53 protein-coding genes and 1 pseudogene (1 of these 54 only partly in view) are annotated in these 57,471 nt (G+C 58.8%); 11 read left to right on the forward strand and 43 right to left on the reverse strand.

Annotated features, from left to right (window positions below; translation table 11 throughout):
- The 10 genes from HJY11_RS09010 to HJY11_RS09055 form a co-directional block, all read right to left on the reverse strand.
- Window positions 1-1,904, reverse strand: a 1,904-nt coding sequence (locus tag HJY11_RS09010) for an InlB B-repeat-containing protein (RefSeq protein WP_208075641.1), incomplete at its 3' end; no start/stop codon positions are given.
- A 238-nt stretch (window positions 1,905-2,142) separates the two neighbouring features.
- A complete protein-coding gene (locus HJY11_RS09015; protein WP_208075642.1) occupies window positions 2,143-3,351 on the reverse strand; it encodes an AfsR/SARP family transcriptional regulator in 1,209 nt (402 codons plus the stop codon).
- Between the two features lie 25 nt (window positions 3,352-3,376).
- A complete protein-coding gene (locus HJY11_RS09020) occupies window positions 3,377-4,444 on the reverse strand; it encodes a type IV pilus twitching motility protein PilT (RefSeq protein ID WP_208075643.1) in 1,068 nt (355 codons plus the stop codon).
- 40 nt (window positions 4,445-4,484) lie between these two features.
- The gene (locus HJY11_RS09025) at window positions 4,485-4,946 is read right to left on the reverse strand and encodes a hypothetical protein (protein WP_208075644.1); all 462 of its coding nucleotides are present in this window, start codon (window positions 4,944-4,946) and stop codon (window positions 4,485-4,487) included.
- The gene (locus HJY11_RS09030) at window positions 4,943-5,380 is read right to left on the reverse strand and encodes a hypothetical protein (protein ID WP_208075645.1); all 438 of its coding nucleotides are present in this window, start codon (window positions 5,378-5,380) and stop codon (window positions 4,943-4,945) included. Before HJY11_RS09030 ends, HJY11_RS09025 begins: the two co-directional genes overlap by 4 nt.
- Window positions 5,377-5,847: a DUF4860 domain-containing protein gene (locus HJY11_RS09035; protein WP_208075646.1), complete on the reverse strand. Its 471-nt coding sequence runs from the start codon at window positions 5,845-5,847 to the stop codon at window positions 5,377-5,379. Before HJY11_RS09035 ends, HJY11_RS09030 begins: the two co-directional genes overlap by 4 nt.
- A 34-nt stretch (window positions 5,848-5,881) precedes the next feature.
- Window positions 5,882-6,208: a hypothetical protein gene (locus HJY11_RS09040; RefSeq protein WP_208075647.1), complete on the reverse strand. Its 327-nt coding sequence runs from the start codon at window positions 6,206-6,208 to the stop codon at window positions 5,882-5,884.
- A 14-nt stretch (window positions 6,209-6,222) separates the two neighbouring features.
- Window positions 6,223-7,266, reverse strand: a complete 1,044-nt coding sequence (locus tag HJY11_RS09045) for a type II secretion system F family protein (RefSeq protein ID WP_208075648.1) — start codon at window positions 7,264-7,266, stop codon at window positions 6,223-6,225.
- Window positions 7,267-7,296: 30 nt separating this feature from the next.
- A complete protein-coding gene (locus tag HJY11_RS09050; protein WP_208075649.1) occupies window positions 7,297-8,205 on the reverse strand; it encodes a transglutaminase-like domain-containing protein in 909 nt (302 codons plus the stop codon).
- Window positions 8,206-8,341: 136 nt separating this feature from the next.
- Window positions 8,342-9,532 (reverse strand): coenzyme F420-0:L-glutamate ligase, encoded by a 1,191-nt coding sequence (locus HJY11_RS09055; protein WP_208075650.1) that lies wholly within the window; start codon window positions 9,530-9,532, stop codon window positions 8,342-8,344.
- 126 nt (window positions 9,533-9,658) lie between these two features.
- On the opposite strand from HJY11_RS09055, the gene HJY11_RS09060 reads away from it, so the two are divergent.
- Window positions 9,659-10,549, forward strand: a complete 891-nt coding sequence (locus tag HJY11_RS09060; RefSeq protein WP_208075651.1) for a LysR family transcriptional regulator — start codon at window positions 9,659-9,661, stop codon at window positions 10,547-10,549.
- A gap of 55 nt (window positions 10,550-10,604) precedes the next feature.
- Here the strand turns inward: HJY11_RS09060 and HJY11_RS09065 are convergent, their stop codons facing one another.
- The 3 genes from HJY11_RS09065 to HJY11_RS09075 all read right to left on the reverse strand — a co-directional run bounded on the left by HJY11_RS09065 (window position 10,605) and on the right by HJY11_RS09075 (window position 13,255).
- Window positions 10,605-11,303 carry an AlkZ-related protein gene (locus HJY11_RS09065; protein WP_208075652.1) on the reverse strand — a complete coding sequence of 233 codons (699 nt, stop codon included), beginning with the start codon at window positions 11,301-11,303 and terminating at the stop codon, window positions 10,605-10,607.
- A 139-nt stretch (window positions 11,304-11,442) separates the two neighbouring features.
- Window positions 11,443-12,348 carry a helix-turn-helix transcriptional regulator gene (locus HJY11_RS09070; RefSeq protein WP_208075653.1) on the reverse strand — a complete coding sequence of 302 codons (906 nt, stop codon included), beginning with the start codon at window positions 12,346-12,348 and terminating at the stop codon, window positions 11,443-11,445.
- Between the two features lie 301 nt (window positions 12,349-12,649).
- Window positions 12,650-13,255: a sugar O-acetyltransferase gene (locus HJY11_RS09075; RefSeq protein WP_208075654.1), complete on the reverse strand. Its 606-nt coding sequence runs from the start codon at window positions 13,253-13,255 to the stop codon at window positions 12,650-12,652.
- A gap of 202 nt (window positions 13,256-13,457) precedes the next feature.
- Here HJY11_RS09075 and msrA point away from each other — a divergent pair, with 202 nt between their 5' ends.
- Window positions 13,458-14,495 (forward strand): peptide-methionine (S)-S-oxide reductase MsrA, encoded by a 1,038-nt coding sequence (gene msrA / locus HJY11_RS09080; protein ID WP_208075655.1) that lies wholly within the window; start codon window positions 13,458-13,460, stop codon window positions 14,493-14,495.
- A gap of 370 nt (window positions 14,496-14,865) precedes the next feature.
- Here the strand turns inward: msrA and fucO are convergent, their stop codons facing one another.
- Entirely contained in the window at window positions 14,866-16,020 is a 1,155-nt protein-coding gene (fucO, locus tag HJY11_RS09085) for a lactaldehyde reductase (RefSeq protein ID WP_208075656.1), read from the reverse strand.
- 290 nt (window positions 16,021-16,310) lie between these two features.
- Here fucO and HJY11_RS09090 point away from each other — a divergent pair, with 290 nt between their 5' ends.
- Together HJY11_RS09090 and HJY11_RS09095 are read left to right on the forward strand one after the other, a co-directional pair.
- Window positions 16,311-17,039, forward strand: a complete 729-nt coding sequence (locus tag HJY11_RS09090) for a Bax inhibitor-1/YccA family protein (protein ID WP_208075657.1) — start codon at window positions 16,311-16,313, stop codon at window positions 17,037-17,039.
- 350 nt (window positions 17,040-17,389) lie between these two features.
- Entirely contained in the window at window positions 17,390-18,901 is a 1,512-nt protein-coding gene (locus tag HJY11_RS09095; RefSeq protein WP_208075658.1) for a catalase, read from the forward strand.
- Window positions 18,902-19,020: 119 nt separating this feature from the next.
- On the opposite strand, the gene HJY11_RS09100 is transcribed toward HJY11_RS09095, so the two are convergent.
- From HJY11_RS09100 to dcm (HJY11_RS09125), 6 genes are all read right to left on the reverse strand, one after another.
- A complete protein-coding gene (locus HJY11_RS09100) occupies window positions 19,021-19,401 on the reverse strand; it encodes a MerR family transcriptional regulator (protein ID WP_208075724.1) in 381 nt (126 codons plus the stop codon).
- A 46-nt stretch (window positions 19,402-19,447) separates the two neighbouring features.
- Window positions 19,448-20,614, reverse strand: a complete 1,167-nt coding sequence (locus tag HJY11_RS09105; protein ID WP_208075659.1) for an iron-containing alcohol dehydrogenase — start codon at window positions 20,612-20,614, stop codon at window positions 19,448-19,450.
- Between the two features lie 124 nt (window positions 20,615-20,738).
- Complete coding sequence (locus HJY11_RS09110; RefSeq protein WP_243764379.1) at window positions 20,739-21,146, reverse strand: cupin domain-containing protein; 408 nt, start codon at window positions 21,144-21,146, stop codon at window positions 20,739-20,741.
- 675 nt (window positions 21,147-21,821) lie between these two features.
- Window positions 21,822-23,459, reverse strand: a complete 1,638-nt coding sequence (locus tag HJY11_RS09115) for a DUF6119 family protein (protein ID WP_208075660.1) — start codon at window positions 23,457-23,459, stop codon at window positions 21,822-21,824.
- 59 nt (window positions 23,460-23,518) lie between these two features.
- Entirely contained in the window at window positions 23,519-24,742 is a 1,224-nt protein-coding gene (gene dcm, locus HJY11_RS09120; RefSeq protein WP_208075661.1) for a DNA (cytosine-5-)-methyltransferase, read from the reverse strand.
- A 51-nt stretch (window positions 24,743-24,793) separates the two neighbouring features.
- Window positions 24,794-26,029, reverse strand: coding sequence for a DNA (cytosine-5-)-methyltransferase (gene dcm / locus HJY11_RS09125; RefSeq protein WP_208075662.1), 1,236 nt, complete (start codon window positions 26,027-26,029; stop codon window positions 24,794-24,796).
- Window positions 26,030-26,094: 65 nt separating this feature from the next.
- Here dcm (HJY11_RS09125) and HJY11_RS09130 point away from each other — a divergent pair, with 65 nt between their 5' ends.
- The 3 genes from HJY11_RS09130 to HJY11_RS09140 are packed head-to-tail and all read left to right on the forward strand — an operon-like array spanning window position 26,095 to window position 29,085.
- Window positions 26,095-27,486: a Sau3AI family type II restriction endonuclease gene (locus HJY11_RS09130; RefSeq protein ID WP_243764380.1), complete on the forward strand. Its 1,392-nt coding sequence runs from the start codon at window positions 26,095-26,097 to the stop codon at window positions 27,484-27,486.
- A gap of 5 nt (window positions 27,487-27,491) precedes the next feature.
- Complete coding sequence (locus HJY11_RS09135) at window positions 27,492-28,625, forward strand: hypothetical protein (RefSeq protein ID WP_208075663.1); 1,134 nt, start codon at window positions 27,492-27,494, stop codon at window positions 28,623-28,625.
- Window positions 28,606-29,085 carry a very short patch repair endonuclease gene (locus HJY11_RS09140; protein ID WP_208075664.1) on the forward strand — a complete coding sequence of 160 codons (480 nt, stop codon included), beginning with the start codon at window positions 28,606-28,608 and terminating at the stop codon, window positions 29,083-29,085. The genes HJY11_RS09135 and HJY11_RS09140 overlap by 20 nt, the downstream gene beginning before the upstream one ends.
- A 54-nt stretch (window positions 29,086-29,139) precedes the next feature.
- Here HJY11_RS09140 and HJY11_RS09145 read toward each other — a convergent pair.
- Together HJY11_RS09145 and HJY11_RS09150 are read right to left on the reverse strand one after the other, a co-directional pair.
- Window positions 29,140-29,545 (reverse strand): annotated as a pseudogene (locus HJY11_RS09145) (Arm DNA-binding domain-containing protein); the annotation flags it as partial.
- Between the two features lie 2 nt (window positions 29,546-29,547).
- Window positions 29,548-29,748, reverse strand: coding sequence for a DNA-binding protein (locus HJY11_RS09150; RefSeq protein ID WP_208075665.1), 201 nt, complete (start codon window positions 29,746-29,748; stop codon window positions 29,548-29,550).
- A 188-nt stretch (window positions 29,749-29,936) separates the two neighbouring features.
- Between HJY11_RS09150 and HJY11_RS09155 the strand changes: the two genes are divergently transcribed.
- Window positions 29,937-30,467: a helix-turn-helix domain-containing protein gene (locus tag HJY11_RS09155; protein WP_208075666.1), complete on the forward strand. Its 531-nt coding sequence runs from the start codon at window positions 29,937-29,939 to the stop codon at window positions 30,465-30,467.
- A gap of 644 nt (window positions 30,468-31,111) precedes the next feature.
- Here the strand turns inward: HJY11_RS09155 and HJY11_RS09160 are convergent.
- The 7 genes from HJY11_RS09160 to HJY11_RS09190 all read right to left on the reverse strand — a co-directional run bounded on the left by HJY11_RS09160 (window position 31,112) and on the right by HJY11_RS09190 (window position 38,616).
- Window positions 31,112-31,879 carry a class I SAM-dependent methyltransferase gene (locus HJY11_RS09160; protein WP_004010385.1) on the reverse strand — a complete coding sequence of 256 codons (768 nt, stop codon included), beginning with the start codon at window positions 31,877-31,879 and terminating at the stop codon, window positions 31,112-31,114.
- Window positions 31,880-31,929: 50 nt separating this feature from the next.
- Complete coding sequence (tet(W), locus tag HJY11_RS09165; protein ID WP_031474227.1) at window positions 31,930-33,849, reverse strand: tetracycline resistance ribosomal protection protein Tet(W); 1,920 nt, start codon at window positions 33,847-33,849, stop codon at window positions 31,930-31,932.
- 372 nt (window positions 33,850-34,221) lie between these two features.
- A complete protein-coding gene (locus HJY11_RS09170) occupies window positions 34,222-35,409 on the reverse strand; it encodes a plasmid recombination protein (protein WP_228275371.1) in 1,188 nt (395 codons plus the stop codon).
- Window positions 35,410-35,855: 446 nt separating this feature from the next.
- The gene (locus tag HJY11_RS09175) at window positions 35,856-37,010 is read right to left on the reverse strand and encodes a helicase RepA family protein (RefSeq protein WP_031474225.1); all 1,155 of its coding nucleotides are present in this window, start codon (window positions 37,008-37,010) and stop codon (window positions 35,856-35,858) included.
- 3 nt (window positions 37,011-37,013) lie between these two features.
- A complete protein-coding gene (locus tag HJY11_RS09180) occupies window positions 37,014-37,334 on the reverse strand; it encodes a plasmid mobilization protein (protein WP_004010381.1) in 321 nt (106 codons plus the stop codon).
- Window positions 37,335-37,337: 3 nt separating this feature from the next.
- Window positions 37,338-38,414 carry a site-specific integrase gene (locus HJY11_RS09185; RefSeq protein WP_004010380.1) on the reverse strand — a complete coding sequence of 359 codons (1,077 nt, stop codon included), beginning with the start codon at window positions 38,412-38,414 and terminating at the stop codon, window positions 37,338-37,340.
- A gap of 13 nt (window positions 38,415-38,427) precedes the next feature.
- The gene (locus HJY11_RS09190; RefSeq protein ID WP_004010379.1) at window positions 38,428-38,616 is read right to left on the reverse strand and encodes a hypothetical protein; all 189 of its coding nucleotides are present in this window, start codon (window positions 38,614-38,616) and stop codon (window positions 38,428-38,430) included.
- 166 nt (window positions 38,617-38,782) lie between these two features.
- Here HJY11_RS09190 and HJY11_RS09195 point away from each other — a divergent pair, with 166 nt between their 5' ends.
- Window positions 38,783-39,340, forward strand: coding sequence for a helix-turn-helix domain-containing protein (locus HJY11_RS09195; RefSeq protein ID WP_004010378.1), 558 nt, complete (start codon window positions 38,783-38,785; stop codon window positions 39,338-39,340).
- Between the two features lie 177 nt (window positions 39,341-39,517).
- Here the strand turns inward: HJY11_RS09195 and guaA are convergent, their stop codons facing one another.
- Window positions 39,518-41,053: a glutamine-hydrolyzing GMP synthase gene (guaA, locus tag HJY11_RS09200; protein ID WP_243764381.1), complete on the reverse strand. Its 1,536-nt coding sequence runs from the start codon at window positions 41,051-41,053 to the stop codon at window positions 39,518-39,520.
- Between the two features lie 152 nt (window positions 41,054-41,205).
- Entirely contained in the window at window positions 41,206-42,345 is a 1,140-nt protein-coding gene (locus tag HJY11_RS09205; RefSeq protein ID WP_208075667.1) for a nucleotidyltransferase family protein, read from the reverse strand.
- Window positions 42,346-42,469: 124 nt separating this feature from the next.
- On the opposite strand from HJY11_RS09205, the gene HJY11_RS09210 reads away from it, so the two are divergent.
- Window positions 42,470-43,663: an acetate/propionate family kinase gene (locus HJY11_RS09210; RefSeq protein WP_208075668.1), complete on the forward strand. Its 1,194-nt coding sequence runs from the start codon at window positions 42,470-42,472 to the stop codon at window positions 43,661-43,663.
- A gap of 138 nt (window positions 43,664-43,801) precedes the next feature.
- On the opposite strand, the gene HJY11_RS09215 is transcribed toward HJY11_RS09210, so the two are convergent.
- The 6 genes from HJY11_RS09215 to mutM form a co-directional block, all read right to left on the reverse strand.
- The gene (locus tag HJY11_RS09215) at window positions 43,802-44,989 is read right to left on the reverse strand and encodes a M20 metallopeptidase family protein (protein WP_243764382.1); all 1,188 of its coding nucleotides are present in this window, start codon (window positions 44,987-44,989) and stop codon (window positions 43,802-43,804) included.
- A 184-nt stretch (window positions 44,990-45,173) separates the two neighbouring features.
- The gene (locus tag HJY11_RS09220; RefSeq protein ID WP_021660486.1) at window positions 45,174-45,389 is read right to left on the reverse strand and encodes a DUF378 domain-containing protein; all 216 of its coding nucleotides are present in this window, start codon (window positions 45,387-45,389) and stop codon (window positions 45,174-45,176) included.
- A 148-nt stretch (window positions 45,390-45,537) separates the two neighbouring features.
- Complete coding sequence (locus tag HJY11_RS09225) at window positions 45,538-46,140, reverse strand: helix-turn-helix transcriptional regulator (RefSeq protein WP_208075669.1); 603 nt, start codon at window positions 46,138-46,140, stop codon at window positions 45,538-45,540.
- Between the two features lie 191 nt (window positions 46,141-46,331).
- Window positions 46,332-47,321, reverse strand: coding sequence for a hypothetical protein (locus HJY11_RS09230; RefSeq protein ID WP_208075670.1), 990 nt, complete (start codon window positions 47,319-47,321; stop codon window positions 46,332-46,334).
- The gene (locus tag HJY11_RS09235; RefSeq protein ID WP_368041568.1) at window positions 47,318-47,569 is read right to left on the reverse strand and encodes a PadR family transcriptional regulator; all 252 of its coding nucleotides are present in this window, start codon (window positions 47,567-47,569) and stop codon (window positions 47,318-47,320) included. Before HJY11_RS09235 ends, HJY11_RS09230 begins: the two co-directional genes overlap by 4 nt.
- Window positions 47,570-48,529: 960 nt before the next feature.
- Complete coding sequence (gene mutM, locus HJY11_RS09240) at window positions 48,530-49,372, reverse strand: bifunctional DNA-formamidopyrimidine glycosylase/DNA-(apurinic or apyrimidinic site) lyase (protein WP_208075671.1); 843 nt, start codon at window positions 49,370-49,372, stop codon at window positions 48,530-48,532.
- A 223-nt stretch (window positions 49,373-49,595) separates the two neighbouring features.
- Here mutM and HJY11_RS09245 point away from each other — a divergent pair, with 223 nt between their 5' ends.
- Window positions 49,596-50,123: an AAA family ATPase gene (locus HJY11_RS09245; protein WP_208075672.1), complete on the forward strand. Its 528-nt coding sequence runs from the start codon at window positions 49,596-49,598 to the stop codon at window positions 50,121-50,123.
- Window positions 50,124-50,297: 174 nt separating this feature from the next.
- On the opposite strand, the gene HJY11_RS09250 is transcribed toward HJY11_RS09245, so the two are convergent.
- The 6 genes from HJY11_RS09250 to HJY11_RS09275 all read right to left on the reverse strand — a co-directional run.
- Window positions 50,298-52,358, reverse strand: a complete 2,061-nt coding sequence (locus tag HJY11_RS09250; protein ID WP_208075673.1) for a hypothetical protein — start codon at window positions 52,356-52,358, stop codon at window positions 50,298-50,300.
- Between the two features lie 574 nt (window positions 52,359-52,932).
- Window positions 52,933-53,574, reverse strand: a complete 642-nt coding sequence (locus HJY11_RS09255) for a V-type ATP synthase subunit D (protein ID WP_208075674.1) — start codon at window positions 53,572-53,574, stop codon at window positions 52,933-52,935.
- Entirely contained in the window at window positions 53,574-54,974 is a 1,401-nt protein-coding gene (locus HJY11_RS09260; protein WP_208075675.1) for a V-type ATP synthase subunit B, read from the reverse strand. Before HJY11_RS09260 ends, HJY11_RS09255 begins: the two co-directional genes overlap by 1 nt.
- A gap of 16 nt (window positions 54,975-54,990) precedes the next feature.
- Window positions 54,991-56,739: a V-type ATP synthase subunit A gene (locus tag HJY11_RS09265; protein WP_243764383.1), complete on the reverse strand. Its 1,749-nt coding sequence runs from the start codon at window positions 56,737-56,739 to the stop codon at window positions 54,991-54,993.
- 49 nt (window positions 56,740-56,788) lie between these two features.
- Window positions 56,789-57,391 (reverse strand): V-type ATP synthase subunit E, encoded by a 603-nt coding sequence (locus HJY11_RS09270; protein WP_208075676.1) that lies wholly within the window; start codon window positions 57,389-57,391, stop codon window positions 56,789-56,791.
- A gap of 10 nt (window positions 57,392-57,401) precedes the next feature.
- Window positions 57,402-57,471 carry the 3' portion of a V-type ATP synthase subunit F gene (locus HJY11_RS09275; protein ID WP_021660499.1) on the reverse strand. It continues 239 nt past the right edge of the window, so 70 of the gene's 309 nt are visible here — the last part of the coding sequence; the start codon falls outside the window, past its right edge — the gene reads right to left on this strand; its stop codon occupies window positions 57,402-57,404.

Here is a 57,471-nt window from a genome sequence, read left to right on the forward strand (position 1 = left end):
TGCGGGGCCACAGCGGCTTCGCCGTGGTAGACGGTCTGCTGGGCGTCGCCGGAGACGGTGCCGTGCTCGCCGGGCAGGAAGGTGACGGTGTAAGAGGCTCGGTTATAGAGGGCGGTGACGGTCAGTTCGCCGGTGACGTTGGAGAAGTCGGCGTCCCAGCCGGCAAACAGCCAGCCCTCGTCGGGGGTGGCCTGCGGGGCCACAGCGGCTTCGCCGTGGTAGACGGTCTGCTGGGCGTCGCCGGAGATGGTGCCGTGCTCGCCGGGCAGGAAGGTGACGGTGTAGGACAGGTGGGTGGTGGAGGCCTGAAGGGTGAGCTCGTCGCTGATGCGAGTCTCAAAGTCAAAGGCTCTGCCGTCGAGTTGCCAGCCGTCAAAGCGGTAGCCATCGTTTGCCTGGAAAGCGGGGGCGGTCAGCCTGCCGTTGTGAGGAACTGTGAGGGTTGCCTGTTCCACCGTGCCGGCCGCGGTGTCATAGCGCAAGACGACCTGATGGCTGGCCGGGGTGTAGGAGATGGTATAGACGTTCTGGGCGGCCATATTCTCAACCAACACGCTATCGCCGCTGACAGGGGCGCCTTTGTAGTCGGTGATGCCGCCGTAGACATAGCCTACCAGCGTCTTCTTCTCGGGGATGGCAAAGCTGCCGCCCACCGGTACGGAGGTGTGCTGATCCTGGGCGAGAGTGACGGTATTTTCCTGATCGCCGACGAGTTCGGTCACCTGGCCCAACGGTTGGTTGGTCTCGCTGTTGATGTAGAAAAAGGTGACAGTGTTGGTCTGCCGGGCGAACTGGGCCACATAGGTCACGTCGGCAGCCAGGGGGGCTTTGACGGTTTTTTGATCGGCGGGGAGGACGATGGTGTCGCTTCCTTCCTTGGCCCAACCGGCAAAGGTCCAGCCCTTTTTGGCGGTGACAGTGGGGACGTTGATCTTGCCTGCACCGTAGACCGACTGCACAGGGGTGCCGGCGGTGATGGCGCCCTTGGCGCTGTCGTCCACCCGGAAGGTCACGGTGTTTTGACGGGTGCCGTTCACCGCCACGTCGGCGGTGGCGACAACGGTGCCGTCTTTCAGGTGCAGTTGGGCGGTGAGTACGGCAGAGGCGTTGTTGTTTTGCAGTTTGGTGACGGTGTAGACCTCGCCGCTTTTCAAGTTGACACCGTAGTCGTCATTGCCGTCAAAGGTCAGGTAGTTGCCGACGAGATCGGTCTTGCCGATTTCAGCGGTGTAGGCCTCGGGGATGGTGACGCTGCCGAAGTTTTCGACTTTAGGGCAGGCGAGGTAGTCCCGCTCGTTGTTGTTGCGGTCTCTGGTATACGCCTTGACGGAAACTTTGTAGCTGGTGCCGGGTTTCAGATCGACCCGGTTGCCGCCGCCGGCACCGAGGATAAACTGCTGGTCGACCCAGTAGCCGCTGCCAACGCCTTCGAGTTTGTGGTTGCCGTCCAGGGGGTAGGTGATGGTGGTGCGCACCGTCTCGCCCTGGCCCTTGGGAGTGAAGGTGTACTCGATGCGCTGGATGTCGTAGTAGGTGTCGGTGTAGGAGCCGCGCACCAGCTTAAAGCCGAGGCGAAAGCCCCTGTCGCTCACCGTCTTGGCAGCGGTGTTTTCCAGCGAAGGGGAAAGGGAGACGTCCGCGCTCTCTCCGTTTTTGAGGGAGAGGTTGGCGGGGTTGGCGGCCAGGGAGGCAGTCAGCTTGTAGGTGACGGTTTCCATGTTGTGGGGGGTGGTGATGGAGTAGGTCTTGTGGTCAAATTTCACCTCGCTACAATGCCAAGTGGAGTTTTGCTCGGTGACCGAAGAAGAGCCGATGCCGGGCTCGGCCTTGGCAAAGGCCGTGGCGGGAAAGCAGCCCAGTGCCAAAACAAGGGCAGTTAAGCAGGCCAGCACTCGTTTTCTCATTTTGATTCCTCCTCTATTGCAGTGTTCAAGTGTCTCAAAATATGGGATTTCCTCTGTATCTATCCCCATTCTATCGGCAGACGGTCACAGAACCGGTCACGAAACCGAATTTTTTACAAAAAAGGCAGAACAATTTTTAACGGCTGTCAACAGGGGGAGAAGAGGGCGTCGGGCTGCGCCGGCAAACGGGAAAGAAAAACGCCCCGGACAGCGGCGTCCGGGGCGGGAGGGGCGTTTGTCAGACAATGGGGGAGAGCTGGCGTGCCTTGGGCTGGAGCCGCACCCCTTTGGGGGGCTGCTCGGCGGCGAAGAATTTCTGCAGTCGCTCGGTGATGATCTCCACGTCAGAGAACTGGCGCACCGAGAGCATGAGGATGTACTGGCTCTTGGAGTAGCGGGAGAAGACATCTCCCTTGCGCAGGGCTCGGGAGATGGCGCTTTTGAGTTTGAGCATGGCGGTGACATTGAGGTCTTTGGGCAGCACCCCGCCGCCCGGCTTGGTGAGGGTCAGGAGCAGCAGCGCCACGTTGTTGCCCGCCCGCTCGGCGCTGCGGGCCACCATGTGGTAGATGTGTTTGAACATCTCGTAGGGGCAGAAATAGGCGCCGCGGATGGGTCGCTGATCCTTGGTGATCTCGTTTAGATCCTCCTGAATCTGCTGCAGATCCTGCTCGATGAGGTTGGTGCCCTCGCTGGCCCAGAAGTAAATCTGGCGGATCTCGGCGCACAGCCGCTCCCCCAACTCGTCGTAAAAGAGGTTGGCGGTGATGGGATAGTAGTTGAGGATAGCCTTCTTCATCCCCAACTGCTGCATGGCGGTGAACATATAGAGGTAGATGGGCTCCCGCAGGGGTTCGATCAGGTTGGCCTTGCGGCAGATGGCCAGCACCTCCTCGCAGTGCTCGCTCGAGGGGTTCTTGAGCAGTTGGGTACAGACGCGATCCACCGCGTCCAGGTAGAGGTGGCGGTAGTAGACGTTGTACTGCACGATCCACCGCTGGGTGGGGAGGTTTTGCAGCAGGTCCCCCGAGTAGAGGGCAAAAAGGGCCTTTCCCGCCCGGAGAAGTTCGTCGTCGGATGCGCCGGGGCGGGTGATGGCGCGGTAGCACGCCTCGGCTTCGTCGGTGTCCAGTTCCACCGGGAAGCCGGGGGCCAGCTGGTAGCGGTTTTTGGAGCTGTGGATACAGTCCCCCTCCAACCCCGCCGCCCGCAGCTGTTTGCGCAGGTTGTAGATGGCGTTTTTCAGAGCCCCGGCGGGATTTTCTAGATCCTCGTCCTCCCAGAGGGCCTCGATGAGTTGCTCATTGGTCACCGCCTCCTGCCGGTGCAGCAGCAGGTAGGCAAAGGCCTCCGCCGGGCGGCCCAGCCGGCCCTTGCTCTCCAGCAGGACCCGGTCGCCCTGCACGGCGCGCAGTCCCCCAAAGAGACGGACAGTCAATGTGTTCACGGCAATGCTCCTTTCTCCCGCGGGCTTAGCGGCCGGCCTGCAGCTTCTTCTGCATGGTCTCCAAATGGAGGCAGTACATGGCGGCGGTCTCAGCCGAGATGGCCCCCTGTTTCCAGAGTTCCAGCAGGCTTTGATCCATGGTGCGCATCCCCTGGTCGGCCCCGGCGAAGATGGCGGAGTCGATCTGGTGGCTCTTTTGCTCCCGGATCATGTTTTTGATGGCGGGGTTGACCAGCATGATCTCAAAGGCGGGGACCAGCGTTCCGTCCAGAGTGGGGATCAGCTGCTGGCAGATGACCGCCTGCAACACCATGGACAGCTGGACCCGCACCTGCTGTTGGGCGTTGGCGGGGAAGACGTCGATGATGCGGTCGATGGTGTTGGCCGCGCCGGTGGTGTGCAGGGTGGAGAAGAGCAGCTGCCCGGTCTCGGCGGCGGTCATGGCCACCTCGATGGTCTCGTAGTCGCGCATCTCCCCCAGCAAGATGACGTCCGGGCTCTCCCGCAGGGCGGCCCGCAGTGCCCGCACATAGCTGCCGGCGTCGCTGGTGATCTCCCGCTGGGTGACGATGCATTTTTGGTGGCGGTGGATGTACTCAATGGGGTCTTCCATGGTGATGATATGGCCTTCGCGGCTGCGGTTGATGTGGTCCACCATGCAGGCCAGGGTGGTGGATTTGCCGCTGCCGGCGGGGCCGGTGACCAGCACCAATCCCTTGGTCTTTTCGGCGATCTGCATCACCACCGGGGGGATGTGCAGGTCCTCCGGCTGGGGCAGGCCGAAGCGGATGACCCGGATCACCGCCGCCAGGCTGCCCCGCTGGCGGAAGATGTTCACCCGAAAGCGCCCCAGATTTTGAATGGAGAAGGAGAAGTCGTCGTCCCCCTCCAGGGCAAAGTGGGGGGATTGCTCCTTCCCGGCGATCTCGTAGACGGCTTTGACCAACGCCGCCGTCCGGTCGGGCATCAGCCGCTCCCCCTCGGTGCGGACGATGTGCCCGTTTTGCCGAAAGGAGAGGGGGAGCCCGGCGATGACAAAGATGTCCGATGCTCCGCAGTCCACCGCCTGCTTCAAAATTGCTGTGATGTCCATTGGCCTGATACCTCCCGGATGGTTGGATGTGTTGCCGGCCCTAACTTCGGCCGTCCCAGAGGCCCCCCTGGGGGCCGCCCCCCTCCCAGGGGGTGATGAGCTGCCAGCTGCGCACCCGGTAGCGGGTCTCGCCGCCGGTCAGCTCGACGGCGATCTGCAGTTGCCTTTCCCCCTGGTCGCCCAGGGTGGCAAAGAGGGTTTTCCCCTCCCACCGCAGCTGCCCTTCCAACCGCTGGGCGGCCAGGGCCGGCAGAGCGGCGGAGTCTTGGCCCTCTATCTCGAGGAGGAGGGCATCCAGCTGGGCCAGCCACTGCTGGCCCGTCCGTTCCAGGGCGTAGGTGCTGCGGGTGGTCTCGCCGCTGCGCTCGGCCAGTTTGCGGTCGGCCGCGGCGGTGGTGAGGGAGAGCACCGCCAGGGCCGCCAGGCAGATGCTCATCACCACCAGCAAGATGGTCAGGGCCCCGGTCCTCACCGGCTGTTGGCCCGCTGTCTGCCGCCTCACGGCTGTCCCCCCTCTCCCTGCCAGTAGCGGCCGGTCTCCAGGGAGAAACAGGCTCTCTCCCCCCGGCCGGCGGAAATTTGGGCCCGGGCCAACTGGCCGCCGAAGGTCTCCTCCGTCTGCAGTTCCACCAGTACCCAGCCCTCGCCATCGCCCTCACCGAGGGGAAGGCGGGCGGTGTAGTCGCCCCCGTCTTGGGACAGCTGGGCCCCGGCCTCCTGCGCGGCCACCACCCAGCCCTCCAGGGAGGGGGAGGCAGCCAGACGCTCCGCCTCCTCCTCGGCGGCAAATTCGGCCCGGGTCATCTCCTCGGCCAGGCGGCTGTTTCGCAGGGCGGTGGAGAAGAGCTGGGCGATCACTGCGGCGGTGCAGAGGAGGAAAAAGAGGGTGATGGCCGTCTCCACGTAGAAGGCGGCACTTCGGTTGCGGCGGCTCATGGCTCTCCCCCCTCTGTGCTGCGCAGGGCGTAGGTGAAGGCGGCGCCGTCGATCTCCAGGTGGAGGGTGCTCCCCTCCCGCCGGGCGGCAAACTGCCCGGCGGGGCAGACCACCTGGGCCAGGGAGGGGTCGCCCCCCGACCCGGCGGGAAGGTATTCCTCCACCAGGTTGCCGCCGGTCAGGTAGATGCGGGTCTCAAAGACCTCGTCCCCCGCCCGTTCGGAGAGGACCAAGACGTCGCCCGCCGCCCCGTTTTCGACGGCGATTATCCCCGCCTGGTCGCTGCCGCGCAGCTTGGTCAGCAGATAGGCGCGCCCGGATCGAACGGCCTGGTTTCCCTCCATCCCGGCCACCGTGTCCCGGTAACTGGACGAGCCCAGGATCACCAGGAGCAATATGGCCAGCAAAAAGGAGAAAAAGACGGTTGTCGCCGGTACAAATTGGCCCCTCGCCTGCCTTTTCTTCACACCCGATTCCCCCTTCCCCTGACCGCCCTCGCCGTCAGCTCTCTTTTTCCAGCACTTTGATCTGGGGCGCCACATTGGGGGCGAGGATGTTGTAGTCCACAATGTAGCGCCGGTGGTTGATCTGCAGCCCGTAGCGCTCTTCCAAATACTGCAAGTCGGCGGGGTAGGCCCCTTCGACGGCGTAGCACTGCACCACCGCCCGGCGCACCGCCGCTTCGGCCGAGGCGGCCGACTGCCGGTTCAAATCCCCCTGCACCTTGGGCAACAGCAGGAGGCAGCCGGCCAGCAGCAGCGCTGCCAGCGCGAGGAGGAGCAGCCGGACCCGCCCAGCCCGCCGCCGCTGGGCAAACGAGGTGTACACAGCAAAGCCCCCCTTTAGCCGATGGCGCCCATGATGCCGATGAGGGGCAGCATGACCGCCAGGAGGATGACCCCCACCGAGAGGGTGAGGAAGGCTGCCAGCCCCGGCTCAACCGTCGAGAGAGCCCCGTCGATCTGGCGGTCGGACTCCTCCGCAAAGAGGCGGGCGAGGCGGGCCAGCGACTCCTCGCCGCTCCCGCTCTGAAAGCCGCTGACGAGCATCCGGGCGTAGAGGGAGGGGAAGACCTTTTCGGCGTAGATGGCCGGGGCCAAGCCCTCTCCGGCCTCCATCCGCTCCCGGCAGCGGGCCAGTTTGGCCCCCAAGAGGGGGTGATCCACCATCTCGCTGGAGACGGCCATGGCCCGGTCGGTGTCCACCCCGCTGGCCAAAAAGGTGCTCAGGGCCGAGGTGAAACGGGCCAGGGACACCTGATAGGCGACCCCCTTTGTCAGGGGGAGGCGCCGGGCCAGGGCGGCCAGCCGCTGCAATCCCCGGGGGCGCTTCATCATCTGTAGCCCCGCCAAGAGGAGGACTGCCAGGACCAGGGTGATGGCCAGCACCGCCCAGGCGACCCCTTTGGCCGCCGACATGTACCCAACGGAGGAACCGGTCAGGTCCCCTGCCAGCTGGGCGTAGACGCCGGAGAAGACCGGCAGCACCTCAAAGACCAAAAAGAGCATCACCGCGGTCATCAAAACCAGCATCACCGTGGGGTAGACCACGGCGCTGCGCAATTTTTTTTGCAGGGCGTCCTGGCCCTCGTAGTAGGCGGCCAGCCGCTTGAGGACCTGTTCGGTGCGCCCGGCGATCTCGCCCACCTCCACCATGTCGCTCAAATAGTTGGGGAAACAGCCCGCTGCCCGCAGGGAGGCGGGGAGGGAGTGGGTCTCTTCCAGACAGTCCAAAACCCGCCGCACCCCCTCCTGAAAGGGGCCGGGCTCTATGTCCTCACAAAAGAGTTCCAGCGCCTCGCCGGAGGGGATGCCAGCCCCCAGCATCATGGATAGATTCTCGCAAAACAGGCTCAGCTCCAGGTCGTTTAACAGCGTCTGTTTCATCTGCCGCCTCCTCTTTTTCTCGCGCACATGTCAGTACACATAGCGGTCGACATAGTTTTTGCCGTCGCCCACAAAATCCTTTAAATCCGCTCCCCCGGCGGCGAAGGTGGTGTCGATGCGCACCCAGTTGCCGGCCTCCACCTGAAACTCCACCGCGATCCAGCCCGACTCCTCTAAATAGATCAGATTCCAGGCGTGGTAGAGGTCGTTTGGGGCCACGTAGCCGGTGACGAGTTTGGTGGGGATGCCCTGGCTGCGGAGCATGGCGGCTGCCAGAGCCGCGTAGTCGTAACAGATACCGGTGCCGCTCTCCAGGGTCTCGTCGGGGTCGGGGGTGTAGCCCTTGGGGACAGTCTCCGCCTTCTCCACGTCGTAGCGGATATTTTTTACAATGTAGTCGTAAATGCTGTTGATCACCCCGATCTGGCTGGTGTCCTCCGCCGACAGCTGGGCGGCCTTGGCCACGCAGGCGGATTGGGGGGTGTAGTCGACCTGGACGCTGGGGCGGAGAAAGGGGGCGAACTCGCTTGCGAGCCGCACCTGCCGGGCGGTGGAGAGAAGCTGGGCGTACCGGTCGCCGGTGGTGTTTCGCATCACCCGAAAGGTGTATTCGCCGTCCCCCATCTGCAGGGGGTAAAAACAGGGGGTGCCGTCGTTTGCCAGGTCGTAGTTGTAGGTCTCCTCCCCTTTGAGCACCTGGAATTTCAGGCGGGCGCTGTGCCTGGCCCGCACCGCCACATAGCCGTCGGCCAGGTTGGTCAGGTCGATTTCGGCCCCCCCGCCCGAGACCGCGTCGCTGCCGTCAAAGACCGTCTCGGCCAGCGGGGGGCGCCGGTAGCCTCCGGCGGGGTGGCTCTCCCGCTGGGAGCTGTCGCCGTTACAGCCGCCAAAGAGGAAGAGGGCGGCCAGTGCGGCGGCAAACAGTCGTCTGTACTTCAATGGGGCCCCCCACCTCCTCCCGGCGTATATACATTCAGTATAGCACAGTTGTGCGGCCGGCGCCACGCTCTTTTTGGGGGAAAACAGAGAGAGGGCGCCCCCAAAAGGGCGCCCTCTCAAGGCCGTGTGGCGGGCCTTATTTGGCGTAGTTGTCGAAGTAGTTTTGCACCAGCACCACCGGGGTGCCCTTGTCGCCGCTGCCGGAGGTCAGGTCGCACAGGGAGCCGATGAGGTCGGTCAACCGGCGGGGGGTGGTGCCCTGGGCGGCCATGTCGCCCACCAGTTTGTCCTTCTTGTGGGCGATGCGCTCGCGGATGGCGGCCTGCAGCTCCTCGCCGCTGAGGTCGGCGAAATCGTTGTCGGCCAGGTACTTCAGCTTGACCTCGTTGGGGGTGCCGTCGAGTCCGGCGGTGTGGGCGGGGGAGACCACCGGGTCCGCCAGCTCCCAGATCTGGCCCACCGGGTCTTTAAAGGCGCCGTCGCCGTAGACCATCACCTCGATCTGCTTGCCGCTGCCCTCGCGCAGCAGATCGGCCACCCGCTGGACAAAGGCGTCGCAGTCCCGGGGGAAGAGCTTTACCGAGGTCTCGGTGGCCTTGTTGGAGCCCAGCAGGCCGTACTGCTCGTTGTAGCCGCAGCCGCCGATGCTCTGGTTGAGGATGTCGCTGAGGGCGCAGACCGCCTCGGCCCCGGCCTCCTTCAGCTGGCGGCAGGTGCGCTGCCGGGTGTGGATGTCACAGGCCAGCACCCGCTTGGTGTATGGCAGGATGGCGGCGGGTTTATTGGCCAGTACGATCTGGGGCTCGGCCCCGCACTCGCGGATGATCTGGGCGTAGTAGTCCAGGTAGTCCACCCCGGTGAAGGGGTGCAGCACGGTGCCGAACTTCTCGTGAAATTCTTCGGCGGTGAGGACGTCGCTCCAGGGGTTGATGCCGGCCTCTTCCAGCCGGTCGATGTCGATCAGGTGGTTGCCCACCTCGTCGGAGGGGTAGCTGAGCAGCACCGTCACCTTTTTGGCGGCTTTGGCGATCCCCTTGAGGCAGACCGAGAAGCGGTTGCGGCTGAGGATGGGGAAGACCACCCCGATGTGCTCGCCCCCCAGCTTGGCCTGCACGTCGGCGGCAATGTCGTCGATGGTGGCGTAATTGCCCTGGGTGCGGGCCACCACCGACTCGGTGATGGCCACCACGTCCCGGTCGTGCAGGGCGAAGGGCTCGCCCGCGGCGGCGTCCAGCACCGACCCGGCCACGATGGCGGCCAGGTCGTCCCCCTCTTTGACGATGGGAAGTTTGATCCCTCTGGATACGGTGCCTACGAAGTTACTCATCTTGCCTCTCCTTTTTTGGCGGGCCCAAAAGCCCGGTTTACAAACAACTGCTCTACCAGTATAATGCAATTGTATATATAAGTAAAATATCTTTTCATAATACAATTCATAAGGCGGTCTAATAATATGGAGGTCAAGCTAGAACACTATCGGGTTTTTCGCGAGGTGGCGCGACAGGGGGGCTTTTCAGCGGCGGCGGGAAAGCTCTTCGTCTCCCAGTCGGCGGTGAGCCAGACGGTCAAACACCTGGAGAGCCAGTTGGGGGTCCCCCTCTTTGACCGGCGGGGGAAGCGGCTCTCCCTCACCAGCGAGGGGGAGTTGCTCTACGGATATGTGGACGCCGCCCTCAAAACCCTGGAACAGGGGCAGCAGAGCCTGCGGGAGCAGCAGAACCTGGAACAGGGGCAGCTGCGGGTGGGGGTGTCGGACACCATCTCCCGCTTTGTGATCCTGGGCCAGCTGGACCGCTTTCACCGGGAATACCCCCACATCCGGCTGGTGATCCAAAACGGGACCTCCATCGAGGCGGTGGAGATGCTGGCCGAGCGCAGTGTGGACCTGGCTTTTGTCAACTCTCCGGTGCGGGATCAGCGGGTGGAGGAACACCGCTTTTTCCGGGTTCACGACGCCTTTCTGGCCGGGCCCCGCTACCCTCTGCCCCAACACCCCCTCACCGCCGCCGAGGTGGCGGCCCTGCCGCTGATCTTGCTGGAGCGCAAGTCCAACGCCCGGCGGCTGGTGGACGACTGGTTTGCCGAGCAGGGGCTGCCCATCTCCCCGGAAATCGAGTTGGGCTCCCACGATCTGCTGTTGGACTTTGCGCGCATCGGCCTGGGGGTCTGCTGCGCCATCGAGGAGTTTGCCGAGGACTACCTGCGCCGGGGGCTGGTGGTGAAACTGCCGGTGGATTTCTCCCTGCCGCCCCGGCACATCAGCTGGTGCAAACTGCGGGATGTCTCCCTCTCCCCCAGCGCCAAACGGTTTGTCGACTTCATCGGCGGCCGCTACGGCTGGTGACAGAAAAGCGGTCCGGGCCAGGCGGCACCGCCTGTTCCGAACCGCTTCTTTTGCCCTACCCGCGGATGAATTTCTGCACCTTTTTGGGGGGCGCTCCGGGGTTGAGGCGATAGACCTGGCGGGCGATGGCCTCCTCCGCCTCCTGGGGGGAGAGGGCGGCCGCCTCGCGAAACAGCTCGCCGCCCCAGAAGTGCTCGGCGGTGCAGAAGGCGGCCGAGGGCCAGCCGTATTCCTCCCCGGTCTGGGAGCGCTTTTGCTGCCGGCCGCAGACGGTGATGTAGAGCCCCATCTGCAACTCCGCCAGGGCCCGCTCAAAGGGGGCCTTTTCCCGGGGGGAGAAGCCGGCGCAGCGCTTGAGCTCGTGGGCGGGGAGGCTGCCGGCCGCCAGCAGCGCCTCGTAGACCCGCCTGGCCTCCCGGCTGATTTGCCCCTCCTCGTAGGCCTCGAAAAGGGTCAGGCCGCGCCGGCGGGCGGCGAGGAAATAGGGGTACCAGGCCCGGGTGATGTAGCCGCTCTTTTTGAAAAACACCTTGCCGTAGGCGATGTCGTCGCGCTCGCGGAGCACCCGCATCCGCCACTCCCAGGGGTCGGTCTCGGGGTCGCCGGTGTGCCAGCGCACCGGGGTGTCGTAGGGCGGGGCCTCCCGCCAATCCCAGGGCACCAGGGTGTAGATGCCCTCGGCATTGCTGCCACCCAGGGCAAAGCCCGCCGCCAAAAGCCCCTCCACAAAGTCGCCGTAGCCGTAAATCTTCACCGCTTTTCCCTCCTCATTCTCTCTGCCCCAGGCCCGGCTGCTGCTGGATGCCGGACACGGGCGGGGCGTCCCCCTGCACGGAGCCGCCGTCGTTTCCCCCTTATCGTAGCAGGGCGAACAGGACAACAGTCTGTCCTGTTCAGCAGTGGCGGGCGGCAATTTTTTCGGCCTCCTGGCGCACCCGCTCCCTCATCTGGGGCGGGTCGAGCACCTCAGCCCCGTCCCCGAAGCTGAGAAACCAGGACAGGGCCTCCTCCGGCCCGGCAAACCCCCAGCGGGCCAGCAGGCGGCCGTCCTCTGCGACGGAAAAGGAGTCGGGGCCCCGCTCCTCCACCAGCCGGTACTTGGCCGCCGGGCGGTAGAGGGCGGTGACCAGGTAGTCATCGCGCATCTGGTTGCCGAAAAGGCGCTTTTCCGCCGGCACCGGGCGGGGGGCAAACCCCTCTCCGACGGGGGCCAGGTCCCAGAGCCGCCCCAGCTTGTAGAGGCGAAAGTCCTGCCGCTGGGTGCAAAAGCCGAAGAGGTACCAGTCCGACCACTTGAAGACCAGGCAGTAGGGCTCCACCCGCTTGTCGGCCTCGCCCTTGCCATAGTAGTAGTGAAAGCGCACCAGTTCCCGCTGGGCGATGGCCCGGCGCAGCAGCTCGATCTTTTCGGACAGGCTGTCTCTGTAAAAGGACGCCAGGTCGATGACGAGATCGCTGTCGGGGGAGAGGGGGGATTCCCCCCGGGCGGAGACCTTCTGCAAAAACCGATCGGCCGAGGAGGTCTTGCTGACGCTGTCGAGTCCCCGCAGCCCGGCGAGGATGCACTGCAATTCGCCGGGGCTGAGCAGCCGCCGGTCGAGCTTGTAGCCGTCCATGATGGCGATCCCCCCGCCGCCGCCCCGGGTGCTCACCAGGGGGATGCCCGCGCGGCAGAGGGCGTCTACATCCCGCTGGATGGTGCGCCGCGACACCTCAAAGCGGGCCGCCAGCTGGGGCATGGTGGCCCGGTCGGTCTGTAAGAGATAGGTCAAAATGCCCACCAGGCGATCTGCTTTCACGCTGTCACCCCGCCGTCAGATTGGATGGGGGCTGTATCCCCCTGTGGAGAGTGTACGGCATTCCCGGCAAAATGACAAGCGCCGCTCCCCTTGTTCCCCGGCCGCCTGATCGCAGAAAAGGGGGGCCGCTTCGCGCCGGCGGCAAATACGCCCAACTGTGGTGGCTCCGGGGACAATGCTACACAGAGGACCGGGCGGCCGGGTCGGGCGCGAGGGAATAACCTGTCCGCCGGGGGAGAAAATGAAGGGGAAGGGCAAAAAAACCTGAAGCGGCTGCTCCAGGCTTTTGATAAATGGGGTGTCAGAGGGGGCGTTCCACCCGGTCGTCGTCGGTGATGGGGTGGATCACCCGGCAGGGGACGCCGGCGGCCACCGACATGGGGGGGATGCTCTTTAAAACCACGCTTCCCGCGCCGACCACCGAGCCGCGGCCGATGCGCACCCCGGGGCCGATGAAGCAGTTGGCGCCGACCCAGACGTCGTCCTCAATCACCACCGGCTCCAGGGTGACGGTGGTGCTGCCGTCGGGGCCGTAGCGCTCGTCCGGGTGGATGGGGTGGCGAAAGGTGCAGACGGTGACGTTGGGCCCAAAGAGGACCCGGTCGCCGATGTCGATGCGCTCCCCGTCCAGGAGGATGCAGTTGTAATTGGCGTAAAACTGCCGGCCGATGTGGACGTTTTCGCCCTGGTCACAGTAAAAGGGAGGGGTGATCAGCTCCCGCTCGCCGATGTCGCCCAGCATATCCTCGAGGATCTGCCGCCGCCGCTCCAACTCGTCGATCCGGGTTTGGTTGTAGTCGTAGAGCAGTTGGCCGGGCTTGAATGCCTTTTCCCACCATGGCTTGGTGTAACCGCCGTAGTTGTCCCGCAGGGGAGGGGTGTCGTACATCTCTCTTCCGCCTTTCATTTTTTTGTCCTGCCGCCAGGGATCGCAGCCGCTTTTGCCGTCGCGCCGCACAAAACGCCGCGAAGCCGACAGAGGGCGGGGGCAAGCGCAGCTTGCGCATCTGCCTGGCCATCCCTGGTATAATAGCTGCTGTGCGGCTATTATACCATATTTCTCTGCCGGTGGGACCCGGTTTCAACGCTTTTAAGGAGGTTTTAAAGAGATGAGACACCGCTTCTTTTCCGCCCGGGAGCCTGTGCGCCCGGCCCCCCTTTCGGCCGAGGGGGACGCCGTCTGTCTGGCCGGCGGCTGCTTTTGGGGGTTGCAGAAGTACCTCTCCCTCATTCGGGGAGTCACGGCCACCCAGGTGGGCTACGCCAACGGCTTTAGCGAACACCCCAGCTACGAGGCGGTCTGTTACGGCAACACCGGCCACGCCGAGGCGGTGATGGTGCGCTACGATTCGGCTGTCCTCCCCCTGGAAAGGCTGCTGGACTGCTATTTCGAGGCGGTAGACCCCACCATTCGCAACCGCCAGGGGGGCGACATGGGCAGCCAGTACCGCACCGGCATCTTCTACACGCGGGAGGGAGACCTCCCCGCCATCCGCCGGGCGGTTGCGCGGGTACAGGCCCAGTACAGCGCCCCGGTGGTCACCCAGGTGGAGCCGCTGAAGAACTATGCCCCGGCAGAGGCGTATCACCAGGACTATTTGCAGAAAAATCCCCAGGGCTACTGCCATATCGGCCCCGCGCAGTTTCGCCGGGCCGAGGCGGCCAATCCCCCACCCAGAGAGGTGGGGGAGCGGGGTTGGAAAAACCCGCCGGAGGAGGTGCTGCGGGAGGAACTGCCCCCCCAGCAGTACCGGGTGCTGCGCGAAGACGGCACCGAACCCGCCTTTGAAAACCCCTACTGGAACTTTTTTGACAACGGCCTCTACGTGGACGCCGCCACCGGCCAGCCCCTCTTTCTCTCCTGCGACAAGTTTCCCTCCGACTGCGGCTGGCCCGCCTTCTCCCGCCCGGTGGAGGAGGCGGCGCTCACCGAGCGCCGGGACGATCGCTTTGGCATGGAGCGGGTGGAGGTGCGTTCCCGGGGGGGCGACAACCACCTGGGCCACCTCTTTGACGACGGCCCGGCGCAGGCGGGCGGCCTGCGCTACTGCATCAACAGCGCCGCTCTCCGCTTCATTCCCCGGGAACGGATGGGGGAGGAGGGCTACGGCAGCTATCTCGCCCGGCTGGAGAGGCGGGAGAAGTGAGGGCGCGCCCCTTCGAACCGCCGTTTTGCCACCTGGGCGAGGGGACGTCTTGGGGGCACTTGCTGTGTGCAGAGGGGCGCTCTCCGGCAATTTCACAGGGGCGGGGAGGGCGCGGTAAAATCGCCGGCGATGCTGCCCCCCTCTTTTTCGGCCGGGTCAACGATCCGGCACCGGTCGGCCTGCGGGGGTGGCCCTTCCACACAAAAGATACCGCCTATGGCCCGGCGATCCCCTGTGTTGCCGTGTTTGCTGCGGATTTGTCAGCTGGCGGCGGGTGCAGACCCGGCGGAATAAAGCCTGAGAGAGCGAAAAAGGACTCCCCTGCAGGGGAGCCCTTTTGTTGACGGGGAGATGCGGACCTGAAGGGGGGTTAAAGCATCGCTTTCAGCAGTTCCTCCAGTTCGCTCTGGGTCGTCTCCCGCGGGTTGTCGGCGGTGCAGACGTCGTTCATGGCCTGCTGGGCCAAGAAGGGAAGGTCCTCCGCCTGGACGCCCAGGGCGCTCAGGTTGGCGGGTACCCCCAGGTCGGCCCCCAGTTGGCGCACCGCGTCGACTGCGGCCCTGCGGTATTCCTCCGGCGACATGTTGGCGGTGCCGTGCACCCCCATGGCCTTGGCGATGTCGCGGTACTTTTCGCCGGTGGAGGGGGCGTTGAATTCCATCGCCCAGGGGAGGATGACCCCGTTGGTCAGCCCGTGGGAGGTGCCGTAGACCCCGCCCACCGCGTGGGCCAGGGAGTGGACGACGCCCCGCCCGGCGTTGGAGTAGCCCATCCCCGCCAGGTGCTGGCCCAGGGCCATGCTGCTGCGGGCCTCCGGGTCGTTTTCAAGGGCAGCTCCCCGCAGCGATTGGCCGATGAGTTCCACCGCCTTGAGGGTGAAGATGTCGCTCATGGGCCAGGCGCCCTTGCTGATATACCCCTCGATGGCGTGGGTCAGGGCGTCCATACCGGTGGCCACGGTCAGGTCTTTGGACATGCCGGCCATCATATCGGGGTCGACAATGGCCACCACGGGGATGTTGTGGGGGTCGTTGCAGACGATTTTGCGGCGGTTTTTCACGTCGGTGATGGTGTAGGAGGTGGTCACCTCGGCGGCGGTGCCGGCGGTGGTGGGGACCGCCACGATGGGCACGGCCTGATTGAGGGTGAGGGGCCGCCCCTCCAGCGAGAGGACGTCGTCGTAATCGGGGTTGTTGGCGATGATGCCGATGGCTTTGGCAGTGTCCATGACGCTGCCGCCGCCGACGGCGATCATGAAGTCGGCCTTGACAAAGTGGTAAGTCTGCACCCCGTGCTGCACGTTTTCAATGCTGGGGTTTTGGTGGATGTCGTCAAAGAGGCTGTATTTGATCTTGTTCTCGTCCAGAATGTGGGTCACCCGCGCCGCCACCCCCAGGCGGATCAGGTCCCGGTCGGTGACGATGAGCGCCTTTTGCCAACAGTGCTCCCGCACCTCATCGGGGATTTTTTCGATGGCCCCAGGCCCGAAGTAGGACGTTTCGTTGAGCAGCATTCTCTGAATCATTTGTCAAACCCTCCCGCTGTTATTTGTGTTGGGATTTGGATCCTCTCAACACCTTTAGTGTAGTATATATATGATAACAAACTATTAACAAAAATGAGAAATGTAGACAGAGTACACATATTTTTTCTAAAAAGACACCGAACTTTTGCGGCGTTTTTTATGCAGATTGGGGGAGAGGAGAGCTGCTCCAGCCCTTTTGGTTTGGGGGGAAGTCTGCTATAATGGAGCAAACTGCCGGGCGGCCAGCAGCTCCCGGACGACTAGACCCTGTGAAAAAGGAGAGAGAAACCATGTACGATACCCAGACCGGCGAATGGATCGAGCCCGGCAAGGAGCCGATTTCCGCCCCCTTGCAGAGGGAGCCCGTCTACAAGCACCTGGCGGCCACCTTTGGCTGGATGTTTCTGGCCCTGGCCGTCACCTTTGTCACCTCTTATGCGGTATATGCCACCGGCGCCCTCTACTATGTCTTTGCCAGCCCCTACCTGCTCATCGCCATGGTGGTTGCCAAACTGGTGATGGTGGCGGTTCTCAGCCGCAACCTCTACAAGTTCAGCGTGGGGGCGGCCCGAGTCATCTTCCTGGCCTACGCGGCCACCACCGGGGTGGTGCTCTCCTCCCTCTTCCTGCTCTACGACGTGCCCAGCGCCATCCTCCTTTTCCTGGCGGCCTGCGTCTACTTTGGGGCGATGGCGGCGGCGGGGCTCATCACCAAAAAGGATGTCTCCGGTCTGGGGGGCTTGGTGGCCTGCGGCCTCATTGGGCTGCTGGTGATGACTGTTTTGTCGATGGTCTTTCGCCTCTCGGGACTGGACATCGCCGTCAGCTTCATCGGTCTGGCCCTCTTCATGGGCATCACCACCTACGACGCCAAGCGGGCCAAGGACTACTATTACAGCTTTGAAGGCGACGGGGAGATGTGCAAGAAAATCTCCATCTACTCGGCGCTGAACCTCTATCTCGATTTTATCAACATCTTCCTCTACTTGCTGCGGCTGTTGGGCAAGCGCCGGAAGTAGGGCGGCAGATTTGTGAGGGCCCGCCGGACAGGGGCGATCCCTGTCTCCCCCGATGCGCCGGATCTGCTTGCCTTGGGGGGGGCTCTCCCCCAAGGGCGGACAGAGGGCTGTCCTTCCCAGGGGCGGTTTGCCGCTCCGCCGCCCGCCATCTCCCCAACGCCTGACAGAGAAAGCGCCCTGCTTCCACCGTGGAGCAGGGCGCTTTCTCTGTCAAAAGAAAAGATTTTGTGGGCTATTCTAAAAAATCTGTATAAATTTTGTCTAATAAACAATTGAAAAGGGGGGATTAAGGGAATAAAATAAAAACAGAAGCTGTCACACCACTGGACCAGATAGGGGAGGAATCGAAAATGGACGTTCAAAACTTGACCAATGAAGTGGGCGCGCCGGTAGCGGAGAATGAGAACTCACTGACCGCGGGCCCCCGCGGCCCGGTGATGTTGCAGGATGTTTGGCTGCTGGAGAAGTTGGCTCACTTTGACAGGGAGGTCATTCCCGAGCGGCGGATGCACGCCAAGGGCTGGGGGGCGTACGGCAGGCTGACGGTCACCGGCGACATCTCCCGCTACACCCGGGCAAAGGTGCTGCAGCCCGGCGCAGTGACCGACCTCTTTCTCCGCTTTTCCACTGTGGCGGGGGAGCGGGGAGCTGCCGACGCCGAGCGGGACATCCGCGGGGTGGCGGTGAAATTTTACACCGAGGAGGGCAACTGGGACCTGGTGGGCAACAACACCCCCACCTTCTTTCTGCGGGACGTCCACAATTTCCCCGACCTCAACCGGGCGGTAAAGCGCGACCCCCGCACCGGCATGCGCTCGGCGCAGAACAACTGGGATTTCTGGACGCTGCTGCCCGAGACCTTCCACCAGACCACCATCGTCATGTCCGACAGGGGGATCCCCGCCTCCTTCCGCCACATGCACTTTTACGGGGAGCACACCTTCTCCCTCTACAACGGGGAAAATCAGCGGGTTTGGTGCAAGTTTCACTTCAAGACCCAGCAGGGCATCAAAAACCTCACCGACGCCGAGGCGGAGGCGGTGGTGGCCAAGGACCGGGAGAGCCACGGCCGGGACCTCTATGAGTCCATCGAGCGGGGCGAGTATCCCCGCTGGACCATGTACGTGCAGATTATGACCGAAGAGCAGGCCAAAAACCACTACGAAAACCCCTTTGACATCACCAAGATTTGGAGACACGGGGAATTCCCTCTGATCGAGGTGGGGGTGCTGGAGCTCAACCGCAATCCCGAAAACTACTTTGCGGAGGTGGAGCAATCCGCCTTCACCCCGGCCCACGTGGTGCCGGGCATCGGCTTCTCGCCGGACAAGTTTTTGCAGGGCCGGCTCTTTGTCTACGGCGACGCCCAGCGCTACCGGCTGGGGGTCAACTACAACCAGATCCCGGTCAACCGGGCCCGCTGCCCGGTGAGCGACTACCACCGGGACGGCGCCATGCGCACCGACGGCAACTACGGTGGCGCGCCGGCCTACTCCCCCAACAGCCAGGGGGCCTGGGCGGCCCAGCCGGGGGTGATGGAGCCGCCGCTGGACCTGTCGGGGGCCATGTACGCCTACGACCCCAAAGACGATCCCACCGACGACTGCTTCCGCGCCGGGGGCGACCTCTGGCGGGTGATGACCCCGCAGCAGCGCGATCTGCTCATCGAGAACACCGCCAGAAACATTGAGCCGGTGAGCAAAAACGTCAAGTACCGCCACGCCGTCCACTGTTACCTGGCGGATTTGGAGTATGGCCGCCGCATCACCGAGGCCATGGGGCTGGACTTCGAAAAGGTAAAGACCCTCTCCCGCCTGCCCCACCAAAAGCTGGTGGAGGCCACTTTGGGGGAGATGGAGTAGAAAAAAGGGACTCGGCGCGTTGGCGCCGGGTCCCTTTTAGGGTCGATCGGGGGCTGGTGAGGGTTGGTCTATTGTGCGCCCGCCCTCTGGCGAACGGCCCTCTGTGGCCGGGTCGGCGATCAGTCCCGACTGCGGCGCAGCTTGTTCCCGGCAGCTGCCAGCCGGTCGTAGCCATCGATCTTGTAGTCGGGCCTTGTCAGCACCGCCTGCATCTCCTCGATGCGCTCCGCCAGCCGCTGCCGCTGCTCCACCAGCAGTTTGCGGGCGGGGGCGGTCTCCTCCCCCTGTTGGAAGAGGGCGACATACTCCACCAGCGACTCGATGGGAAGCCCCGCTCCCCGCATGCACTTGATGAACTCGCCCCAGCGGCAGTCCTCCTCGTCGTACTCGCGGATGCCGCCGGCGCTGCGGTGTACCGGGGGAATCAGACCGATGCGCTCATAGTAGCGCAGGGTGTCGGCAGACAGGTCGTAGGTGCGGCTCACCGCGGCAATGGTCATGGCGCGGTCCTCTCTCATCTGGTTTGCCCGGGCGTCTGTTTGCCCCCTAGAGGCAGGCGCGGAAGATGGCCTCCACGTCGGCCGGGCGCAGGGGGCGATAGCCCTGCAGCACCCCGTCGCCGCAGGCCTTTTTGGCCATTTCGGCAAAGTGGGTGTCGTCGATGCCCAGGGCGGTGAAGGTACTTTTCAGTCCCAAGGTGTCAAAGAGGAAGGAAGACAGCCGGGCAATGCCCTCTCTGGCGGCCTCCATGTCGGGCAGGGCGGCGTCGACCCCGAAGACGCTCTTGGCAAAGCGGGCGAGGCGGGGGGCGCTCTCCTCGTCGAGGACGTGTTCCAGCCAGCGGGGGGTGAGGATGGCCAGCCCCAGGCCGTGGGTGATGTCGTAGAAGGCGGAGAGCTCGTGCTCCATGGGGTGGCAGCTCCAGGCGCAGGTCTGGCAGGTGCGGGTAAAGCCGTTGATGGCCCAGGAGGAGGCCCACATCAAATTGGCCCGGGCCTCGTAGTTTTCGGGTTCTGCCAGCGCCACCGGGGCCGCGTGGACCACCGTCTCCATCAATCCCTCCATCATCCGATCGAGCATGTGAAGACTGCCCTCGGCGTTGAAGTAGGTCTCCATGAGGTGAGAGAGGATGTCCGCCGCTCCGCAGGCGGTCTGGTAGGGCCCTACGGTGTAGGTGGCGGTGGGGTCGAGGAAGGAGACCTTCGGCCGCATGGAGGGGTGGCCGCGGCCGATCTTGTCCCGGGTTTCCAGGTTGCTGATGACGCCGCCCGCGTCCATCTCCGAGCCGGTGGCGGACAGGGTCAGCACGGTGACGATGGGCAGGCAGTTGGTGATGGGAGCCTTGTCAGTCAGCAGGTCCCAGGCGTCGCCGTCGTGGTAGTAGCCCGCGCCGATGAACTTGGTGGCGTCGATGGTGGAGCCGCCGCCCACCGCCAGCAGCACGTCGATCTGGTGCTCCCGGCAGAGGGCAACCCCCTGGTTGACCGAGGTGATGCGGGGGTTGGGCTCGATGCCCGAGAGCTCAAAGAGGGTGAGTCCCGCCCGCTCGATCTCCGCGACAACGCGGTCGTAGAGGCCGGTTTTTTTGATGGAGCCGCCGCCGTAGGTCAGCAGTACCCGGGTGCCGAATTTCTTCAGCTCCTCCCCCAGGTGGGAGAGCTGGTCGGGCCCGAAATAGACCTTGGTGGGAATATCGTAAACAAAGTTCTGCATTGGAAAAACTCCTTTCGTCTGGTCGGCGGGAAGGTCAGCTGTAGCGCTCCGCCAGCGCGAGTTCCGCTCAATTCTATTTTAAAGCGCCGGTTGGCCGGGGTCAATAGTCCGCTTGAAGGGATTTTCAGTGCAGGCAGCGGCAGGTCTGCTCGTCCACCGGTTCCAGCCACCCGGTCGAGCCGCCGTCGGTGGGCACTTCGATTGCAGATGGGAAAACCAGCTGCCGGGCGCCACGCCGTGCCAGTGCTTGACGTCTGGCGGAATGTTGACCACATCTCCCGGGCGTTTTCGCCCCAGGCCTGGTAGTACCCCCGCCCCCGGTGACCAGCAGGATCTGGCCGCCTTGGCGGTGGACGTGCCAGTCGTTGCGGCAGGCGGGGGCAAAGGTGACGTTGGCGATACTCACCCCTCTGTCGGTGAGCATTGCCAGATAGGATTGCCCGCTGAAATGGGCGGCAAAGGCGGTGTTTTTCTCCCCCATGGGGAAGACGGCGCCGCCGCCCAGGTCGTGCAGTCTCTTTTCTTCGTTCATCTCTCATTCCCCCTCAAAAGGCGGCGCTCAGAAGTCGCCGCTTTTCTGTCTGATTCCAGGATAAACCCTGGAGTTCGCTCCAAGTCAAGGGGGGATTTGTACAGTTTTTCGGAGAATTTTCCAATATGGAGTGCAGGTTGTTGCTGGGCAATCGCGAAGGGAGTGAAAGAGGAGTTTTTGGAGCAGATGGATTGTGGGTTTCTACGCCTTTCCGCCGCAGCCGTATGGAAGCCGATCCGTTTAAGGTGGGTTTGCGCCGGTCCGCTCTGTCCGTCCCCTTTGGCAGAAGAGGCCGCTTTTCTCAATCGCGTAAAAACAAAAGACCGCTCGGCAAATGGCCGGCAAATCTACCGGCTATCTGCAAAGCAGTCCGACATGCGCCTACGACAACGATCCCACAATTGTGGGGATGTGGGCTCTCAACTGGCGGAGGGGAGCTCCGGCCGATGCAGGCAGTGGCATTGTGCCGAGGGTGGGAGGGCTCGTCTTGAGAAAAATCCCCCAGCAGCCGTACAGCTGCTGGGGGATTTGACTTGCTTATTCCCACTCGCTCCTGTTCGAGGAAAACTAAGCGCTTTTAGTTAGTGGAAATCACTTCTCATATCACGATTATCTTCATTATCAGAATAGGATAGGCTATCTGATTTTGTGTTGCCATAGTGTTGCCAAAGTTTTTTAGTTCAATCTATAATTGATATAAATCATAGGGGTAAATCCTTGCAATCTTACTTCCTTTTTCCACTGATCCAGTCTGTTTTTGAGCATGAGCATATCCAGCTGATTCAACTGTGGCCGCCCATCTACATCTTCGATATGTGTCTGTGTTTCTAATACAAACCACAAGACTACTGTATTGATTTTAGGGACATTAGGCAAGTTCCCTTTTTTATACAGCTTAAGAGCCGTCAAAGATTGGTCTACAGCGTAACATAGTTTAGAAGATGCACTACCTATTTTTACTGCACACATCATTCCGTCTTTGTATAGGTCCATGACCTCAATATTACAGCCACCTATTTTCACATCAACACGGTCAAAGTTCTGAAATCCATTTTCTTGCTCTCGTAGCAAGTTATATGCTCTCTCTGCATAATACTTTTGTTTAAGCGCTTTTTTTATGGCTGCCTCATCCTGTCCCTGATAACGAGGCTCATTTTTCTCTTCTTCATATTTCTGGTTTATAAAATTATCGTGCTGCTCCCTTGAAAAATCAAATGCAGGATTATATTTTACTTCTATTTCAGCAATTGAGTCTCTCAGATAAGACAAATAATCATCATTATATTGATACCAAGTCCCTTTTGATAATAGACATTTTTGTCCGTCATCTGTATAATCGATTAGATCTCTTACCTTCTTCGTTACAACTGGATGTCCATTATATAAGCTTATCACAGAAATATTCAGCAGAGTTCGACTATAATCCCAGCCGCTTTCATCGCAAAATCTTTCAATTTCCGCATTCGAGAGAGATGAAACATTTTTTTGCTGTCCTTTGTAACTCAACTGAAATTCTCCATCATTGTGGTTGAAAATTTCTGTTACACCGATAATATCCAACTCGGATATGTTAACTTGCGTTGGATTTTCAGCAACTGCCGTCAATAGACTTCCTTCTAACAATTGCAATTTATCTGTATCTTTGATTCTCGCAAAAACAGGAATATGATACTTGTCCTCGCTATGTACAAGAACAAATTCCACATGCTGTATCAGTTTCAGAATTTCTATCAAAGACTCTTCTGCGGTTGAGAATCGAATTGAACTTCCAATTTCAATTGCAGGCTTATACAACGTAAAACCCTCTTCTAATTTCACCTTTGCCTTTAGTTTCGCGAAAGACTCTCCACTATCAAACTCCAACTCACTGTAATTAATATAGGTATTTACTGTTTTATTACGCCGTGAATTAGGTGTCGTTAATGTAGTTGTCTTAATTTCCTGATAGGGAAGTTTACGAGCAAACCTAAAACCAAACTCCCTATCACAAAATTTATCCACTAAAAAATATGAATGGCCAAATGTTACTGCATATGTTATTCCATCGTCTTTTTCTACAATAATAATTCCCTTTGGTGCAGTTGATACTTCTATTGATTGCTCATGAAATTCTTCCAATACCCAATTCCAGGAAATCTCTTTGCTTTCTCCGGGACGAGACAAATATAAGGACAGGCCAAAATTTTCTACTATCCCAGTTTCATTTTCTGATTCCAAAAAGATAGTATCCCTAAGTTCCATTTTTTGCGCCAATTCTTGAAGAAAAAGTCCTTGCTTTTCCTCATCAATTCTGTATAGATTGATGCTTCCCACATTCTTCCCTCCTTAAAAACAGCTTGTATTCTATATACTATCATGCAATCTACTAAAGATCAAGTTATATCATCGATTATTTTCCCAATTGCAGTAACCAAAGGGACCACTAAGGCATTTCCCATCGTAAAATATCTCATCCGCTCTGGCATACCCTCGGTCCAGCCGTCAGGGAAGCCATTCAATCGCTCACATTCAACAGGTGTTAAGGTACGCAGCCTTTTTGTTTTTGGATCCACGACCACATGGGTTGTTCGGTTGACATTCGACTCGCTGGTCAACATCGTTCTGGACGGCCTATCCAGGGGTTCTGGAAAGGCTACTGCGCCTTCAGAAAAATAGTAGGTACTTCCATCCTTCCTATGCCGCAATTCGTTTTTAGCGCCCTTCATATAGCGCCACCGGGGCAGGTCCTCTTCCTTGACAAAGTAACGACTGTCTATCTCTCCATCCTGCAAAATATCCCGGATAGGAATGCAATGTTCTATCTCCGGCATCACATCCACCGAATAGATACGTCCATTCATCATGGCACCAGCGTTATAAAAATATACAGACTGTTCCCTTGATAGACTTGCCATATCTTCATAACTGAACTCATCAATCCAGTTATCCAAATAAGACCTCCCATGTCCACTGAGAGGGAATGCTTTTGCCAAGACCCCAGCGGTCATAACATGGGTATGCATCCTTTTCACACCATATCGACAAGTCTCTTCTGCAAATTGCTTAAAAATTTCCGTATTGTTATGATATACCAATAAGAAAGTACGTCTACGCCGCTGGGCCTGACCGTAATCAGCTGCATTGATTACACGCCATTCTACTGCATACCCTTTTTCATAAAAACACCTGAGAATGATAGATAAGTCCCTGCCTTTTTGTTTTGCGGGAGAACGAATCAGTCTATCCACATTCTCCAGTAATACATATGAAGGTCTTTTCTTATCCAAAATTTCGTCTATTTGCCACCATAGCACACCTTTTTTACCTTCAATGCCCTTTGCCCCTTTTTTCGCAATAGAATAGTCTTGGCACGGAAAGCCACCTACCAGTAAATCATGGTCAGGAATTTGCTCTTTGTCGATTGCTGCAATATCTTTGCATACATGGTCATGAGATTCGCCAAAGTGTTTTGCATAACACCTGAATGCCCATTGATCCTCCGTCGACGGCTCCCATTGATTGGCCCACACTGTCTGGAATCGCTCTGAAGCCTGTTCCAGAGCTAATCGGAAGCCGCCAACACCAGCAAATAATTCAACTGTTCTTATTTTCTCCATGGTGGCCTCCTGTAGACAAAGGGACACACCAATAACGGTGTGTCCCTTGTTTTACATGATTTCCAACAGTTTTTCGCCCATTTTTTCAATCAGCGGCACCACAAGGGCATTACCCATGATGAAGTATCTCTGTCGTTCTGGCGTACCTGTATCGGTCCACCCTGTATCGAATCCATTGATTCGCTCACACTCCTCAGGAGTCAGGCGGCGATATTTTCCGGTGAGCTTATCTGTAATGACATGACTACTACGGTTCGCTGTACCCTCACTGGTCAACATCGTTCTGGCTGGACGGTCCAACGGGTCAGGGAAAGCGATGGCTCCCTCTGAGAACTGGTAGATGAATCCCTCTTTTGAGGTTCGCTCGATTTTTTTAGAACCCTTCATGTACTTCCATTTCTCTATTTGATCCTGAGAAATAAAATACTTATCGTTTACGGGCTCCTCAAGAACAATATCTCCCAACAGTTTCTGTGGGCCATTATAGTCAGGACTCAGTTCTTCCGAATAAATTTTACCAGCATACATTACACCGCTGTTGTAAAAAGCTGCATGGAACATATCGCTGACAGTGACCAAATCCTCGTACTCGTCCAAGTCCAGTTCGGTAGACTTTTTCTTGTCGTGGTGTTCCTGCTTCACAGGGAAGCTTTCAGCAAAAAAACCATCCCTGACCAACCACTCAAACTCGCCTTCAGTTTCCATATGTTTTTTGATTCGAGCAAATTGTTTTGTTGTATCCTTGAATGCAAAAATGAAAGTACGGCGACGACGTTGGATATCTCCATATTCTGCTGCATTGATAACTCGCCACTCGACAGCGTAACCTTCATCATATAAGCATTTTAGAATAATACCAAAATCTCGACCACGCTGCTTCGTAGGAGATTTCAAAAGGCGGTCAACATTTTCCAATAAGATAAATTGGGGATGCCGCTTGCGCACAATATCGTTGATTGACCACCAAAGAACACCTTTTTTACCTTCGATACCCTTTGCCCCAGTACTTGCAACAGAATAATCTTGGCAAGGGAAGCCTCCGACCAATAAATCATGCTCCGGCACCTGTTCAATTACGGTTGAAATATCTTTATTAACGCAATGTGCATCCGCACCAAAACGCTCAGAGTAGCACTTATATGCCCACTGGCCTTTTTGACCAGGTTCCCACTGGTTCGCCCATACAGTCCGGAATACATCTTTGGCACATCTTTCGAGGCCCACACGGAAACCGCCGACGCCAGCAAAAAGTTCGACTACACGAACATTCTTTTTGTTGTTAGCCACTTTCGCATCACCTCTCAATTTGATATAATGGATATACTTCCATAACTTTATTAGTATAGCACATCTTGATTGAAAGATCAAGCGCTATTTTCGGAATCGAGGTGATTTTTGTGGAAGGAACAGCTTATACCACCAAAGCCGCTATTTTGCAGAGAGCCACCGAAGTTATCGGTATCCCTATGAAAGACATCGATAAAACCGGGCGGATTCAGACCGGAAAAGGTGCAATTGGTACAGTTATCGAAGAAAGCTGGTTTGGCTATACTCCCAACTCTGAAGCTGAGCCCGACTTTCCTGAGGCAGGTGTAGAACTCAAGGTCACGCCTTATGTTCATAAATCCGGGAACATCCGTGCAAAGGAGCGTTTGGTCTGCAATATCATCGATTACATGACCGAGTATGATAAAACTCTTAGAACCAGCTCCTTCTGGCATAAATGTGAAACGATGTTGCTCATGTCCTATGAACACAGGTACGATGTTCCCAAGAGTGAGTACACTATCGACAAAGCGGTCTTGTTCACTTTCCCAGAAGAAGATTTGGCCATCATCGAGCATGACTGGGAAAGCATCATGAATAAAGTCCGCTCCGGCAATGCCCATCTGATTTCCGAGGGCGATACGATGTATCTGGCTGCCTGCACCAAGGGTGCCAACGCAAAAAGTGTCCGCCAGCAGCCTTTTTCTGATATCCCCGCAAAACAGAGGGCGTACTCTCTGAAGTCTTCTTATATGACGCATATCTTGAATGCGTACATCTTCGGGAACCAGCAAAATGAGCATATCATCAAGGATCCCCGTATCCTGCAGAAGCACAGCTTTGAACAGCATATCATCGATGCAGTTTCTCCCTATATTGGTTTGACCCAAAATCAACTCCAGCATCGATTCGGACTTGACTGTAAAGCGAAAAATCTGAATGAGGTCCTGCTGGCCAAGATGCTCGGCGTGTCCGGAAAAATCGCATATACCGACGAGTTTCAAAAGGCAAGCATCGTACCTAAAACCATCCGAGTCCGGCGTGATGGAACGATTAAAGAGAGTATGTCCTTCCCCACCTTCGATTTTATTGAGTTGAGCCAGGAGGAATGGGAGGATTCCACTCTCCGCAACTACCTCGCCCCGACAAAATTCTTGTTCGTCATCTTCCAGGAAAACGCTGCTGGTGAGTTAGTATTTGACCGTATCCAGTTCTGGAACATCCCTGACGTAGACCTTGATGAGGTCCATCGTGTTTGGGAGAAGACCGTACAGATCATTCGGGAAGGCGTGAAACTTTTTGACTCTCCCCGAGGTGTGCGAAACAACTTACCCAAGAGTTCTGAAAGTCGTGTAGCTCATGTCCGCCCACACGGAAAGAACGCTGCCGATAAATTGCCATTACCTGATGGCCGTATGATGACCAAGCAGTGTTTCTGGCTCAATAACACCTACATTGCCGAACAAATCCGGAGGTGATCAGCATGGCCGGTTATGTCTTTGCTATCGGAAAAACTCCTGACCCTATCGATACCATTCGCACCTTTGCGGAAAGAGGTATTTACTCCACATACATCAATAGTTTGTACCCTCTTTCCTTTGAGGGAACTTTAGCGGATTATCTCTCGATGCGTCCTGGTGATAATATCTATTTTTTCTGCAAACGAAAATTTTATGGTATCGGAGAACTCGTTTCTGTGGGGCCTGACTGTAAATACTGCAATTTTCCTTCAGCCGCTAAACGAGAAGACGTTACATACAATGATATCCAGGATGATTTGCTATTGGACGAAGGTCTTAAAAGTCCTAAATATCGGTGGCTATGCACCTTCAGAGGTGCTCCACACTTTTTTGAATCCGGTGTTGATATGGATGAGGTCCTTACCTATAAACCTCAAACATTCAAGATGCTGAGAGCTTTTTGGAAAGTTTCCTTTATCAAACTGGGAGATGAAGAAAATCAATCCCTCAGGGAAATCTTCTTGCTTCGGCATCAAGAAGAACTTGCTACACATACTCACGTATTACCCGAAAACGATACAGCGAAGGAATCTCTATTATCAAAATCTCTAACCGACTATATCATTACTCCTCATGATATGTTATCCAATTGTCATGAGGGCGACCGGGTGAAGCATGAGATGGCATTAGAAGCCAATGTTGTCTACGATTTATGCCAGGACCGTATTCCTGAATTGGGACACTGGGATTATGTTTCACACCAGGTCATCGCATCCCCGTTCAAGCCAGTTGATTATATGGACAAAATCGATGTGTTTGCTGTGCGCTACCTTCCAGGTACATCCGTTCCCTGTAAATACCTTGTCGTTGAATTGAAGAAAGATATCGCTGATGCCGACGCCATCGATCAAGTTCTAAAGTATGTGGATTGGGTCTGTAAGGAATATGCCTATGGTGATTATAGCGCTATCGAAGCATGTATCATCACCGCCGGAACACCATCTATCGTGCAGCAGCATTACCTTGATGTAGTGCAGAGAAATTATGCCTTGGGCAGCCACCCGATTCGAAATGAGCAATGGAATGCGTTGAAGCTTCTGCGATATTCATATCAGGATGGCACAATAAACTACTACGATGAAACACCAGAAACTTGATACGACTCCAGACATTTCCAAACGTATGTCACATGTGCATCTAAAAAAAGGAAAAGCTGAAACCACTCTTGCTAAAGCACTTTGGCATCAGGGGTATCGCTATCGACTGAATTATAAAAAATTACCAGGTTCTCCTGATATTGTCATCACAAAGTATCGAATCGCTATTTTTGTAGATGGAGAATTTTGGCATGGTTACGATTGGGAAAATAAAAAAGACAAACTAAAATCGAATCGAGAATTTTGGGTTGAAAAAATCGAAGAAAATATCCAAAGAGATATCCGTAATGACAGATTGCTCCTATCTTCCGGATGGATTCCTCTTCATTTCTGGGAAAAAGAAATTAAAAAGGATTTAGATGGATGCGTTCAGTCTATTCTGGATGCCATTATTCAAGTCGAAACTCAGCGTTGTGAAGACAAAGAGCCACTTTTCCCTGGTAGTGATTTTAGTGAGTAATATTATTTTTGAAATCATACTCCCCAAACAGACACTCTCGATTTAAATAACATGTTGATTGTGGACGGTCTTTAAGTAGGTGGGCGAGTAGGGCTTGCCCTTGGAATCCGTCAACTCCCCGAATCTCATTCTGCCAGTCCATCACGTCCTTGGCCGTAATCTCCGAGAGCTTGCGCTTTCCAAAATACGGGAGGATTTTCTTCTTGATGATACTTTCCTTTGTCAGCCAGGTATTCAGCTTCAGCTTGGGCTTTACGTCCTTTTCATAGAGTTCGGCAAAGCTCGCAAAGGTCATGGTCACATCCGCCTGTTTCTGCATAAGGAACTCCTACTCCCATGCCTGGGCGTCCCTCTTGGTGGCAAAGCCCCGCTTGCACTTCTGCTTGCGCTCCCCTTTCCAGTCCGTAAACCAGCACATGGCGTACCATGTGCCGCTGTCAGCATTTTTGTAAACCGACATTTTCAAACACTCCTTTCGTCTTTGTTCCTTGTGCCATAGAATTTTTCGTGGAAGAACTTTCGGTCAATCCGGCCCGATATGGTGATACAGCCTGTTTTCCTCAATTCTTCATTCATGGCGCGAATCAGCTTGTAGGCGTAGGGGACGGAGACGCCTAATTCCTCGGCTACCTCCTCCACCCGCATGAACATCTTTCCCGCCATTGGTTGGTCACCTCCCTTCACGCTGGCTCTAAACTTATTTGCTTAACTGATTGCGCTAAGCAAATAAGTTTTAGTCAAGCGGTTTGCGGAATACTTTTTAACTTTTTTGTTTAAGATGCTCTTGGCTATCACTAAGCGAAAATATTATACTGTTTTCGACAGAAACCACCAGATAGGAGTTGGCAATGATGGCGATAGGGGAGCGGATTCACTTCTTCCGCAGCTTGCGGGGCATGACACAGAAATATCTTGGCATGGCGGTGGGGTTCCCGGAGCGCACCGCCGATGTTCGCATGGCGCAGTACGAATCCGGCACCAGGACGCCCAAGGCCGACCTGACTTCCGCTCTGGCCCATGTGCTGGACGTATCGCCCCAGGCGTTGAACGTCCCGGACATAGACAGCTACATAGGCTTGGCCCATACGCTGTTCACCTTGGAGGACACCTACGGCCTGACGGTCAAGGAGGTTGACGGCAAGGTTTGTCTGCAAGTAGACCCCGCCAAAGGGCGTACCGCAGAGGAACTGCACAAGATACTGACGGCATGGCGGGAACAGGCGGCAAAGCTGGAAACCGGGGAAATCACCCAGGAGGATTACGACAAATGGCGCTACCGCTACCCCGAACTGGACACCACCCAGCGTTGGGTCAAGCTTCCCTCGCAGAAGTTGAGCGATATGCTGTCAAAGGATTTGAAGAAGTTTACAAAGGGCAGATAGCAAAAAACGGTCTTGCCGATTTTCAAAAATCAGCAAGACCGTTTTTCTGCCTGTTGGACTTGTCACCTGCAAACCGCTGGCGCGGTTGCAAAAAGTAAAACAAGTTCGTTTAGGCCGTTGTTATCAAATCGTTATCAAAATGCAAAAGGAAGTCCCCAAAGCCCAGTGTTTACAAGGCTTTGGGGACTTCGTGATTTATTCCCACTCGGCAAATTCAGATATAGTAGGGTGTATTTGAGGTGATTTCGCAGGAAAAACTTTCGCAAATATGTTAATATTCCACCTGCTATTTTCGGCTGTAAAGTTTATTAGTATCAAAATAGTATCACAAAAGGCTGGGAAATACAACAGAATTATGTGGAGCTCTACATAATTCCGGCACGGACGGACGCTGTCAGGCACAGCGGATAACAGCCTTGCAAGAGGCGTTGTACCTGCGCTGGATATATTCTTGATAGGCTTTCTGGTCTGTCATGGAAATTCCCCCTCTCTGAATAATAGTGCGGGGCGGCAGCACTCCTTGCTGTCGCTCCTTGACTGCCTAACTGCGAAACCGGGCGGGGCTGTCAACGGTGGGCGAAGCCCGTTCATCTTGACCGCCCGCTGGCTCGGCTGGCTTTGCTATTTACCCGACAAACTTGAATTTATTGTAAGGTATCACGTTTTACCTTCTTAAGCCTTACTATCATTACCATAGGAATTTCTTTGTTGGTTTTGAAACATTCTTCATAAAATCCATCAATGACAAATCCAGCTCTAAAACAAAGGTTAAAAATATCTTGTATGGAACGATGATAATAAATCTGCTCTTTCGGTTGCCCTTCAATCGCTATATCATAGTAACTGTGCGGTGTCATATATTTTTCAGTCAACGTGACAAAACAAGGGTGTTGCGTTGCAAAGACAAAAATTCCGCTTTCCTGCAACAGTTCATAAACAGCCATAAGAAGTGGTTCAATATCCGTAATATCCATAATTGCCATATTAGAAACTGCTTTCGTAAAGGCTCGATTTCTTTTTAATTCTAATATACTTTTTCTATTGGTCGCATCCGCCACACAAAATTCAATTTGTTTTGCATATTGTGATTGCCGTCTTTTAGCCAATTCTATCATTTTTTTGCTGTAATCAAAAGCGACAACCGAAGCGCCTCTTTGTGCAAGATACGAAGAATAATTTCCATTGCCACACGCAATATCCAAAATATAATCCGCAGGATTAGGAGATAGAAGTTCCGTTACTTTGGGACGCACTACCTCTCTGTGAAATTCATTAGATTCGTCACCCATTGCATTATCCCAAAATTGTGCGTTCTCCTCCCAGATTTTTTTACTTTCCTCTGTTCCCATGTTCTCTCCCACTCCCAAAATTTGCTTTTTTGCTTCCATTAAATCTTCCTTACGATATTCCATTGTTACCCTCCATAACTTCTGATTGTTGCCGTCTTGACGATTATGTATCTTTACATTACCTTCTGAAACATATGGCGCACCTTGTCCAGGCGGTTGTTTGGACGGCGGGGCTGGATGACCGGCTGGCCGACAGCGGCCTGATACCCTTTTAGCTCTGTAAGGCATACGCTCTGCCCGTTGGTGTAAAAGGCCAGATCAGTACGGTATGCCTGTATACAGCGGGCGGGAATCTCGCCAGTAAAGACAACTTCATCCTTTTTTACCTGGGCCGTTTCGATGGTGGCACAGTATTTCGGTGCATCATGATAAGCCCTGGAAAGGTATTCCTGGGGCGCATAGAGGGTGAAGGAGAGATAAGGTTCCAGCAGCTGCGTCCCCGATTCCTTCAATGCCTGTTCCAATACAATCGGGGCCAATGAGCGGAAGTCCGCCGGCGTGCTGACTGGACTGTAATAAAGCCCGTATTCAAAGCAAATCTTACAGTCCGTTACGTTCCAGCCGAACAAGCCCTGCTCCAGCCCGTAACGGATACCATCCCTGACAGCGTTTTGAAAACTCTGGTTCAAGTATCCCAGCGAAACCCGGCTCTCGTATTGTACGCCGGAGCCAAGCGGGAGTGGTGTAACAGACAGTCCGATAGATGCCCAAAACGGGTTGGGCGGCACCTCGATATGGATGGTGTGGCTGGCTGCTTTGAGCGGCCGCTCCATATAAATGACGGTGGGTTCCTTTACCACTGTTTCAATCTTGTATTTTTCCGACAGCAAAGCGGAAACGACCTCCAACTGCACCCGGCCCAAAAAAGAAAGAATGATCTCATGGGTGATGGAATCCACTTCGCAGCGCAAAAGCGGGTCAGTATCCGCAAGTTGCGTAAGAGCGTCCAGCAGCCGTTCTCTTTGCGCTGCCGTTTTCGGCGCAATCGTCGTCCGCAGCATGGGGAGGGGGGCCTCGCGCCACCTTTTACGAGGGAGCCGGGTTTGATCCCCTAATACATCGTTTAACCTCACGCTGTCGCTGGGAAGGATAACAATTTCGCCCGGATAAGCGGTGTCTGTCCGAACAATTTCCCCTTTGGATGGAATACGCATCTCTGTGATTTTCAGCTTTTCTCTCCCGGCCAGGGCCACCGTATCCCGCAGGCGCAGCGTTCCGCTGTATAGCCGCAGATAGACACGCCGCTGGCCGCAATCGGTGTACTCAACCTTGAAAACGCTGCCGCATAGGGTGGCGCTCCCCTGTTCCCCAATCGGTTGGAACAGTCCTGTCACCGCATCCATCAACGGTTGAATGCCAAGGCCCTTTTTGGCGCTGCCATGATAGACCGGAAACAGGGAGGCTTCTTGAACCCGCCGCTGTTCCTCCCGCGCAAGTTTTTCCTGGCTGATTGGTTCTCCTGCGATATACTTTTCCAATAATGCATCGTTATTTTCGATGACCGCATCCCATGCTTCTATGTCGGTATTTTCCTCCAGGACTATTTCCGGGGACAGCGACACCGTCTGCTTGATGATAATATCGGCGGAGAGCTTATCCCGAACAGACTGAACCACGCTCTGCAAATCAACGCCAGCCTGGTCGATCTTGTTGATAAAGATAACGGTGGGAATGTTCATTTTCCGCAGGGCATGGAACAGAATACGGGTCTGGGCCTGCACGCCATCTTTCGCGGAGATCACCAAGATGGCCCCATCTAAAACAGCCAAAGAGCGGTACACCTCCGCCAAAAAATCCATGTGGCCGGGCGTATCCACAATGTTAACTTTACATCTGTGCCACTGGAAGGAAGTGACTGCCGCTTGAATGGTAATCCCACGCTGCCGCTCCAAAAACAAGGTGTCCGTCCTCGTTGTCCCTTTTTCGACGCTCCCTGGTTCTGAAATGGCTCCACTGGCATATAGCAGACTCTCCGTCAAGGTCGTCTTTCCAGCGTCTACATGGGCAAGAATCCCGATATTGATAATGTTCATGTCTATCCTCCATACAAGGCCCGAATGGGCGCAAAAATCCCCAGCGGCTAATACTTTTACCGCTGGGGATCATGACTTCGGACACACAGAAACATACACGACTTACATAAGCCGCGGTCCGTCACGATATTTACTAAAAAGGCAAAAGTATTCTTAAAATTGGGTACAAAAACCAAGCCCCTGCAAGGGGCAATCATTTTTGCGCCCATTATCAAATTTTATTTAAGAATACCTTGCCGCATATTTGATAGACTCCTCAAATCAGGATAATAGCAGTATATCATAGTACGCTCTAAAAAACAAGAAATCATTTTACCGATTCCACAAATAAAATCGGAGGGTATTCACTGGAATACCCTCCGGTTTTGGTGATTATCGTGCGTCTATCCGAATTTTTGACTTTGCGGCCCGTTTCCGTTCCTTTTCGGCATGTTCCTGCTGGTAAGCTGCCTCTAATATTCTGTCCACTTGTTCTGGGCCAAAGGCCCTTTTGACCCGCTCATAGTCAGCGGAGACTTGCCGCATGGCCTTGTTTTCCAACTTGACCTCCTGCAATCGATCAGACAGGCGGATGTTGCTCTCCCTCACCCGGCCATAGTCCCCTTGCAGACGCTCAAATTTCCCCCGCAGCTCCACATAGGCCAGATACAGGGAGCGCAGCACCTTGACGATTTGGGCCAGCAGGGGCTTTGCCTTTTTCTCTCGGTAGGCCCGGCCTGTTTCCAGCGTTCCCGGCTCCGGCAAAATCTCCTCCGGATTGGCGGAGAAATCCGCTGCCAACCGCTCCATATTTTTCACCGCCGGGGCAAGTTCTTTGAGCCGCCGTTCCTGGCTCTCCACCTGGTTTTCTTTCTCCGCCTTGACCGTCTCCAGAACGGCGATCTCCTTTGCCCGCTGCTCTTTCTTGTAGTCCAGCACAGACAAGTGCTTGTCGTGGGTGCCTTTGTCCTCCCACTCAATCCCGTGGCGCTCCATGACCAGGGAAAGCTGCTCCTTTTCCGAGCGCACCCACTGGCTCCACTCTGTGTCCCCTCTGGTGCCGCCCTGGAAACCCTGGGCCGCTAACGCCTGTTTCAAAGATACCCTCGTGTCCAGCCCTCGCTTGCTCCCGGTGGTGAATGGTACAAAGTCAATGTGCAGATGGGGCGTAGCCTCGTCCATGTGGAGGTGGGCAGAGAACACCCGGAGTTGGGGGTTGCGCTCTTGAAAGCCCTTCATGTACTCGTCCAAAACCGCTGCCGCAAGCTGTCCCTCCTCGCTGTCGGCGCTCATATCATCTCGATTGCCCACTTGCAGGATGATTTCATGGAACGGCTTTTCCTGCTTGCCGGAGCGGATCTTCTCATAGTAATCCTCTATCCTTCTGTCGGCCCTGGTTTGTTTAGCGTTGTACCGTTCCAGAGCCTCGTCAAAGAGTTCATGGTACACCGCCTTGATATTCTCCTGGCAGTAGGTTATATTCAAGTGGGAGCGTTCCGGGTCAGTGTTCTTGGCGTGGAATTTTCTACTGTTATGGTTCACCGATCCTTGGCCCACCATGGCGCTGATTGTCCTTTTCAAATCAATCCCTCCTCCCTTTTCCGCCGCGCAAGCGGCGAGCCTTTGTTACTTTCTGCGAAAGTAACGCAAAAGCACTTTTGACAGCCTGACGGCCATCAAAAGCGCATTTGCGCCCTACGGGGTGGTGTGGGGGCTTTGCCCCCGGCAACTGCGGTTGCCTCCCCCAGCAGGGCCGCCCTTTGAAAAGGGCACCCTGCACCCCGCCTAAACTTTGTCACTCGCCGTTGGGCAGGGTGGAAAGGCCAGGGGCCTTTCCACCGCCCGGCAAGTGTTTTCCGTGGGCCGAAAGTCAAGGGGTACGGGTTGTATTGACTTGCGGCAATCTCCACCCGCAGGTATGCCCCCCTTGACTTTCGCCCCCGCTCCCCGTGACAGCCGTGACGACCGTGACGATGTTTTACACACCGCCTCCGCACTCCGAAAAGCTGTCACAGCTGTCACGGTCGTCACGCCTGGGGTTCCTCCAACGTGAGCTTGATACTCCGCCCGGCATGGGTTCGGGCGCTTTCATAGTGGATGTGGTACTCATAGGACAGCCGCCACGCCCGGACATTCAGCCGCATAGCCAGGGCATTGGGTTTCATATCCAGCCCCAGGGCGGCGACAAGTTCCGTGGCCGTCCCTCTCCACTCTGGCCGTTCCGCCGTTACCAGGGCGGCAACAGCCTCCAACACCGGGTCAGGCGGCTCCTGCCGCAGCTCCGTTTCCCGCCGCTCCAGCTCCCACACAAGCCGTTCCTCGTCCCGCTTGAGGTAGAGGCGCTGGTCTTGCTGATCCCGCCCAGAAATGTCCAGGGTGGCGGCGTTGTCTGCCCGCCGCTCCTTTTGGAGCAGAAAGGCCCCGTCTGCCGCACCCAATAAGCCGTTGGTGCCGGAGATCATATCAAACTTATCATCGGCCTGCTGCTTGCGGGTGTGATGTACAACCAGGAGGCAAACCCCGCTTATATCGGCAAACCGTTTCAGTTTGGTGATTACCTCATAGTCGTTGGCATAGCTGTACTTCTCTGCCCCGGCCTCCCGGATTTTTTGCAGGGTGTCGATGATAATAAGCCGGGTGTCCGTGTGTTCCCGGACAAAGCCCTTTAGCTGCTCCTCCAGGCCACCGCCGAGCTGCTTAGCTCCGATGGCAAAGAACAGGTTTCCGGTACTCTCTACTCCAAACATCCGGTACAACCGCTCCTGTAAGCGACGGTGGTTGTCCTCCAGGGCCAGATAGAGGACTGTCCCCTGGCGCACCTCATACCCCCACAGGGAAAGGCCCATACTCACATGATAGGCAAGCTGGGCCATGAGAAAGGACTTGCCCACCTTGGGAGCGCCCACAAAGAGATATGTCCCCGCATAGAGCAGACCGTCTACCACAGGAGGTCTGCCGGGGTACACCTGTTCGTAGAGGTCATTCATAGACACGGTAGGCAGATAGGCCGGGTCATTGACCCGGCTTATCTGCCGCAGGATTTCCTCCAAATCTCTTTCCGGGGGCTTGTGTTCTGTCACGCCCTCTGCTATACTTTGGTTAGGTTTTTGTGAGAGCGACTGTCCCCCGTCTGCGCCAACAGGCGGATATGGGGCAGTCGTTTTCTCTTGCAATCTATCCATCTATCAATCCTCCCTCATGCCGTCCATGATGGCGGCGATCAGCCGGATGGTGTCCAGCAACTCCCCATCCACGCCATTCCCGGCCTCGATACGCTCCAGTTCTTCCAGAACGGCGGCCAGCTCGTTCCGCAGGGCCTTATACACCCTGGGGTTGCCCTGTACCACCACATCCCGGCACAGCAGCCGTCGGGTGATGTAGTCCTGTTTGGTAAGGCCGGAGAGCCGCACAGCGGTTTCAATTTCCCTGTCCTCATCCGGGGACACCCGGAAAGCCACAGTTTTGTTTCTCCAGCGGTTGTGTCGGTCAAGATTTTTCACTGACATGATTTAGGCCCCCTTTCGCTCCATGTCCAGTTTGTCCGCCATCTCCGCCTGCCGGGTGGGGAACAGGTGGGCGTAGCGGTAGGTAATATCAATGCTTTCATGTCCCACCCGGTCAGCGATTGCCAGGGCCGTAAAGCCCATGTCAATGAGCAGCGAAATGTGGGAGTGCCTCAGGTCGTGTATTCTGATCCGCTTTACCCCGGCCTCTTTCGCACCCCTGTCCATCTCCCGGTGGAGGTAGGATTTTGTCACCGTGAAAATGCGGTCGGTGGGCTTCACCCCATACAGGCTCTTGATATAGTCTCGCATTTCTTCACAGAGGAAAGCGGGCATTTGAATGACCCGGTTGCTCTTAGGGGTCTTGGGGTCGGTAATCACATCCTTGCCCTTAATCCGCTGGTAGGACTTGGAGATGGTGACGGTCTGTTTCTCAAAGTCGAAGTCGCCAGGAGTGAGGGCCAGCAGCTCCCCCTCCCGGACGCCGCACCAGTAGAGCATTTCAAAGGCGTAATAGGAAAGGGGCTTGTCCATCATGGCCTCGGCGAATTTCAGATACTCCGCCTTTGTCCAGAACAGCATTTCCCGTCCCTTTGGCTTTCCCATATTGCCCGCCTGGGCAGCGGGATTGACCTTTAGATTGTAGTGCCGTACCGCATGGTTGAACACGGCGCTCAACTGATTGTGCAGCGTTTTTAAGTACACCGGAGAGTAGGGCTTGCCGTTCTTGTCCCGGTAACCCAGCATTTCATTCTGCCAGGCGATGACCTCCTTGGAGTGAATGTCGCACATCTTCCGCTTGCCGAAGTACGGCACCAACTTCTTGTAGAGGATATGCTCTTTCGTCCCCCAGGTGTTTTCCTTGATACGGCCTTTCATGTCCGCCACATAGACAGCCACGAAGTTTTCAAAGGTCATTTCCAGGTCGGCGGTCTGTTGTTGCAGGAATGTCCGCTCCCACTCCAGAGCCTCCCGCTTGGTGGGAAAGCCCCGTTTCATTTTCTTTACTTTCTTGCCCGTCCAGTCCTCGTAGTAAAAGGACGCATACCATGTGCCCTTTGCCTTGTCTTTGTATGCCGGCATTGTGGTTCCCTCCTTATTGTCTGTCCCGCAGCCCATAGAATTTTTCCTCGAAGTAGCGCCTGCTTACCCGTCCGGGAATGGTGAGAAAGCCTTTTTTCTTCAGCTCCTCGTTCATCTCCCGCACCAGCTTGTAGGCGTAGGGCTTGGAAATGCCCAGCTCCCTGGCGACCTCCTCTGCTCTCACAAACAGCTCCTTTTCCATGGTCAGCACCTCCTTATTTTAGTTTCGCAAATATGTTAATGTCACCATCTTCATTATACATTAACATAAGTGTTAATGTCAAGAATTTATTTCGCATTTTTGTTAAAGATTATCTTGCATCTTTCGCTTTTTTGCGCTATACTATTGGCAAAGGCGGTGGGATATTATGACAGTCGGAGACAAGATAAAGAAAATCCGCACCTTTCGAGGCATGACACAAAAGGAATTGGGGCTTGCTATCGGCTTTGAGGAAAAGGGAGCGGACAACCGGATCGCCCAGTATGAGACGAATTACCGTGTTCCGAAACGGGAACTGCTGGACAAGATGGCCGAGGCGCTGCGGGTAGACCGCCAGAACTTCTACACCATCGCCCCCGGCTCTGCCGAGGACTTCATGCGGACATTCTTCTGGCTGGACGAGGACAGCCCTGGCGCTATCCGCCTGTTCCAACTTGTCCGCAATCCGGGCAGAGCAGGGGCCGCTGATGATACCGCTGTACGGTACAATGATAGCGATGACTGGCCCGCACACCCTCCCGTGGGTATGTACTTCCAGTATGGCCTTGTGGACGAGTTCATGCGGGAATGGCTTTTTCGTCAGCAGGAGTTACACGCCGGGGAGATCACCAGGGAAGAGTATTTTGAATGGAAACTCAACTGGCCCCATACCTGCGACGATGGCCTGGAAAGCGAATATTATATCCCTTGGCGGAAAAATAAATAAGACAAGCAAAAAAACCGCCCTGCTGAATTTGTCGTTCAGCAGGGCGGTTTTGCTTGTCCTTTTGGGATTTTTCTCTTGAGAATACCGGGCGGACACAAATAGTATCAATCCAGTATCAAGAGCAGTATGGACGGGCAAAAAAGCCTGTATTCATGCGGGTTTTCGCCGTTTCGAGCGTCATTCCCACTCAATGGTGGCCGGGGGCTTGGTGGTCACATCGTAGACGATGCGGCCGATGCCCGGCAGTTCGCCGATGATGCGGGTGGAGATTTTTTCTAAAACATCATAGGGGATGCGGGCGAAGTCAGCGGTCATGAAATCGTCGGTGGTGACCGCCCGCAGCGCCAGGGTGTAGCCGTAGGTGCGAAAGTCCCCCACGACCCCCACCGTCCGCTGCTCGGTGAGCACGGCGAAGTACTGGCTCAAACTGCCCGACTCGCCGGCCTTGTCCAGCTCCTCGCGGAAGATGAAGTCGGCCTTTTGCAGCAAGTCGACCTTTTCGGGGGTCACTTCACCCATGACGCGGATGCCCAGGCCGGGGCCGGGGAAGGGTTGGCGCCAGACCATCTCCCGGGGCAGTCCCAGCAGGATGCCCAGGCGGCGGACCTCGTCTTTGAAGAGCATGTTCAGCGGCTCGACAATGTCCTCAAAGTCCACGTGCTCGGGCAGGCCGCCCACGTTGTGGTGGCTTTTGATGACGGCGCTCTCGCCCCCCAGGCCGGACTCCACCACGTCGGGGTAGATGGTGCCCTGGGCCAGGAAATCCACCTTGCCGATCGCCTTGGCTTCTTCCTCAAAGACGCGGATGAACTCCTCGCCGATGGCCTTGCGCTTGGCCTCGGGATCGGTCACCCCGGCCAGTCTGCCGAAAAAGCGCGCCTGGGCGTTGACCCGTTTGAAGTTGACATCCATCTTTCCGAAGGTCTCCTCGATGGCGTCGCCCTCTTTGTAGCGCATCAGGCCGTGGTCGACGAAGATGCAGGTGAGCTGTTTGCCAATGGCGCGGGAGAGCAGGGCCGCACAGACCGAGGAGTCCACCCCGCCGGAGAGGGCCAGCAGCACCTTTTTGCCGCCGATGCGCTCTTTCAGCCGGGCGATCTCGCTGTCCAGATAGTTTTCCATGTTCCAGTCGCCCACGCAGCCGCAGATGTCAAAGAGGAAGTTGTGCAGCATCTCGCTTCCCTGCTGGGTGTGGTTGACCTCCAGGTGAAACTGCACCGCGTAGAGCTTTTTCTCAGGGCACTCCATGGCGGCCACCGGGCAGTTGTCGGTGACGGCGGTGACGGAAAAGCCGGCGGGGGGCTGGGAGATGTAGTCCACATGGCTCATCCAGACCACGCTCTCCTGCTCAACACCCGCAAAAAACGGGGTCTCTCCCACCACCTTGCAGACGGTTTTGCCGAACTCGCCCACCGGGGCCGCCTCCACCTTGCCGCCGAACATGTGGGCCATCATCTGGGCGCCGTAGCAGATGCCGAGGATCGGCACCCCAAGTTGGTAAAGGGCCGGATCGCACTGGGGCGAGTCGGGCAGGTAGGCGCTGTTGGGACCGCCGGTGAAGATGATGCCAGACGGGTTGCCGGCCCGAATCTGCTCCACCGAAGCGGTGTGGGGCAGCACTTCGCAGTAGACCCCCAGGTCCCGCACCCGGCGGGCAATCAGCTGGTTGTACTGGCCGCCAAAGTCAATGACATAGATGAGCTGATGTTTCAAATTGATACCCCCGCTGTCTGTTTTGGTGTCAAGGCGTACAAAAGGCGGCCCAACCGGCGCGCCGGGCCGTCTGCCCGGCCGGCACGCTGCCGGACGGGCTGTCTCTTACTCTGTCTATTGTGCCATGGGGCTGTCGAAAAAGCAATCGCTTCTCATATCTTTGTAAACTTTTGCCGATAGCTTTCCCCCTGCGGCAACGGTTTCTCAAAGCAGTTTGCATAGACGGTGTCGGCGCGGGCTTCCACCCGGCCGAAGGAGGTGCCCTCTGCCCGGGCCAGGCTGTGGCAGACCGGCAGCCGGTGTGGAGCCCGCAACAGGGCGAGGCCGGTCTCGGTGGCCCCCAGGATGCGCAGGCAGTCGGGCGGGGCGACCACCTCCTCCCGGCGGATGTCCAGCAGCAGGCACCAGACGGCCCGGCGCACCCGGGCGCGGGTGTGCTGGCGGCTGGCGCAGCGGGCGGCCAACTCCTCCAGGTCGGCAGCGCCGTCGGCGCAAGCCCGCAGCCGGCAGGCCAGCCCTTCGTCACAGAAGGGGAGGGCGGCCAGCCGCGCAGGGGGGGCCAGCTGCACCGCCAGCACCGCCGCCCGCCCCAGCCAGCGGCCATCTGCCAGGGGATGCGGCCCCGGCAGCCCCTTGGGCAGATAGGGCGCCGCCTGTGCGCCCTTCCCGGCGCGCAGCAGGGCGCGCAGGGCGCTGGCGCTGGCGGTCTGTTCTCCCAGACGGCTGTCGTGGTGGCCCGCGCCGATGCGCCGGATGGGGAGGATACCCATCCCATTCCCGGCGCGGCGGATGGCCAGCAGGTATTCCAGCGCCAGGGTGTCGTTGGGGGAGGAGAGGATGGCCGCGTCTCCCCCCAGGCGGCGGCAGGCTTCGGCCCGGGCGGCGGGGTAGCCCAGGTTGCCCCGCTGCAGCGCTTTGGCCAGCTGGCCAAAGGCCTCGCTCTCCACCAAGGCGGCAGTCGCTTCCAATCCGGCCCGATCGCCGCTCTCGCTGCCGAAAAAGAGGGTGTCCACCCCCAACTCGGCCAGCAGGGAGACCCCGCTTTGGGCGTAAAATTGGGCCGAGGAGAGACAGTGGGCGGTGGGGATTTGCACCACCAGGTCGGCCCCGTTTTCCAGCAGGGCCTTCGCCCTCGTCCACCAGGGGAGGAGGGACGGTTCCCCCCGCTGGACAAAGTTGCCGCTCATGGCGCAGACCACCGCCTCCGCCCCGCGGGCCCTGGCCTGCGACAGCAGCCAGATGTGCCCGGTGTGGAGGGGGTTGCACTCGCAGATGACCCCGAAAATCCGCACAAATACGCCCTCCTTCCGGCTTTTCCCCTTGCACTTTTTCCCATTTTATACTACTATATAGTACGCAAGTGTGTTCGTCAACAAACGAGGACAGGAGAAAAATCAATTGAGGGGGAACTTTTTCATGAAAATATTGGTCATCAACGCCGGCAGTTCGTCGCTGAAGTACCAGCTCATCGACATGCAAGACGAGAGCGTTCTGGCAAAGGGCAACTGCGAGCGCATCGGCGTAGACGGTCTCATCACCCACAGCGCTGGGGATAAAAAGATTGAGAAGAACATGCCCTTCCCGACCCACAAGGAGGCCTTCATGGCCGTGGTCGAGATGCTGACTTCCGGCGAGGGCAAGGTCATTGACAACGTGCAGGAAATCTCCGCCGTCGGCCACCGGGTCCTGCACGGCAGCGAGAAGTACAAGGTCTCCACCGTGGTGACCGACCAGGTCATCGACGACATCCTCTCCTTTAAGGAGCTGGGCCCCCTGCACAACCCCCCGCAGGCCATCGCCATGCGCGCCTGCCAGGAGGTCTTTGGCAAGGAGATGCCGATGGTGGCGGTGTTTGACACCTCCTTCCACCAGAGCATGCCCCGCAAGGCCTACATGTTCGGCATCCCCTACGAGTACTACGAGAAGTACTCCATCCGCCGCTACGGCTTCCACGGCACCAGCCACCGCTATGTGACCGCCCGCTACGGCAAGATCAAGGGCGGCCTTGAGGGCAGCAAAATCATCACCTGCCACCTGGGCAACGGCAGCTCCATCGCCGCGGTCAAAGACGGCAAGGTGGTGGATACCACCATGGGCTTCACCCCGCTGGACGGCTTTATCATGGGCACCCGCTCGGGCGGCGTCGACCCCTCGGTGGTCACCTACCTGATGAACAAGGAGGGCTTCACCCCCGATGAGATGAGCGACCTGCTCAACAAGAAGTCGGGCTTCTTAGGCCTTTCCGGCGTCTCCAGCGACTGCCGCGACCTGCGCCAGGCCGCCGACAGCGGCAACGACCGGGCCAAGATGACCCTGGAGATCGTGGTCTACCAGATCAAGAAGTTCATCGGCAGCTACATCGCCGCCATGAACGGGGTGGACGCGGTGATCTTCACCGGCGGCATCGGCGAGAACGACGACGTCTTCCGCGCCGAGGTCTGCCGCGAGATGGAGGCCCTGGGCCTCTGTTTCGACGAGGAGAAGAACAAGGCCGCCTCCCGCAAGGACGCCAAGTTCAGCGCCGACGGCTCCCGGGTGGAGGCCTGGGTCATCCCCACCAACGAAGAACTGATGATCGCCCGGGACACCCTGGAGCTGATCGGGAAGTAAATCCATCTGCCGCCGAGAGCCCGCGCCGCCAAAGGCGCGGGTTCTGTTTTGCATTCTTTACTCCGCAAAAACAGGGGTCGCCCCCTCTCCGCTAGGAGAGGGGGCGACCCCTGTTTTCAGTATGGGTAGAAGCGGTCTTTACTTGTGGGCTTTCAGCCAGTCCAGGGCGCACTGGGCGTAGAGGGCGGCCCCAGTGGGGAGGACCGATTCCTCCGGCACCATGCCGGGGTTGTGCATCGAGCACTGGTGCCCTTCATCGATGCTGCCGGCCCCCAGGTTGAGATAGCAGGAGGGGACGTACTGGGCCACATATGTAAAGTCCTCGGTTCCGCTGGAGGGGGGGACCGCCTGCACCTTCTCTTCGGGGACGACCTTGGCGCAATAGGAAGCCAGTTCGTCGCAGGTGGGCACGTCGTTGACCAGGGGGGGCATGCCGTATACAAACTCCACCTCGGCCTCGGCCCGGTAGACCTGGGCGGTGCCCTCGGACACCTCTTTGATCCGCTTTTTCAAAAAGGCGCGGCGCTCGTGGGTGGTGGCGCGGATGGACGCCTCCATCACGCAGTGGCCGGAGACGGTGTTGCAGGTGTCGCCGCCCTCGATCTTGCCCACGATCATCACCGAGCCCTCGGTGGTGGAGATCTCCCGGGCGATGACCTCTTCCAAAGCCACCACGATGTGGGCCGCCACGCTGATGGCGTCTACCCCCAGCTGGGGGGTGGAGCCGTGGGTGCCAAAGCCCTTGACGGTGATGCGCACCATGTCGCCGGAGTTGGCGGCGGTCCCCCGCACGTACTGCACGGCCCCGGTGTGGGAGTCGGGCAGCCCCACCGAGAGGTGGATGGCCATGGCCGCGTCGACCTTGGGCCCTTCCAACACACCGGCCTCCACCATGGCCTTGGCCCCGGCCAGCTGTTCCTCACCGGGCTGGAACATCAGCTTGACGGTGCCCTCCAACTCGGCCTCCCGCTCCTTGAGCAGTTTGGCCGCGCCCAGCAGCATGGCGGTGTGGCAATCGTGCCCGCAGGAGTGGCAGTTGCCGTTGTCTGCGGCAAAGGGGAGGCCGGTCACTTCCCGCATGGGAAGGGCGTCCATGTCGGCGCGCAGCAGAAAGGCCTTGCCGGCGCCGGCCGGTTTGCCCACCAGGGCGACGATGCCGGGGCCACAGGGCTGGGGGTCAAGGCCGAAAGAGCGCAGCTTTTCGGCGACCAGGGCCGTGGTCTGGGGCAGGTCTAGCCCCACCTCTGCATAGCTGTGAACCGCTCTGCGGTTCCAGCGGATCTCCTCCTCCAGTTGCTTGGCGCGGTTCAAAAACAGATTCTCCAATGCGAACACCTCTTTCTCACTTTCGCGATTTTTCAGCTGCCGGGCCATCTGCACGGGAAACGGGAATTGGGCCCGACAGCTGCTCTGGGGCTATCATACCACAAAAAGAGGTTGCAAAAAAGGGGCGCGACCACTGCATTTGCGCAGTTGCCAAGCCCCTTTTTTGTGGATTTTGCGCCCGTGTCTACTCGGTGACATCCAGCGCACGGCTGTCTTTGAACAGCAGGGCGATACACCAGATCCCGGCGATCCCCACCACAGTGTAGATGATCCGGCTCACCAGAGAGGCCATTCCGCCGAACAGGTAGGCCACCAGGTCGAAGGAAAAGATGCCCACCAGCCCCCAGTTGAGGGCCCCGATGATGACCAGTACCAGGGCAATTTTGGATACGACTCCCATACAAATGGTACCTCCATCCGCAGAAATATTGAAAATGACAGCGCCTTGCAAACGCTTCACCCCTAGTATGGGTGAAAGGGGGGCTTTTATACATTGACAAAAGAATTTGAAAAAACACTCTTTTTTATTTTTTGTTCTCTTTTCCTGCTCATCCCCAAAAGAGGATGTACAGGCCGTATAGCTCGACGGCGCAGCCCAGCACCCGCCCCAGGATAGAGGCGCGGCGCAGGCCCAACTTGGCATAGGTCTGCGGGGTGCAGAAGGGGAAGAGGACGAGGGTCGCCCCCAGCAGGGCCATGCCGCCCCCGACGGTGCAGTTGACGGGAAAGCGCGACTGAAAAAGGGAGCCGCCCACCATCAGGAGACAGGAGAGGACGATGCCCGCCCAAAACCATTTCAGGTGCTTTTGAATGCCCGCCATCTCCCGGCCGTAGGCGACCCGGCAGTCCTCGCTGCAAAAGGCGCTCGCCTGCCCGGGATCGCCGTAGAATACGGCGCGCCGACCGCACCGATCGCAGATGCGCTTGGCCCCCTCTTCCACCTGCAGGGAGGAGGCGTACCGGCCGGTGAGCTGTTCCACCGACCGGTGAAACAGCTCTGCCAGGGCGACGAGGTTGGCGGTGCTGGGCCGGCTGGCGCCCCGCTCCCAGCGGGAGACGGCCTGCCGGCTCACCTCCAGGGCCTCCGCCACCTGTTCTTGCGAGAGGCCAGCCTGCAGCCGGGCCTCGCGGATGTTTTCTGAAAGGGACATCTCTTTTCACCTCGCTCCAAGGATACCACACCCCGGGGCAAAGGGCCAGCAACCGGGGGGCAAGTATCGGTTGCGGAGGGCTGTTTCTTGAAAGGCACCCCGCAAAGGCGATGGCGGCGGAAAGAGGCAGAGAGAGGGGGCGGGGCAGGCGCGAACCTGCTTCGCCCCCTCTCTCTGGGAGGTGGGAACGGCTATCGGCAGCCGTATCGGGCGGTGCGGTAGAGGGTCTCGGCGGTGTCGAGGACCAGGGAGAAGAGGATGCAGGCCAGGACGATGTTGTTGAGGTGGAGAAAGAGGGGGAGGAAATCAGCGGAGGTGGCTTGCTCCACCAGGGCGATCAGCTCGCCGCTGAAAAAGGGCTGGATGCGGAGTGAGAAGTAGGCGACCCCGCCGGTGAGGAGGTGAAGGGCGGTGGAGACCGCTGCGTAGCGGACGGAGTAGCGCCCCTCGACAAGGGCAAAGAGGTGGACAAGGCCCGCCAGCAGGAAGAGGAGGACTGCCCCCGCGACAAACCGGCCCTCCGCCTGTGGAGACAGCAGCTGTACCGGCCCCTGCCCGGCGAAGGCAGCCGAGGAGAAGGCGGAGAAGTTGAGCATGACGGTCACCATGACGGCAGCTCCCACCACCCCGGCGATGGATTCCCCCCGGCTGATGCGCGCCTTCTCGGTGGGGATGGGCGGGAGGGCGGAAATCCAGTCGGCGGGCTGTTCCCGCCTGCCCGGTACCCCCAGGTGCTCGAGAAGGGCGACCACCAGGGTGACGACGGCGAAGAGGGGGAAGGCCCAGGTGAAGAAGGAGCGCAGCAGAAAGAGGGGCGAGGCGATGGAGATGCCGCCGCCCTTTAGCAGGCTGACCAGCGCACCGATCCCCCAGATGGCGAAGTGGATGGCTGCGCACCCGCCCAGGGAGAGAGCCAGCGCGGCCTTGTAGGGGCCGTACCAGAGGGGGCTGATGAGGCCGCGCCCCTCGCGGGCACCGTAGCGGCGGGCGAGGACTTCCGGGGGGCCGAACCCCTCTAAAACGGTGCGGATGTCCCCCTCTGCGGCCGGGCGGCCCTGGCAGCGGGCGTCCAGCATGTCGGAGATGTCGGCCCGCAGTTCCCCCTCGATGTCGGCACGGCTTTTTCTGGGCAGGTCTTTGGTCGCGGCGTAGAGGTAGCGCTCGACGGTTTCAAAGGTCATTTTTCTTCCTCCTTCCCAATCTCTTCCACGCTGTGGGAGAGCTGTTTCCACTGTTCTTGTAACTGTCGGTAAATGGCGTCCCCCTCCGGGGTGAGGGAGTAGTACTTGCGGGGCTTGGCTCCATCGGTCTCCCACACGCTGCGCAAAAGCCCCTGCCCCTCCAACCGGCGCAGCAGCGGGTAGAGGGTACCCGCCTCCACGGGGACCCCCTTTTGTGCCAGGGTGCTGACCAGGTGGTAGCCGTACATGGGCGGCGCAGCAGTCCCAGCGCGCAGAGAACGAGGGTTCCCCGCCGCAGTTCCTGCTCCAAACTGCCCAGCAGATCGTCTCTGCCCATCGAGATTTCCCCCTTTTTGATGCCTGACAAATAGGCGGTAATAGTCTTTGTACTTTATTTGCAATTTCATTATAGTGTACATCACACACTATTACGAGCGAAAAAAATACATGCTCTTTTGGCTGGCGTTTCCCTGCGAAAGCGTTTGCCGGGGTTGTCTCTGTGGATTTTACACAGGGACGGGGCGTTTGGCGATAGAATAAGGACAGAAAGACATTGGTTGAACGGGGAAAGACGCTGCTGAAGGCGGGCGGAACCAGGAGGTGTTGCGCGGCGACAAAAGAGATGGTGAACAATCCATTGAATAGAGGACAGCCGCCCCCCACCTTTTAGAAGAGGCTGCCGGCGGCGGTCTCAAGCCTCTCGCCGGGCGGAAAAACAGCGGTTTTGGGCGCGGGGTCAAAGGGGCCTCCCGACAAAAGAGGGGGAACGGGCAGGTGGCCCGTTCCCCCTTGCAGGGAGACGTCGGATGGGTGAAGCGTGTGTTCGGCAGGAAGGGTAGCGAGGCGTTCCCTTGGCGAAAACACAGGTCTATGGGGGAGAGCGCGCCGCCCTGTTCCCTCTGTGCTCGCAGGTGGGCGGGGCCATCGCTTTGACAGACCGGCCCCGCGCGGGCAAGAGCCGCCTTGGTCAGCAGTTCGATCTGGTGCGCAGAGGCGAAGGGGAAACCGGCTCCAGGCCGGTGCCGCAGCCGATGTCCAGCAGGGGGGGAGGCCATTCGGCCAGCGCGCCGGGTGAACGCCCTCGCACTGGTCCAGCCGCGGGGTGGAGAAGGAGGAGGGGCTCGACGGGGGAACCCGTTTTGTCTTCAGATGGCTGCGCCGCCCGGCGAAGGAGTCGGGGGTGCAGGTTTTACTGACGGGCACAGAAGTTATCCCCCTTTTGCCAGTGGGGGTTGGCAGCAGGGACAGTAGACGCTGCTGCGCCCGCCGATGACGGTCCGGCAGAGGGGCGCGCCGCAGGCGGGGCAGGGCTCGCCCCCGTGGCCGTAGACCTGAAAGAAGGAGCCGCCCCGATAGTTGCGACCCCCGCTGGCCAGGTACTCCTCGGGCGAGGTCTCTTTGCCCTGGATGGCGGCCTGCAGGATGGCGGGAATCTGCTGGACCAGGCGCGCGACTTCCTCTGGGGTGAGGGTGTTTGCCGGGCGGGTGGGGCAGATGCGGGCGGCAAAGAGGGACTCGTCGGCATAGATGTTGCCGATGCCGGCGACAATGGACTGGTCGAGCAGGCACTCCTTGACCGCCCTTTTGCGCCGTCCCAGTTGCCCGGACAGGTAGGCGGTGTCGAAGGAGGAGTCAAAGGGCTCGGGGCCCAGGCGGTCGATGCCGGTAAAGCGGTCTTCTTCCCCCGATCGCAGGAGCCAGAAGCGGCCGAACCGGCGCAGGTCGATGTAGCGCAGTTCGCTGCCGTCGTCCAGGGTGAAGACCAGGTGGGTGTGTTTTTCCTGCGGGTAGCCGCCGGGGGTGGGGAGGAGGTTGCCGGTCATCCGCAGATGGAGGATGAGGCGGTCGCCGCTCTCCAGGTGCAGGGTGAGAAACTTGCCCCGCCGCTCGACGGCGGAGAAGGTCTGCCCCTGCACCAGGCGGCAAAACTCCTCCGCCTCCGGATGGGCGATGACCTTGGGGTTGTGGGCGGTGACCCGCTGGATGCGGCGGCCCCGGATTTGGGGCTCGACGATCCGCCTGACGGTTTCGACTTCTGGCAGTTCTGGCATGGCTCTTCCCTCTCTCTTCTGGCGGCCGCGGCGGGCCGCTTGACCTGTCCAGTGTAGCATGTTTGTCCCCATTTGTCGATTGGGGGGGGGAGGCCCCCTTTCGGCCAGTCGCCTCTGTGGGAAGAGGGGTTGCGGCCGCTGGCCCCGGAGGGGTATACTGGTGACCGGAGAGGGGCGCGCCCAGACGGACCGCCCCCATGTGTCAAAGGGGAGGAGCGGAGTGATGGCAGGGAGAGTTTACCTCATTACCGGGGTGATGGCGGCGGGCAAGTCCACTGTGGCCCAGCTGCTGGCCGAGCGGATGGCGCGGGGCGTACACCTGCGGGGGGATGTCTTTCGGCGGATGATCGTCGCCGGCAGGGAGGAGATGAGCGAGGCCCCCACCCGGGAAGCCCTCGACCAGTTTTCCCTGCGCTGCCGCTTGGCGGCGCAGGCGGCCAAAACCTACTGCGAGGCCGGCTTTACGGTGGTTTTGCAGGACAACTACTACGGTCAGGCGCTGCCCGAAATGATCGGGCTGCTGCAAGGGTGTTCTGTCTTTGTAGTGGTGCTCTGCCCCCGGACAGAGGTGGTGCGGCAGCGGGAGGCCGGGCGGGGCAAGACTGGCTACACCGGCTTTTCGGTGGAACAGCTCTGCGCCGATTTCTTGCGGGAGACCCCCCGGATCGGCCTCTGGATTGACAGTTCGCAGCAGACGCCGGAGGAGACGGTGGAGGCCATTTTGCAGCACAGCGGGGGCGCGGGGCTCTGAGGGGATGGCGGCGCGGAAAGGGTAGACGGGCAGCCGTCTCTGCGCTCGGTCAGCGGGCGCTTTTGCAGAGGATGGCGGTGAGGCTGTCTTCGCCGAAAGCCCAGCAGGGCACCGCCTAGGGCCTGACCGACAGAAAAACGCCCCGCCATCCGGCGGGGCGTTTTTTGGAAAAGCCTATTTTTCGTATCTTCCCTTTTTGCGCCGGGGCAACGCGCCGGCAAGGGCGCCGCCAGACGCCAGCAGCAGGGCAGCCGGCAGCGATGGGGCGCCGCCGGCCCCGGTCTGCGGGGAGACCTTCCCCTCGCCGGGCCCGCTCGGGGTGGCGGGGGCAGGCGGCTCGGCCACGCTCCCCGGCTCTGTCGCACCGGAATCTTTGTATGCCAACACATAGGTGGAAAACTTGTCGGTCTGAAAGGTCAGCAGGCCGGTCTCCTCGTCGATGGCGGCGGCCAAAATATCTGCCGCCCCGCCGTGAACCCTGATTACAAAAAAGACTCGCCCCTCTTTTTTTAGATTTTCGGGCACAGCGACCTGGAAGGTGAGTTCGGCCCTGGTTTCGGCAATTTCTCGCGGGTCGGTTGCGCCTATTGTCACCAATACGCGCAGGTCCAAATATTCGGCCGCGGTGAGCCCGCCCTCTTTTGCGGCGGCCTCTGCCTTGGCCGCATCGCCCGGCACATCTGCCGGGGAGATGCGCTTTGCTTCGACAGAGGTGACGACGTCGATCCCCTGGGCAATGGCCGCCTGAATGGCAGTTTTGAGCGCCTCGTCGGCGCTCTCCATCAGCATCGCGCTGACGGAGTCGTCCAGTTCAACCCCCACCGTCACCTCTTCCACAGGTGTGGAGAGGTCGACGGCAGGCGCTTCTATCTGGTGCTTCCCCTCGGCCACCCAGGAGTCCCCCTGCCATATATAGGTGCCGGGGCCCGGTATTTCGGCGAGTCCTGAAACGGTTCCCCGAACGGTCAGTTTTGCCCCCGCCGTGCCGGTTAGCGCCGCGCCCTGCAAAGCGGTGAGGGCCGCTCCCTCGGAAACGACGACGGTCACATTTTCAGGGATGATCGCACTGGAGGACAATGAAGCGTCGACGGGAACCAGGACCACATCTCCGCCCGCGAGCAGGGAGACCGGTTTTGTCGAGGTGCTTCCCCCCGGTTTGTCGCCGTAGCTGGGCACCGAAAGGGACAACACGTCGCCCAGCTCCCTGCCGGTGGCGACCAGTTCATTCCCACCGCGCACAACGCGGATGAGATCGCTTCTGTTCCCATCGACCAGAACGGTCAGGTCGTCGACAATGACCTTGTTCCCCACATTCAAATTTTCCCCAGCGGTGTATTTGATTGCGTTGGGGGCGGCTGTGGTGCTCTTGGTCTCAAGGGTGGAGTGGGAGATGGTGATTTCCGCCCGCTCCTCATATGCGCCGTAGGGATTGAACTGGATGATGCCCTCGTTCGCGTCTTCATTGGTGGAATCAAAGGAGTTGCTGAGGGTGCAGCCGGAGATGGAGGCCCTGGCATCCCGCGTCCCGTTGTAGACAATTGTGCTGAAGCCATTGCCAAAACCGTTGACGCCGCGGCCGGTCAGCTCGCTGTCGGTCGCGTTCAAAACGGGGCGCATGATCATATTGGTTGTGCTGTTGGTGCGGTAATAGACCGCCGCGTAGCCGGTCAGCTTTGAGTGGGCGATGTTGACCGTCACGTCGTTTACGTCTTCGCTTTCGCCGCCCGGAACGCCGACGAATACACAGTAGTGCGACGCGTCAATGATCGCATTTTCCAGATTGAGCGTCTGATTGGAGGCCCGGATGGAGACCCCGCAGGGGTTTGACCAGCTCTTGCTGACCAGCGCAATGTTTTTCAGGGTGAGAGTCGCCTTGGCGTCCCCCTCGTTGGCCATGTGAAACAACCCCTGGCGGTGGTGCCCGCCTGTGGTGGAGGAGGTGATCTGAAAGACGTCGTCGCCGTTCGAGCCGTCAATGGTCACGTCGCTGTCAACGATGATGGGGGATGCGAGGTCGACGTCTCTCAGCAGCTGGATTTCGCTGCCGTTGGCGTCGGCGACGGCGTCGGTCAGCCGGTCGTAGTGCGTCGAGCCGACGGCGGCCTCATGGGCGCAGGCGCCGCCACCGGGACAGGCGCCTGCGCTTGTTGCCGTTGCAAGCGCTGTCATCGGTGTCAGGGAGAACACCATACAGGTTGCCAGCAGGGCGCCTAGAAATCTTCGCTTTGTCCTCACTGCTTTTCTCCTTTCTTGTTGAAAGCTGCCTCTCACAAGGCAAAAAGGTGTACTCCCCTTAGAGTTCGGTACAGAATTCACCCGTGATCGTATGCGATCTGCCCGCTTGACAGGGGTGGTGAGCGGGACCAGATCTGACCCGACTGCCCTATAGTACAATAAAAAACTCTTGTTGGATAAAATTTTGAGCAGTTTGCTGGTGCGTATTAAGCTTAGCACACCCTTCTCTTTTTTTCAACGAATTTTTAATATCCATGCGATTTTGTGTCGGTCTGACGTTTTTTGCGCTCAACGGAAAAGGAAGCGGTTTTGCAGCGGGCGTACAAGGATTCCGGCAGGTCACAGCCGGGGGATGCTGGCGGCGGGGGCATGGCAGAGCGGCGCCTGTCCGCCGTGCCGAGAGAGTGGGTGGGAGCAGGGGGGCTGCCCGGCGTCCTCGCAGCCGCGCAAAGGCGTTTTGACATGAAAAAAGACAGCGCGACCCGATCTGGTGGGTTGCGCTGTCTAAAAATGGCCTTGCGGTCCCCTTGACGCCGGGCAGACTGCCCGGCTGTTTTGCGGGGAGGGAGAGGGGCTAGGCGGATTGGGCGTCGGCCGCCTGGGCGGCTTTTTCCTTCTGCGCCTTGATGACCTTCAGGCGGGAGAACTCCTCCCGGTCCTTCTCCTCCAGGGCCTCAGTGATGGCCTTTTCGGTGGCCTTCAGGTCGGGGATGATGATGTGCTCCAGGGCGTTGGCCCGCTTCTGGGTCTTGCGGATGGCCCCAGCCAGCCGGTAGACGCTGTTCTCCACCTCGGCCAGGCGGACCGACAGCTCCTTGACCTTTTGAAATTTGCGGTAGGCGTCGTCAAATTTGGAGTTGGACAGCTCGAATCCGTAGACCGGCCGGGGGGCGGCGTCCTCGTAGGTGAGGTGGGGAATCTCCACTCCCATCACGCTGCGGGAGGTCATCTGCAAGCTGTCGTCCACCGGGACGCTGCCCACCAGGTGGTCGATCTTGCCCAGGGACATGTTGGCCTGTTGCAGGGCAAAGTAGGCCTGGCGGAAGGTGGCGCTCACCTCGTCCTTGATGGCCTTGGCCTCGTCCACCCGCTGCATCAACTCGCGGATGAGGACGTTGCGCTTGCGGTCCAGCAGGTCAAAGCCCAGGCTGGACAGGTCCAAGGATTTGCGGGTGGCCATCAGGTTGGCCTTGGTGGCGAATACCTGCCCGGCCATCAGCCGTTCTCCTTGTTAAAGGCCTCAAAGACCTCGGGGCGGTAGTACTGATCCACCAGCTTGTTGTCGATGCGGTCCAGGGCCTGACGGGGGAGGATGCTAAGCAGTTCCCAGGCCAGATTCAGGGTCTCGTCGATGGTGCGGCCGCCGTCCTCCCCCTGGTTGAGGAAGCGCTTTTCAAACTCCCGCCCAAAGACCAGGATTTTCTTGTCGGTGTCCGAGAGCTCTTCCTCGCCGATGACCGAGGCCAGGCTGCGGGCGTCCTGCACCTGGGCATAGCAGGCAAACAGCTGGTTGGAGACGGCGGAGTGGTCCTCCCTGGTGTACTCGGCGCCGATGCCGTCCTTCATCAGCCGGGAGAGGGAGGGCAGCACCGAGACCGGCGGGAAGATGCCCTGGTTGTCCAACCCCCGGTCCAGAACGATCTGCCCCTCGGTGATATAGCCGGTCAGATCGGGCACCGGGTGGGTGATGTCGTCGTTGGGCATGGTGAGGATGGGAATCTGGGTGACCGAGGCGTTTTTCCCCTTGATGATGCCGGCGCGCTCGTAGAGGCTGGCCAGGTCGGAGTAGAGGTAGCCGGGGAAGCCTTTGCGGGCCGGGATCTCGCCCTTGGAGGAGGAGAACTCCCGCACCGCCTCGCAGTAGGAGGTCATGTCGGTCATGATGACCAGCACGTGCTTTCCCAACTCGTAAGCCAAAAATTCGGCGGCGGTCAGGGCGCAGCGGGGGGTCATGATCCGCTCGACGATGGGGTCGGAGGCAAGGTTGAGGTACATGACCACGTTGCTCATGACGCCGGCCTCTTCAAAGCTGCGCTTAAAGTAGTCGGCCACGTCGTTTTGCACGCCCATGGCGGCAAAGACGATGCAGAAGTCCTCCCCGTCGCCGATCTTGGCCTGCTTGACGATCTGCACCGCCAGCTTGTTGTGGCTCATCCCCGAACCGGAGAAGATGGGCAGCTTCTGCCCGCGGATCAGGGTGGCCAGGCAGTCGATGGAGGAGATGCCGGTCTGGATGTAGTTTCGGGGGTAGACCCGGGAGACCGGGTTGATGGGCTTGCCGTTGACGTCGGCAAACTCGGTGGCGTGGATCTCGCCCAGGTTGTCGATGGGGCGGCCCGCGCCGGAGAAAATCCGCCCCAGAATCTGGGGGGAGAGGGGGATTTGCATGGTGTGCCCGGTGAGGCGGGTCTTGGTGTTTTTCAGCGACAGTCCCTCGGTCCCCTCGAACACCTGAATGACCGCCCGCTCGCCCTCGATCTCGACGATGCGGCCGGTGCGGGTCTCGCCGCTGTCCAGCCGGATTTCGACGATCTCGTCAAAGCTGACGCCCTGCACCTTGTCCAGCACCACCAGGGGGCCGTTGATCTCCTTTAGTCCTACATACTGTAAACTCAAACTCGCCGCCCCCTCTCTAATTCATGGCCGCCAGGGTGGAGTCGATCTCCTGGCGGAGGCTGTCAAATTTGTCCAGCCGGTCGTTTTCAATGTCGTATTTCATCTTGTTGATCTTGTCAAACAGCCCGCTGCCGGCGATGGTGGCGACCGGGATCTGGCGCTCGTTCACCACGATCAGGGCCTTTTTGTAGAGGTACCAGATGGTGCGCATCATCTCCAGCTGCTTTTCCAGGGGGACATAGGTGTCCTCTTTGTGGAAGGCGTTTTGCTGCAAGAAGCCGGTGCGGACCAGTTTCGCCACCTCGATGATGAGCTTTTGGTCGTCGGGCAGCACATCGGCGCCGATGAGCTTGACGATCTCCAGCAGCTGGCTCTCCTCCTGCAGAATCTGGGCCATCCGACCGCGGTAGCGCAGGAAGCGCTCGCCCAGATGGGCGTTGTACCAGCCGGCCAGGTCGTCCAGGTACTCGCTGTAACTGGTGGTCCAGTTGATGGCCGGGTAGTGCCGGGCGTAGGCCAGGGATTTGTCCAGCGCCCAGAAGCAGCGGACAAACCGCTTGGTGTTCTGGGTCACCGGCTCGGAGAGGTCGCCGCCCTGGGGGGAGACGGCTCCAATGATGGAGATGGAGCCCTCGCTGTCGTTTAAATTGACCATGTAGCCGGCCCGCTCATAGAAGGTGGCGATGCGGGAGGGCAGATAAGCGGGGAAGCCCTCCTCGGCGGGCATCTCCTCCAAGCGGCCGGAAATCTCGCGCAGGGCCTCGGCCCAGCGGGAGGTGGAGTCGGCCATGATGGCCACGTGGTAGCCCATGTCCCGGTAGTACTCGGCCAGGGTGATGCCGGTGTAGATGGATGCCTCGCGGGCGGCCACCGGCATGTTGGAGGTGTTGGCGATGAGGACGGTGCGGTCGGTCAGGGGCCGGCCGGTCTTGGGGTCGATGAGGGAGCCGAACTCCTCCAGCACCTGGGTCATCTCGTTGCCGCGCTCGCCGCAGCCGATGTAGATGATGATGTCGGCGTCGCACCACTTGGCGATCTGGTGCTGGGTCATGGTCTTGCCGGTGCCAAAGCCCCCGGGCACAGCGGCGGTGCCGCCCTTGGCGATGGGGAACATGGTGTCGATGACCCGCTGGCCGGTGATGAGCGGCTGGGAGATGGGAAGGCGGGTCTTGGTGGGGCGCGGGGTGCGGATGGGCCACTTCTGGCACATCTTTACCTCGTGGGTGGCGCCCCGCTCGTCTTTGACGGTGATGAGGACGTCCTCCACCCGGTGGGGGCCGCTCTCGGCGGCGGTGAGGACGGTGCCGCCGAGGTGCGGCGGCACCATCACCCGGTGCTCAATGCGGGAGGTCTCGGGGCAGGTGGCGATGATCTGGCCGGGCGAGACCTGCTCCCCGGGCTTGGCGGTGACGGTGACGTCCCACTCCCGGTCGGGGTCGAGGGAGGGGATCTCCACGCCGGAGCCGATGAAGGCGCCCTCCTGCTCTTCGATTTTTCCCAGGGGGCGCTGCACCCCGTCGTAGATGTTGGAGATGATGCCCGGCCCCAGGGTGACGCTGATGGGACTGCCGGTGCCGATGACCGGCTCCCCGGGCCGCAGGCCGGAGGTCTCTTCGTAGACCTGGATGGTGGTGGCCGCGTCATTGACAATGATGACCTCGCCCATGAGGCGCTTCTGGCCGACATAGACCATCTCGCCCATGGAGAAGTCCTTGGTGTCGCGCACCTTCACCACCGGGCCGTTGATGGAATAGATGGTGTTCAAAAATATCGTACCCCCTTAGAAGTTGGTTTTGCGGGCAGAGGAGGGGGGCCTAAATGGCCTTTAAGACCAGGCCCGAGTTGGCGTAAAACCACGCCCGCTGCTCCTCCAGGGCGTTGTCCAAAGTCTCGTCGCAGGCGTAGCCCTCGTCCAGGTTCTCGGCGACAAAGCCGCCCACGGCGATGGCGTCGTCGTACTCCACCCGGCAGGGGACGGAGAACGCCTCACCGCAGAGCCCTTCCAACGCCTTGTCGGCGGGGGAGAGGCGAACGGTGACAGAGGCAAAGGAGTGATCTGAGGCCACGGCCGTCAGCCGGGCCTTTAAGTAAGCGGCGTATTCGGGGGACTGGTGAAAGGACACCAGCCGGGCCCGGGCGGCCTCAAAAATTTCCTTGGCATAGCCCTCGCTGCGCTGCAGCAGCTCGGTGCGGTACTGCAAGGTGGCCTTGGAGATGGCGGTGGTCTCCCGGGTGTGGATGTCCTTTTTGGCCTTTTCCACATAGCGGGCGGCGTCCTCGTTGGCCTTGGCCTCCGCGTCGGAGAGGGCGGAAATCCGCTTTTGGGAGGCGGACTTCAAAATGGCGCTCGCCTGCTCCTCCACCGTCTGTTCGATCTCCCTGCGGATGAGTTCCAGTTTTTCTTCGTTTGAAAGCATCTAAGCCACCTCAAATCTTTACGCCGATGGCGTCTTTGATGTACCGGGCCAGGTTCTCCTCCAGGTGGGAGGAGCCGTGC

Source organism: Bittarella massiliensis (ex Durand et al. 2017) (genome assembly GCF_017566145.1).
Classification (GTDB): domain Bacteria; phylum Bacillota; class Clostridia; order Oscillospirales; family Ruminococcaceae; genus Bittarella; species Bittarella massiliensis_A.

Excerpts from the sequence above, each read along its gene's own strand:
- HJY11_RS09255 (WP_208075674.1), bottom strand. The coding sequence starts at position 53,574 with ATGGCCGGGCAGGTATTCGCCACCAAGGCCAACCTGATGGCCACCCGC.
- HJY11_RS09185 (WP_004010380.1), bottom strand. The coding sequence starts at position 38,414 with ATGCCGGCATACAAAGACAAGGCAAAGGGCACATGGTATGCGTCCTTT.
- HJY11_RS09090 (WP_208075657.1), top strand. The coding sequence starts at position 16,311 with ATGTACGATACCCAGACCGGCGAATGGATCGAGCCCGGCAAGGAGCCG.
- HJY11_RS09020 (WP_208075643.1), bottom strand. The coding sequence starts at position 4,444 with ATGGACATCACAGCAATTTTGAAGCAGGCGGTGGACTGCGGAGCATCG.
- HJY11_RS09150 (WP_208075665.1), bottom strand. The coding sequence starts at position 29,748 with ATGGCGGGAAAGATGTTCATGCGGGTGGAGGAGGTAGCCGAGGAATTA.
- HJY11_RS09270 (WP_208075676.1), bottom strand. The coding sequence starts at position 57,391 with ATGCTTTCAAACGAAGAAAAACTGGAACTCATCCGCAGGGAGATCGAA.
- HJY11_RS09195 (WP_004010378.1), top strand. The coding sequence starts at position 38,783 with ATGACAGTCGGAGACAAGATAAAGAAAATCCGCACCTTTCGAGGCATG.
- HJY11_RS09055 (WP_208075650.1), bottom strand. The coding sequence starts at position 9,532 with ATGAGTAACTTCGTAGGCACCGTATCCAGAGGGATCAAACTTCCCATC.
- HJY11_RS09230 (WP_208075670.1), bottom strand. The coding sequence starts at position 47,321 with ATGACCTTTGAAACCGTCGAGCGCTACCTCTACGCCGCGACCAAAGAC.
- HJY11_RS09105 (WP_208075659.1), bottom strand. The coding sequence starts at position 20,614 with ATGCAGAACTTTGTTTACGATATTCCCACCAAGGTCTATTTCGGGCCC.
- HJY11_RS09190 (WP_004010379.1), bottom strand. The coding sequence starts at position 38,616 with ATGGAAAAGGAGCTGTTTGTGAGAGCAGAGGAGGTCGCCAGGGAGCTG.
- mutM (WP_208075671.1), bottom strand. The coding sequence starts at position 49,372 with ATGCCAGAACTGCCAGAAGTCGAAACCGTCAGGCGGATCGTCGAGCCC.
- HJY11_RS09030 (WP_208075645.1), bottom strand. The coding sequence starts at position 5,380 with ATGAGCCGCCGCAACCGAAGTGCCGCCTTCTACGTGGAGACGGCCATC.
- HJY11_RS09180 (WP_004010381.1), bottom strand. The coding sequence starts at position 37,334 with ATGTCAGTGAAAAATCTTGACCGACACAACCGCTGGAGAAACAAAACT.
- HJY11_RS09160 (WP_004010385.1), bottom strand. The coding sequence starts at position 31,879 with ATGGAATATCGTAAGGAAGATTTAATGGAAGCAAAAAAGCAAATTTTG.
- HJY11_RS09210 (WP_208075668.1), top strand. The coding sequence starts at position 42,470 with ATGAAAATATTGGTCATCAACGCCGGCAGTTCGTCGCTGAAGTACCAG.
- msrA (WP_208075655.1), top strand. The coding sequence starts at position 13,458 with ATGAGACACCGCTTCTTTTCCGCCCGGGAGCCTGTGCGCCCGGCCCCC.
- HJY11_RS09245 (WP_208075672.1), top strand. The coding sequence starts at position 49,596 with ATGGCAGGGAGAGTTTACCTCATTACCGGGGTGATGGCGGCGGGCAAG.
- HJY11_RS09220 (WP_021660486.1), bottom strand. The coding sequence starts at position 45,389 with ATGGGAGTCGTATCCAAAATTGCCCTGGTACTGGTCATCATCGGGGCC.
- HJY11_RS09110 (WP_243764379.1), bottom strand. The coding sequence starts at position 21,146 with ATGAACGAAGAAAAGAGACTGCACGACCTGGGCGGCGGCGCCGTCTTC.
- HJY11_RS09045 (WP_208075648.1), bottom strand. The coding sequence starts at position 7,266 with ATGAAACAGACGCTGTTAAACGACCTGGAGCTGAGCCTGTTTTGCGAG.
- HJY11_RS09135 (WP_208075663.1), top strand. The coding sequence starts at position 27,492 with ATGGCCGGTTATGTCTTTGCTATCGGAAAAACTCCTGACCCTATCGAT.
- HJY11_RS09140 (WP_208075664.1), top strand. The coding sequence starts at position 28,606 with ATGAAACACCAGAAACTTGATACGACTCCAGACATTTCCAAACGTATG.
- HJY11_RS09075 (WP_208075654.1), bottom strand. The coding sequence starts at position 13,255 with ATGAAAGGCGGAAGAGAGATGTACGACACCCCTCCCCTGCGGGACAAC.
- HJY11_RS09095 (WP_208075658.1), top strand. The coding sequence starts at position 17,390 with ATGGACGTTCAAAACTTGACCAATGAAGTGGGCGCGCCGGTAGCGGAG.
- HJY11_RS09235 (WP_368041568.1), bottom strand. The coding sequence starts at position 47,569 with ATGTACGGCTACCACCTGGTCAGCACCCTGGCACAAAAGGGGGTCCCC.
- dcm (WP_208075661.1), bottom strand. The coding sequence starts at position 24,742 with ATGGAGAAAATAAGAACAGTTGAATTATTTGCTGGTGTTGGCGGCTTC.
- fucO (WP_208075656.1), bottom strand. The coding sequence starts at position 16,020 with ATGATTCAGAGAATGCTGCTCAACGAAACGTCCTACTTCGGGCCTGGG.
- HJY11_RS09175 (WP_031474225.1), bottom strand. The coding sequence starts at position 37,010 with ATGGATAGATTGCAAGAGAAAACGACTGCCCCATATCCGCCTGTTGGC.
- HJY11_RS09225 (WP_208075669.1), bottom strand. The coding sequence starts at position 46,140 with ATGTCCCTTTCAGAAAACATCCGCGAGGCCCGGCTGCAGGCTGGCCTC.
- HJY11_RS09100 (WP_208075724.1), bottom strand. The coding sequence starts at position 19,401 with ATGACCATTGCCGCGGTGAGCCGCACCTACGACCTGTCTGCCGACACC.
- HJY11_RS09155 (WP_208075666.1), top strand. The coding sequence starts at position 29,937 with ATGGCGATAGGGGAGCGGATTCACTTCTTCCGCAGCTTGCGGGGCATG.
- HJY11_RS09060 (WP_208075651.1), top strand. The coding sequence starts at position 9,659 with ATGGAGGTCAAGCTAGAACACTATCGGGTTTTTCGCGAGGTGGCGCGA.